We start from the raw sequence: 52,116 nt of genomic DNA, 5'->3' as shown, positions 1-52,116 counted from the left end.
GTGCCGAGCCAGGCGGTGCCGAGCCAGGCGGTGCCGAGCCAGGCGGTGCCGAGCCAGGCGGTGCCGAGCCAGGCGGTGCCGAGCCAGGCGGTGCCGAGCCAGGCGGTGCCGCTTCACCGCAGCGCCCGTCGCCGAGGCGGTGCCTCGGCCCGGCTCGACCGTCGCTGGTTGGGCGGCGGTCGAGCCGGCAAGTCAGGCTGGTTGCGGGATCCGGCTCCGACCACGCCGCCCTCGACCGGGCTGCGCCGGCTGCGGCTGCCCCTCGCCGGGCACCGGCCCCAACTCGATGTCCAGGTCACCGTCGGCGTTGTCGTCGTCCGCCTCGGGCGGAGGGGCCAACTCGTCGTCGAGCTCCGGCGGAACGTCGGCCTGCCCGCTGCTCGCGAGCGCTCTGCCGTCACCGAGGACCCCGCCGCTCGGGGAGCTGTCGTCGTCCGCCGGGACGTTGCCGAACGGGCTGGTCCGCAGCTCCGCGTAGTCGGGCAGCTCGAAGTCGTCGTCCAGCGGACTGTCGTCGGGCAGCACTGGCGCCTGCCCGGCCGGCACCGGCTCGGTGGGCTCGCCGTGCACCCGGCTTTCGGCCTCCGCGTCCTCCACGGTGCTGGTCGCCATGCTCGGCCGGTTGCGCAGGAAGCGGGCGCGCCCCCGGGACAGGTCATGGCCGACGGCGACCGCCTCCAACTCGTAGAGCGTGCGGTGGTTACCGCCGTCGTCGGTCCAGTCACGGGTGTAGAGCCGCCCGCAGACCACCACCGGATCGCCCACCATGACGGAGGCGGCCACCCCCTCGGCGAGCTTGCGCCAACAGTTGACGCGGACGCGGAGCGAATTGCCGTCAACCCACCGGCCGCTGTCCCGATCGAGTCGGCGGGCGGTGGAGGCGACCTTGAAGTTGGCCACCAGAGTGTTGCTCTGGGTCGTACGCCGCCACTCGGGCGTAGTCAGCACATTGCCGACGATTGTCACGTAAGTGTCGAACATCGTCCCTCCAGGGGGATCGGGGCCTGCCAGCGCGAGTCGACTCGACTCCGAGCATCGACACTGAGGACGCACTTCGTGAGCACCCATCCCCGACCTGTGGATGACGAACCGACCTGTGGACAAAGCCCTGATCAAGCCCGGATGTGGTACGCCCGACCCAGCCGACCCGCCGTCCACGGTTTCCCAGGCCGCCCGAACTGGGTAATGACTTGATCAACGCACCACCGACAGCTCCACGTCGACGAGAGGTCAGCGCCATGATGATCACTACCATCGGCTCCGCGAACGCTTCCGAGGCGCAGCGATGAGCGCCGTGGCGAACCCGGCCACAGTGGCTGAGTGCCTGCGGGTCGGAGCCGGGTTCTCGCAGGGCGACCGCAACTGGATCGCCGAGCAGTTCGGCACCCTCGACGCCCGGCTCGCCAGCTTCCACGCCGACGCCACCGAGCTGGAGGTGTCGGTGAAGGACCGGGAGGCGCGTGGTCAGAAGGTCACCCTGGAGTGCTGGATCGCCGGCCGGCAGAAGATCGTCACCACCTCCGCCGAGGAGGACCTGCACGCCGCGCTCAATGACGTCCGTGACGACCTGCGCCGGCGGCTCAACGACGCCAAGACCCGCCAGGAGCCCCGGCACAACAAGCACCTGCGCGACCTCCCCCAGCCACAGTTGGAGGCCGACGAGTCGGACAACCCGGCTCTCCGCGCCGACGCGGAAACGGCCTGACCCACGTCCCATCCCCGCGATCTTGCACTTTCGGCTCCCGAACAGCGACTATTGCCCCCTTTTGTCGGGACAGAAAGTGCAAGATCGCGGGGGTGAGTGGGGCGGCGGGACGAGCGCGGCGTGGGCTACCGCTGGGTAGGTTGGCGGCGTAGCGTCGCGTTTGTGGAACCGGACGTGTTGGGGCCGCCGTACGAGCGGCAGACGATCGACCTGGGTACCGACGACGAAGGCCCCGTTGTCGCGACACTGGTCCGGCGGCGGGCCGAGCGCCCCACCGGTCGGGCCGTGCTCTACGTGCACGGCTTCGTCGACTACTTCTTCCAGACCCATCTGGCCGACTTCTTCGCCGGGCGAGGCTGGGACTTCTACGCGCTCGACCTGCGCAAATACGGTCGCAGTCTGCTCCCGGGTCAGACCCCGAACTTCTGCCGCGACATCAGCGACTACTTCCCCGAGCTGGACGCCGCCGCCGAGATCATCCGCTCCGACGACGGGCACGACACACTGCTGGCGATGGGTCACTCCACCGGCGGCCTGATCATCTCGCTCTGGGCGGACGCCCGCCGCGACACCGGCACCGTCGACGGCCTGGTGCTCAACAGCCCCTTCTTCGACCTGAACGCCCCCTGGGCGGTCCGCCGACCCCTCGCGGCCGCCGCGTCCCGGCTGGGCCGCAGGGCGCCGCACCGCATCCTCCCGTTTGGGCTGGGCACCGTGTACGGCGAAAGCATCCACTCCGACCACCGCGGCGAGTGGACCTATGACCTGGCGTGGAAGCCGCTGGCCGGGTTTCCGGTCCGGGCCGGCTGGCTGAACGCGATCCGCACCGGGCAACGTCGGCTCCGCGCCGGGCTGGACATCCAGGTACCGGTGCTGCTGGCCTGCTCGACCCGCTCCTTCCGGGGCACCAAGTGGCACGACAACGCGACACTGGCCGACGCCGTACTGGACGTCGAGCACATGGTCCGCTACGCGCCCCGCCTCGGTCGCCACGTCACACTGGCCCGCTTCGACGGCGGGTTGCACGACCTCACGCTCTCCGGCCCCGCCGTACGGACAAAGGTCTTCGACGAGGTGGGCCGCTGGGCCGAGGCGTTCCTCGCCGCCGGCCCCACCGCCCCGGCCGACGCTGCGCCTACCCACGCCGATCGCGCTGACACACCGCCCGCCAACGCGCAGACGGCCGACGCGGCGGGGGCGGCGACGCCCGGCGGCTGACCGGGCCGGACGGCGCGCGGTTCAGACGTCGCCGGGCGTAGCCGGAAGGACGGCGCTGATCCGGTCGAAGGTCGCCACCGGGTGCGCGCCGACACCGGGTAGGACCAGGCCCAGGCAGTACGGGGAGACCTCACCGGTGGGTTCGGCCTGAACGACGAAGACCGGCGCGCCGACGTACCCCGGCGGCAGCTCGGTAGTGATCAGCACGGCGTCCCCGTCGCGGACCACCCGCTCGATCGCGACCTCCAGCGGCCGCGACCCGTCTTCGCGTACCCCATGGGCCAGCACGAAAGCGGAACTGGCGTCGGCGCCGAGGCGGGCGACCACCTCGGGCCCGGCGACGATCCCCGACGGCACCGGCTGGACGCGCCACCGCCAGCCGCCGTCGCCGGCATACCGGTGCAGGCCAGCGGTCGGCAACAGAGCGACCCCGTCGCCTGCGAAGCGGGCCCAACCGGGCACGATCTCGGTCTCCGAAATGACGGCCGGGGCCACCCCCGCCGGCTCGGTGACGCTCGCCCGCAGGCTCAACTCACCACCCGAACCGCCCACCAGGTCCGCCGCCGTCAACAGCGACTCCCCCACCGGGTCGTCGCCGCCCTGGAAAAAGAACGCGGTACCGAAGTCGCCCGAGGACCGGTACGGCAGGATGGCACGACCGACGACCTGGCACAGCTCGTAGGCGACGTCGCTCTCGGCGTCGGAATCCAGCAACACCAGCCAAAGGTACGGTCCGAGGCGAGGCCGGTCCGCGGTAACCCGGATGCCCGCTACGAGGCGGACGTGAGACTCTGCTCGGCAACGTGGACGCGGGCACCCTTTTTGCCGTCGGGCAGTGGGACGGCGGTACCCTCTGGGCGCGACATCCACGTCACACGCGCCCGTAGCTCAGCGGATAGAGCAGGGGACTTCTAATCCCAAGGCCGCAGGTTCGAATCCTGCCGGGCGCACCACACTTGATCTGCTCAGACACAGGTTCACTCCGAACTCCGACCAAGATCGAAGGTCCGGTGAGGGTCCGCGCGTTCGGTCCCGGCCAACCCAGGCGGTCGTCCTCGCGGCAGGTCAAGGCGTGCGTACGGCGGCAGATGGAGGCGCTGGCTCGAGACGGCTCCGTGGCCAAGATCAAGGGTGAGCGCGGGGGTGCGTCCGGCTCGACGGCGGACCGCTTCCAGTACATCCGGGAGCCCGGAGAGGCGGCCCGATGACCAAGTTTGGGTCAAGTGCGGCCTTACGGATCTTGGTGTGTCTGCCCTCGTCGGAGCCAAGTACGGCAGGGACGTTGGGCTCAAGTACGCGATCTCGTGGCCCACCGAGGTACGGCTAGGCCCCTCGCTAAGAGCGGCCGCCGATGTACGACGCGAGGAGGAGTTGTCGAGTTGATCGAACGGATCGAGGCGTCCGCTCGGGTGGCGACCGATGAGGATCGGGACGCAGCGGAGCGCGTCGAGGCAGCGGCGATCGCCTGGGCGCTGGAGCGGGCCGGATTCAAGGGTGGCATGGACATCGACGTCACCGTGGAGCCGGGCTGGACGCAAGGTCTCCGGGATCTGTTCTCCGGCAAGTTCGACCAGGGGGAGCCGGAAACGATCCGAGCGGATGTCACGACGGACCTCCCGTGGAGCGCTCACGGTGCCGCCCCGGCTCCGGCGGATCCGGACGCCTGGCGCAAGGCGGAGGCATGCGACCGACCAGCACCGTACGGAGAGCCGCGCTCGGGGCAAGGTCTTCGACCGCGGTGGCGCACGGATCGGGCGGGCACCGATGGACTAGAAGCCTCGTCCTGTAACGGTTGTTCAGCGGCGGAGCTTGGCATAGTTGTCCACAGTAGGACGTAATCTAGAGTCATCAGCTTTCGAACATTCGGTCCGATACCCACGTAACTGATCATCCAACTCGCATTGATCAGCTTTACATCGCTCCCTCTGCGTAAGAGAATGGCCTGTTCACCATCACCGGCATAGGGAGAGGTCAGTGGCCGAGGGGGACTTCCAGCAATTGCTCGATGTCATGCCCAAGATCGCGGAGGCGGTAAGGGATCTTCCGGATGGACTGAAGCAGCGGGCTTTCGAAGAATTGATCAGCACCTTCAAGGGAGTGCCGACGCCGCGAACGGCCCCCCCGGAGGTGCTGCCGGTCTCGCAGCAACCCACTGAAAACGGACGGGTTGCAGAAGCCGAGAAACAGCCTGATGTAGAGCCTTCCGCGACTGGGGGTCGGTCGCGGAGGGTCAAGAAGGCCACCACGCCACGGAAAGCCACCACCCGCAAGACTTGGGCGCCGGATCGCCACATCGACTTCTGGCCCGAGGGCAAGCAGTCGTTCAAGGACTTCGTGGAAGCCAAGCGGCCGGCAACGATCGACCAGAAAAACTTGCTTGCGGTGTTCTGGCTGGAGCACGTGGCCGAACTGCCAGCGGTTGGGGTCGGCCAGGTTCTGGCGGCCTACAAAGCTGTCGACTGGGACGAACCAGGCTCCCCCGACGTTGCGCTTCGCAAGACAGCTTCTACCCAGCACTGGATCGACACTCGGAAGAGCACGGATATCAAGACAACGCCCGGAGGCCGCAACACGGTGAAGGGCATGCCGCTACCGAAGGGCAAGAAGTGACGCTTGACGCGGCGACGGCCCTGGCGCACCTGCCGCCAAGGCTCCGCGCCGAGTTGGTAGAGGAGTTTCGCAAGATCACTCGCAACTACCGGGAGGGGCGGTGGGAAGCGGCCGAGCTAGACGGTGGACGTTTCGCGGAAGTCGGGTACACGATCCTTGCGGGCTATCTAGATGGGGGCAATTATGCCCAGACAGCCAGCAAGCCGTCCCGCTTCGACCATGCTTGCAAGCTACTGGAGAACGCGGACAGTAAGCTATATCCGAGGTCGGCGCGGGTGACGGCACCTCGTGTGCTCGTTGCGCTGTACGACATCCGCAACAATCGCGGCGTTGGGCATGTTGGCGGCGACGTAAGCGCTAATCACATGGATGCCACCTTCGTGCTGCACGCGGCTCAGTGGATCACTGCTGAGTTCGTCCGTTTGTTCCATGGCACCGACCTAGCAACGGCAACGAGCGTTGTCGAAGCCCTAGTGGAGCGCCAAGTCCCGTTGATCTGGCATGTCGGTGATACAGCGCGGGTGCTCGACCCGTCGCTGTCCCTCCCCAACAAGACTCTGCTGCTGCTTCATTCGCTCACTACGCAACTAACGGACAGGATCCTCGCCAAGCATCTCGAACAAGATCGTCTGTCCAACTACAAGAGAGTCCTCCGGCAACTCCATCGGGACCGACTTGTGGAGTACGACGAGACAACAGGCCACGTGACCCTCTCTCCCATCGGCGCAAAAGCGGTGGAGGATCGGATCCTTCCGCGGCAGGTCTTGTAGCCGGCGCAGCGGCTCCTCTCCGCACAGGAGAGGAGCCGCTGCCCAGGGGCAGTACCCGTACCGTGTAGCGCCGGCTCAAGTTCGGGGGTCCGTCGAGGGTCCGCAGCGATCTCCGGAGACGGCCGGAAGCGATCGGAAATGACTACCTGCTGGGTTGCATCTAGATGTGCGCTGACCTGCAATAACTGCACCCCGTGAGGCCCTACCAGCGTAGGGGGACGGCCATGCGAGGCGGTCCGGGGAAATGCTAGTAGCCCGTCTAATCCCAAGGCAGCAGACCCGCAGGTTCGAATCCTGCCGGGCGCTCAGGCACTTCCCTCTTCCGACCAGCTCGCGTGGGGCTGTTCGTGGTGCGAGCGGTCTACGGTGACCCCGTGGGCAGCCTCGAACGGACGCACTAAGCGCCAGCGGCGCGAGATCGAAACGCTGCCCAGCGAGTTACTGCGGGTGAAGGTCTATGCCGGGGTCGACCCGATCGGCGGAATGAAGCCTGGCGCGATCCGGACTGGGGGCGCTGGTCTGGCTCGCCATCACGACGGGCGCCCGGCGCGGCGAGCTGTGCGCACTACGTTGGCAGCATCTCGACCTGGCCGTCGGTGTGCTGAGTTGCGGCGCAGCGCCTACCTGGACAAACACGGCGAGCTGCGGGAGAAGGACACCAAGACGCACCAGCAGCGGCGGGATACTCTCGACCCGAAGACGATCGAAGTGCAGCGGGGGGTTGCACGGGCGTTATCTCGACCGCCTGGCGCAGCTCGATGCGGACGCCGACTCTGCCGATTATATCGTCTCCCCCGAACCGGACAACAGCCGTGGCTATCGACCGACATCATCACCCGGCGGTACGGTCGGCTCGCCACCCGGCTGGGCATGGACAGCCACATCAACGCGCTGCGCCATTACTGGGCTAACGAACTGATCAACGCGGGTGTCGATGCACGGACGGTCGCCGGGCGGTTTGGCCACGGCGGGACAACGGCGCTCCGGGTCTACGCCGCCTAGCTCTCGGGATCGGACCAACGGGCCGCCGGGACGCTGGCCGCTTGGATGCCACCGCGACCTGTCGCACCGACGCAACGCACGGCGGAGTGCAGCCCTTACCGGGTGATAGCGGCAGAGCTTCGCGAGCGGATCGCAACCGCCACTACGGCAGGGCGATCAGCTCCCTGTGATTGCCGAACTGGCGGCGGCGCATGGCGTCTTCGTCGGCACAACTCCCCCGCCTGTGGCCTCTTGGCAGCAGCAGAGCAGTTGATGAGCGTGACCCGAGATCGCCGAGCGGCCGTAGCGTCTGCGCGAGTTGCGGGCTTGGGCCGATATGCGCTGTTTTCCGGGCCGCCGCAAGGAGGGCTACACCCAGACGGACGGCTGGACCTGAGCGCTCAGAACGGGGTCGATCGGCTAGCGCTCGCCCATTAGCCTGGCTCAGTGACTGACCGCCAACCCTTTCAAAGTCTAAGCGACCGGCTTGCCGGCCGGTTGCCGGACAGAGCCCTACACGACGGCGTGCCCGACTGGCTAGAAATGCCACTTCGCCACTGGATAAGTGCGTCTCTTGAAGAGGAATACGATACAGCCCGTCGGGTATGCCTTCGCCTCCGCCTAACACCAAGAACCAAGCAAAACTACGAGACAAGGTTGGTTCGCGCCGACATTCCGGAGTTGCTCGATGTCGTTGACGCGATCCTTCAGTCTCACCCCGGATGGAGTCGATCTGAAAATGTATACAACGTTCACAGGATGGCAGGTACCTTTGAATACTGGATCGACCGCCTAGCTGAGCTGCAAGACGTTCTGTCGGACGGCGGCTCGTCGTATCGGATTGAGTTGGACGAGCGACGGTTGGTTCGCAGGGTAGGCGACACCGTTGAGCAGGCGCTCGATCAGGCCGTAGTTGCAGCTCCGAAAGATGCTGCGGCGCATATACGGGCAGCTTGGGTGGCGGCTTATGGCCGCAACCCAGACCCGGATAAAGCATTCAATGAGGCCATAAGAGCAGTTGAAGAGATTGCCTGCCCCCTCGTGGAGGAAAAGAGAGCCGATAGCAACAAGTCAACGCTCGGTACCGTCATCGGACAACTTAAGAGCGTGCCGCACAAGTGGAACGTTATTCTTCCTGACAGGTCTGGCGATCTGCGCAACGCGGAAGGCGTTGTGGTGATGATGGAGTTGCTCTGGCATGCCCAGCATTCACGCCATGGCGGAGGTGCTAGTTCTCGTCGGCAGAACCAGGAAGAGGCGGAGGCAGCGGTTAATTTGGCGGTTCTGCTCGTTCATTGGCTTGCTACAGGCGTACTTCGGGCTGCTTAACTGCTGCGAGCGGATCCCCGCGTCCGGCAGTCATCGACCAACGAGGGGATCCGCCCGGCGCGCCCCGGCCGATATTGCGCTGGCCGCCATCGGGCGGGGCCGGGCCGACGCCGGCTCACCTGCGGCCCGCCTCAAAGAGGCACGGGGTCGATTCGCGGCTGATCGATAAATTGACATGATGTGCCTATGCGCTTGCTAGTGCTCGGCGGAACCTGGTTCGTAGGCCACGCGACCGTCACAGCAGCCATCGACGCTGGCTGGGAGGTCACTACCTTCAACCGGGGCACCTCCGACCCCTTCCTAGAAGCTGTACGGCCCATCCGAGGCGATCGAACCCACCCCGAAGACATCGCCACCCTCGCTGCTGCCGGCCCTTGGGATGCCGTGATTGACACCTCGGGATACGTACCGAGGAACACTCTCGACGTGGCCCGTGCTCTCGCTCCCGTCGTCGGTCGCTACGTCTTCATGTCTACGGTCAGCGTCTACCGAGACTGGCCATTGAAGCCGCTCACCGAACGCTCCGACGTGCTTTACTGCCCGCCTGACGCCGGCCCGGACTACGGCACGGACACCGAGGACGGGCCGACCCAATACGGCTACCAAAAGTCCGGTTGCGAGGCAGCAGTGGTCGCCGCGTTCGGAGTAGATCGGACGACGATTCTGCGTCCCGGTGTCGTGCTCGGTCCGCGTGAGTACGTCGGCCGCCTGCCGTGGTGGCTGCGTCGCGTGGCTGCCGGTGGACAAGTCCTAGCCCCCGGCTCCCCCGACCGCACAATCCAGCCGATCGACGTACGCGACCTGGCCGCATTCGCACTCCACACCATCACCGAGGGCTCCTCGGGCGCGTTCAACGTCTGCGCCCCGGTGGACGGCGCCACCTTCGGCGGACTACTGGCGGACTGCGCCCACGCGACTCGGGCTGACGCCTCCTTCGACTGGGTGCCCGACGAGGTGCTGTTCAACCAAGGAGTGCGGCAGTGGTCCGAGCTGCCCCTATGGCGCACGTTCGACGGCGTGTGGCGGGTCGAGACCGCCAAAGCGCAGGCAGCCGGCCTGCGCTGCCGGCCGCTCGCCCTGACCGTCCGCGACACCTGGCGATGGTTGGTGGAGATTGGCGAGCACAGCAACCACGATCGGGCTGCGGAGATCGGCATGAGTCGGGAGAAGGAGGAGCAGGTGTTGGCCGCCTGGCACCGGTCAGGTGAGCGGACGGGCTGAGGTTTCCGACAACCACGCCGAGATACGCTCGGCGAGCTGCCGCGCGTCTGCGTCACGGTCCCACGGCGATTCACTCAGCAGGTGCTCTATCCGCGACAGCCGGCCTGTCAGTGAAACGTTTCGCTTCTGCGCCGGCAGGTCCAAGACGGTGCGCAGCGCTTCAGCCGCGCCATCCTTGTCCTGCATGTGAAGGTGAGCAGCGGCCACATCGATCTGCGTGCCATTGATCTGCGAGTACGGCCGTCTGGGCGAGGGCAACGCCTCGTACACCTGCAACGCCTCTCGGGCGTACCTCGCGGCTTGCTCGCCGTTCCGGAGGTCAAGCCATGCCGCCGCTGCACATGCCGCCGCCCGTGCTTCGCCGAATGCGAATTCCCCGCCAGTAGAGGTGGCGAGTTCGTCGGGTCGGTCCGCTGCCGATTCTCTGTCTCGTTGGGCTGCTCCTAAGACGGCAGCGACTGAATCGGAATCGGCGAGCAGCGCATGAGAGCGAGAAGCGATATACCGGAGCCTCAGTCTCGGCTCCCCCTCCGGCGCCGCTCGGATGGCACGGGCGAAGTAGCTCAGTGCGGAATCAGGCTCGTTGCGCCAGTTTGCAAGTGTCATTTGCAGGCCGTAGGTCCATGCCTTCAATGACGCATATCCGGCCAAGTCGGCGTACTGCGTCGATGCCCTGGCCAGTGCCGCCGACTCGTTCCAGTGCCCTAGATCGAAGGCGGTGGAAGCCATGAGGGAGGCGCTCTGGCCGATAATCACGTAGAGATCGGCCAACTCAACGGGCCGACGGGTGCGCTCAACTAAAGCTCTTGCCTCGTCGCGTAACCGCCGGGCGCCGCCGAACACATCGAAGGCTCCCATGCCGCCCGACCGGGCGAGCAGCGTTACGTCTTCCTGCAAGGACTCGATGGAGTCGTGCGGCAGAGCAAGACTCATCAGCAAGGGATCGTTGGCGACCGAGTCGGCAGCAGCACTCACACCATCCAGAACAATGCCGTCGCTACCAGCAATTCCCTCCGACTGCATACGGCTGAGCGTTTCGAAGAAACGTGATCGAACCGAATCCGATACACGGCCCAGGGCGGCCTCCAGCAACTCTTGGTTCGCGCTTCCAGGAACAGTGTCGGGCCGACTATGCCAGTAGGCGACTGTCCTTGTCGCGATCCCGAGCCACCCCGCGAATCCCTCGTTCGTCATCCTCGAGGCGACTTGAAGCGAGCAGGCGAGTTTTCCTGTCCACCGGTCTACCGTCGCCACCGTAGTCTCCCGAGCTTGCAAGTTGCATCGGATTTCCGCGCATTGCACTGGGTTTGCATCGGCACCCCAACCGCTTTCGACTTCACTGGGTTTCAGCAGGCCGAACGGAACGCCAACCACAGACTACTGAGGAGACGGCCGTGGCTGAACCCCTCGCTTTTCAAGAACGATCCTCCCCGGTTCCGGGGACCACTCGGAGATCGACCGGAAGAGGCGAAACCGCGGCGAACCACAGTGGGCGTGGACGGAAGAGGCGGATTCTCCGACCCTGGCGCGAGCCTGAGCGCATCTGTGGACATCAGACGTACATCGGTTGCGTCAAGAATGCCGCTAGGCCGCGATGGGCGAGCCTCAGGGTCCCTGGGGACCCGTCAGCACGAGAGCCGATTGTGACCAAGGTCCGGTGGTACCGACCGAACGGGGATCACGGTGCCGATCGATGAACCGATCTCCAGAGCGACAGAGCTGTTCATAGCCAAGCGAATCTTGGACACGCACTGGACTCGGGCACTCGACCAGCCTTGGCGTGCAGGAGGGTGCCTAGAGTGCCGAGATCGAAACGTCTGCCCACAGCTTGATTGGGCCATCGAGCTGGCCGCAGAAGTGGCAGCGGTCATGTTGCAGAAGGGTTGATCTGCGAGTCGTCAAAATCGTCCGACGGCTCTGGCAGCCGCACCTCTTGGACGCGTCCATGATCGAGCCACTGCCTCCGCTACCGCTGCGCGTTGAGCGGGGGCCGGCCCGAGCTGCGCTCCGCCCGGGACGGGAGCCGACTGCGTGCAGGATCCATGGGTACGAACTGCACGTCACCCGGGCTGCGGAGTACTTCGAGAGTGAAGAGCACCCGATCGCTCTGGAAGAGTGGCTCGCCTACGCGGAACGCAGTCCGACGCTCACCCAGGGCGGATGGATCTGGTGGGACGAGGACCGCCACCCCTTCTACGTGTTCCCCTGCGGCGATGGAAGCGTTGTCTCGTTGACCTGGTTCGAAGGTGCCATCGAGATCAAGGGCCACTTCGACGGCGATGCCTACCGGGAATTCGGGGGCCTTGCCGAGGACTTTCAGGCAAACCTTCAGGGCGACGACGGGGAGCGGTACACGCTGAACGGTGTCCTTCCTCCGATCCATTAGAGGTCCACGGACGACGAACGGCCCCTGCCCTGGTGGGAGGGACCGCGTGGTGCTTGACGTCGGTTTCGCGGGCCGCCGCCGCGTGTGGTGCTCAGCCCTGCTGGTGACGCTCATTGCGCCGAAGGGCCTCTTCGAGTTGGTCCTCAAGAATGATGATCCGGCAGGCCGAGGCCAGGTCGGTGCCCTGGTCGCACATCTCCCGAGCTCGCGCGGCGAGGCGCAGTTGGTAGCGGGAGTAGCGGCGGTGGCCGCCACTGGAGCGTTGCGGGTCGATCAGCTTCGCAGCGCCGAGTCGGCGTAGGAAGTCCTGCGAGCAGCCGAGGATCTCGGCGGCGCGGCCCATCGTGTAGGCGGGGTAGTCCTCATCGTCGAGCATGTCGTCGGGTTGAGCCATGGAACCTCCGTCACGAGGGCCCCGGTGCTCGGAAGCACCGGGGCCCAAGGGTTGTGGGTCAGGAACACCATCTACCGACGGAACGTCGGCTTGTCTTGTCCGCACCAGCCGTCAGGGACGGCTTCGGGTGCGAGGATCGCATATGCGTGACCGGAGACCACCTCTCGTTCGAGGGAAACTGCGGTGTCCGCGCCCAGCCCTCGAATGCGACTGGCAGCGGGCGATCCAACGGTGTAATGCCCTCCCTTGCCTCTGATTTCCTCTGTCGTACTCCGTGCTGTCCGTCGGTGTCCGAGCCCCACGCGACTTCATGGCCCTGACACGTACGACGAACTTTCGTTACGCCGGGTGCGGCCCTGAACAAGCGTCGGCCCCACCCGCTGTCACACGTCCTTCCGCGTACTGCCTAACTACGGCAAATGTCTGCCGCCGAGCTGGGCAGGCCCTGCAGGTTCCCTGGGCCCCACCCCTTCGCCCTCGTGCGGGGCGGCAACGTCAGCGTCTTTGTTTACTCTGCTCTCGACCACAGGAACGTTAGTTGGCAACGGCACGAATGTCTACCGCTTCGCTCATAGATTTTCTCCGAGGACGGAGATCGCCTGGACGGCCGACCCGGACGGCAACCCGATCCAGATCGTCCAACAGCTCTAGGGGTCGCGGCGGGGCACCTGCGCCAACAGCTGGGCCCTACGAGGCCTACCGCACACATAGTGCCCGGCGGGTGTCTACGGGTTGGCCGGCCTGCGGCGTTAATAGGGCGTGACGTTCGAGGAGTACGCGTTCGCTCGCACTTCGGCGCTGGTGCGGCTCGCCCGGCTGCTGACCGGTGACGAGCACCGAGCCGAGGATCTGGTTCAGGATGTCCTCGCTCGGGTGTACGCCAGATGGGGCCACATCTCGCGGACGGACCGTCCCGATGCCTACGTCCGGCGCATGCTCGTCAACACCCACAACTCTTGGTGGCGTCGGCGCAGCAGCCGGGAGGTCTCGGTTGCCGCGGTGCTCGATCGGGCGGACGACGTGGACGAGGCCGCCGGGGTCGCCGAGCGTGACGCGCTGTGGCGGTTGGTCTGTGCTCTGCCGGCGCGTCAGCGCACAGTGGTCGTTCTGCGCTACTACGAGGATCTGGACGACACGGCGATCGCCGAGATCCTGGCCTGTTCGACCGGGACGGTACGCACACACGCGAAGCGGGCCTTGGCGGCGCTGCGTCAGCGTCAGGTTGCGGCAACCCACGCATGGGCAGGAGAGATCTGATGTTCAGTGACCTCGACGAGCAGCTCGCCAGCACGCTCAGGCATCGGGCGGGCGGCGACATCGATCCGACGCCGATCGTGCAACGGGCCCGGCATCGTGGGCGGCGGTTGCGCCTGCGGCGACGGGGGCTGATCGCCGGCGGCGTGGCGGCGGCGTGTGCCGCTCTCACCTCGGTGGTTCTGGTGATCCCGGGCGTTCGGGGCGCCGATGACCCGATCATGCCGGCCACGGCGCTGATGCTGCCGGAGGCTCAGAGCGATGGGACCGTACGCCCCGAGGATGTCGGCGCCGATCCCACGACTGTGCACTTCTCTACCGACACGTTGGTGAGCGATGCCGACTTCGCGTCCTGGCGCACCGGGCGCGGCATCGAGAGCGTCGAGTTTCGGGGCCCGAGCGGTCAGGCCCGTTTCGTGCTGGCCCGCACCGAAGGGCTGCTGGACGGGCTCCAGCAGACGTTGTCCTCGCAGGGGCGACCGCAGGGACGCACCGAGGTGCGGGTCGGCGACCGCCCGGGGGTCGCCTGGTTCGATCCGTCCGGCGACCGGAAGCTGTGGTTCGTCCGCTGGCAACCCGCCGAGGGGCTCTGGGCCCAGGTGGACACGTACGCGACCGACCTGCAAGAGGCGGCCGGCACGGCGGGCCGGGTCCGGTTCGACGGTGCCCACCGCTGCGTCGTGCCGTTCCGCCTGGAGTCGCTGCCGCCCGACGGACGGCTGCTGGAGTGCTCGGTCACGTTCGGCCGGTCGGCGCGGGACATCTTCGTCGAGGGCTCTCTGGTGGTCGGTGACGCAACCGGCCGTTGGCTGACCGTTCGGGCGCAACCCGCCCCGGCCGGCGACGACGCCCGCCGAGGGGATCTGGTCGCCGGCCCCTACCGGGCCCGCCGGCAAGGCAGTGACGTGCTGGAGATGGTCGTCGAGCAGTGCGTCGTCGAGGCGTTTCGCAAGGGTTGGGGGGACGGCTACACCGAGGCGGAGGGCTTGGCGATCCTCGGCGGCTACCGGCCGGCCCGCGATCTCGACCGCCCGGACACCTGGTGACGCACTGCGTCAGCGCCGCCCGGCTCGGGCTCAGACGGGCCCCAGCAGGGTTACCAGCGCGTCGTCGCCCTGGCCGAGCTGCGCAGCGCCGGTCGCTGGCGCGACCAGGAACCGGCGGCAGCCGTCGAGTTCCACGTACCGGTCGGGGCCTGCGCCCTGGAGCGGGCGTAGCAGGGCGAAGCGGGTCGCCGGGGTGGCACAGTCGATCACCGCCCGGCGGTTGGAGAGCGCCCGGAACACGCCCGCCTGGCGCTCGGTCGGCAGCGGACCGCCGTACACGAAATCGCCTGCCGGTTTCTCGCCCTCCTGGAGCGACGCGGGCACCTGGTACACGCAGAGGCGCAGCGGCCCGGCGGCCGGCGGTAGCCCCGGCCCGGGCGGCCCGGGGCGACCGTTGCGGGTCTCCACAGACACCATGTCCGTCCACTGCTGCGCGCATCCGGCGGCCTCGGCCGCCGCGGATTCGGTCTGCTGGATGGTACGGGTGTCCACGGTGGTCCACTGCGGCCCGGCCAACGCGGCGATCACCTCGGCGCGAGGTTTGCCGCAGGAGTCCGTCGGGATGTGGGGCCGCAGCCAGCGCCCCCGGTCGTCCACGAGTGCCAACCACGGCGGGATGACCATCTCGAGGGTGCAGGCGACCTCCCCGCCGGTCTGCTCGCTGGGCAGGCGCAGCGCGGTGAGCAGCGGTCCGATCTGCTCGGCGCGTCGCTCGGTGGCGATCTGCTCCTGGCCGCCGTTAGGGCCCGGCCGCATCTCGCGTGCGCAGATCACGGCCGCGACCGGGTTGAATGCCGGGTCGATGCGACCGGGAGTCGGTTCTTTCACTGCCGGCGGCGACGTCTCAGTGGTCGGCGCCGCGATCATCTCGCCGGCCCGCGGTGCCTCCCTGGCACAGGAGGTCCACCGGTCGACGATCTGGGCCGGGCCGGGCTCCCTCGGATCACCCGGCCCGATCACCGTGCCACCGCAGCCACCCAGCGTCATGCCGAGCAGTGCCACCGTCAGTACCGTCCGGGACGAGCGCATCCGGCTCACCACCCTTCCACCCGGGGATGAGACGGACGACGGACGCGTCCGGTTCCGGCCGGCCGGTCGCAGCACCTCACCTGCGTGATCGACTCGGGTTCCTTGATGTCGGGGTGTCGGGCGGCCCCGGATGCCCCGACGTCCATGAACGCGAGTGGATCACGCGCCTAACGTCCGGCCGGGAGCGTGACGTGGGCGACCGCCGGGGGCCGCGCCGGCTGGGCCCGGGGCGTCCGCCGGCAGAATGGCCGAATGGCACATCTGGGACTTGTCGCGCTGCTGGTGCGGGAGTACGACGAGGCGATCGACTTCTACGTCGGCGACCTCGGTTTCGAGCTGGTGGAGGACACCGCCCGACCCGACGGTTCACGCTGGGTGGTGGTCCGCCCGGCGGGGGCCCGGGAGACGGCAGTGCTGCTGGCCCGGGCGAGCAGCGCCGAGCAGCAGGCTCGGATCGGTGACCAGACCGGCGGCCGGGTCGGGCTGTTCCTCCACACGGAGGATTTCGCCCGGGACCATTCCCGGATGGTGGCGGCCGGGGTGCGTTTTCTGGAGGAACCGCGGCACGAGGCGTACGGTTCGGTAGCGGTGTTCGTCGATATCTACGGCAACCGCTGGGATCTCCTTCAGCCCCGCAGCACAGAGTGACACATTAGCGACACTCCGCACACAAAGGATCACCCCGCCACGGTCCGCCATGCTATTGTCCGATGTCGATCTACGCCGTGTGGACCCGGACCGGGTCGTTGTCGGAAGGACACTTCCCGATGCCGGCCGTTGCCACTCCAACCGTGCCGCCGCCCACGCTGGACAATCCGGCCGGCGGGGCCCTGGGCCTCATCTTCACCACGTTGCCAGCGCTGCTGCGGCTGAGCTGCGGGCTGTTCGGCGCGGCGGTGGCCGTGTCGGTGCAGACCCCGCCGGTGCGGCAGGCGGTGCTGCTGCCCGCTGTGGCAGTGCTGACCGGCTGGTCCCTCTGGTACGCACACCGCGCGTTGCGCCACGGCATCGGCCCCGTCCTCGTCGGCGGCGACGTGGCGGTCACCGCGCTGACCTGCCTGCTCATCCCGGTGTTGGTGGCGCCCGAGGTGCTGCCCGGCGAGGGCAGTTGGATCGCCGTGCTGGCCAGCACCACGGTGATCAACACCCAGGCCACGACCTCGGCACGCTGGTCGATCCCGGCCGGGCTACTCGTGATAGCCACCTACGTGACCGGGGCGCAGGCCGCCGGCAACCCCACCGAGGCTCGGGCGCACGCGGCCACGCTACTGGCGCAGACCGCCTGCACGGCGATGATGGCGGCGGTCATGCGCCGACGCATCGGTCGGGCGGACCGCGCCTTCGTCGAACACCAGCGGCTGACCCGGGAGGCGTTGGTCGCGCGCGCCGCCCGCGAGGCCGAACGCCAGCAGAACCGCGACCTGCACGACACGGTGCTCGGGACGCTGACCATGGTGGGGCTGGGCGCGGTGGCTGGGCCTTCTGCCGTCTTCCGGGACCGTTGCGCGGCCGACCTGCGTACCCTCGTCACGCTCAGCGACGTCGGCCCGGTGGCCGGTGACGGCCCGGTGCCGCTCGACGGGCGGTTGCGGTTGGTGGTCGGCCGGCTACCCGAGCTTGAGGTACGACTGGACCTGGCCTCCTGTGCCGTCCCGGTTGGCGTGGCAGACGCGATCAGCGAGAGCGCCTACGCGGCGCTGTCCAACGTGGTCCGGCACGCGCCCGGCGCCGGGGTCACGCTGCGGCTGAACCGCGACGCCATCGGCGTCGTGGTCGAGGTCGCCGACGACGGTCCCGGCTTCGACCTGGCCACAGTCCCCCCGCACCGGTACGGGTTGCGCGAGTCGATCCGTGGCCGGATGGCCACTGTCGGTGGCCGGGCCGACGTGCACTCGGCCGTCGGTTCGGGCACCCGGATTCGGCTGGAGTGGCCCGGTGTCGGCTGACCTGAACGCCCCGGCGCACCCCACCGACGCGCCGGAGACACCGAGACGGACCAGCGTTCCGACGCCCCGGGAGCCGGACTCTCCCGCGGCGCTCGCCGCTCCGGCCGCCGTGGCGCACGCGTCCGACCGGGGTGCCCGGATCGCCGCCGTCGCCATCGCGTTGGCCTGGCACGTCGCGATCGCGCTGCCGGCGGTGCTGTCCGCCCGTGCGGAGTTCGCCGCGCCGGCGGTGGTGCTCGGCGCCTGGATACTGGTCGCCGTGACCGGCGCGGTGGCCGGCGTACGGCTGCTGCGAGGCTCGCCGCTGCCGCCATGGCCGCTGGCCGGGCTGCTGCTGGTCGTCGACGCGGCCGTCTTCGCCGCGGCAGGTGAGCGGCAGTTGTTCACCGCCGCCAACTGGGTGTGGGGCACGCTCGGCTGGTTCTTCGTGCTGGCGGTGTGGGGTCGGCGCGTCGTGGGGCTGATCGCGCTCCTCAGCACCCACGCGTTGATCGCCCTGGTCGCCGTGCTCGGGCACGGCCCCGACCCCGCCGACGTGGCCCGCTACGTGATGTACGTCTACGGCACGTTCTCCCTGCCGGTGGCGGTCTTCGTGGGCAGCACCGTCATCGTCGGCCTGGCTCGGGAACGGGCCGCCGTCTCGGCCGCCGGTCACGCGATGGCGGCGGAGCGGGATGCCGCCGAACGGGGCCTTCGGGAACGCCGGGACCGGCTCGCCCTGGTCAGCTCGGCGGCCGGGCGGGTCCTCGGGGACCTGGCCGCCGGCCAGGCCGACCCGGACGACCCGGAGGTGCAGCGCCTGTGCATGCTGGCCGCCGCCCGGCTGCGCCGGCTGATCGCCGAGTCCGACGATGTGCCCGACCCGCTGTTGCACGAGTTGCGAGCCGCCGCCGACGTGGCGGAACGCAACGGCCTTCCGATCGACCTGGTCACCATCGGCACCCCGCCGCCGCTGCCGGTGGGGGTCCGCCGCCGGCTGGCCGACCCGCTCACCAGCACCCTCGCCGACGCCCGGGGATGGGCGCGCCTGACAGTGGTCTCCGGCCCGGACGAGGTGGTGGTCAGCCTTGTCACACCGGACCGGGAGGGGCCGGAGTCGACCGGCCCGCCTCCCGGGGAGCACGACGACGGGCCGGTGCAGTACCTCTACGAACGGGACGGGAACATCAGATGGGCGCAGACCCGGTGGCGGCGGTGACCGGCGATCGACCGGTCGGGGTGGCGATCGTCGACGACCATCCGGTGGTGGTCGAGGGGGTCCGCGCCTGGCTCGCCACCGAGCCTCGCCTGACGGTGCTCGCCACCGGCGACGACCCGGACGCGGTGCTGCGGGCGGCGCCGGGCGCTGACGTCATCCTGCTCGATCTGCGACTGCACGGGCGGATGGCATTGGACAAGTTGGCCGAGCTGAGCGCCGCCGGGCGGCGGGTGGTGGTCTATTCGGAGCACACCGACCCGCAGACGATGCTCGCCGCGCTGGACGCCGGGGCGGTGGCGTTCCTCGCCAAGCACGAGGGCCGGGAACACTGCGTGGAAACGGTGCTGGCCGCCGCGAGCGACCGCCCGTACGTGCCGCCGGCGCTGGCCGGTGCGATGGTCGGCGACCCACGGCCGGACCGGCCGATGTTGTCCGACAAGGAGCGTGAGGCGCTGCTGCTCTGGTTCCAGTCGATGTCCAAGGCGTCGGTGGCCCGGCGGATGCAGATCAGCGAGCACACCGTGAAGCAGTACGTCGACCGGGCGCGGATCAAGTACACCCGGGCGGGGCGACCAGCCGCCACAAAGGCGGCACTACTCGCCCGTGCGATCGAGGACGGTCTCGTCCGCCCGGAGGAGATCGGCATCTACCGGTCACAGGCGACACACGACCGGCCGACCCCCTAACAGGCGTCATGACAGGGGCGCTGCGGTCCGGAAGGCTTCAGGACACAGCCAGCTGACCGGAAGGTCGTGACGATGCACGCCGACGCGTCCCCCTTCTTCATCGGTCCCCACCGGTTCGACGCCCCCGACGACGACGTGGGCCCGACCCTGGACCGCCGCTACAACCTGCGCCCGACGCCCGGCGAGCGGTTGCTCGGGCGACACCGGCTGCTGGTCGCGGGCTACCTGCTCGGGCCGAGCGAGGTGCGACGCCGTTGGCAGTTGCCCGAGCCGGTCGCGGTGACCGTCACCGACCAGCGGATCTGCTGGGTGGGCAGTGGCTCACAGCTGTCGCTGGTCGCCGACGGCACGCACCGGGCCCGGCCGCCGGCTCGACTGAACGGCCTGATGAGCGGTCAGATCCGCTGGCAGTGGCCGTCCCGGTTGGAGCTGCCGACGAGCGCGCCGGACGCCCCGGCGCAGTTGCTGATCGTCTGCGACGCGCTGCGCACCATTCAGCAGCCGGCGTTGGCCCTCAGCGGAACGACCGCCGAGGTCGTGGCGCTGGCTCGGCAGGTTCGCCGGGCGGTTGCCATGTTCCGGCTCAACCGTCCACAACTTGTCGACCTCTCGGCCCAGGAGCGCGACGTGCTGCTGCTGCGGGCCGGCCCCGGCCTGCTCGCCGGCGACACCCGGATCACGCTGCCCGGCTCGTTGCCGGTGGAGTTCCACTCCCGGGACGACTACTACCGATCAAGACCGGATCCGACCTCGTGGGGCGGGCTCGCAGGCGGCGCAGCATCCGGGCATCGGTGAAACCGACAGTCCGGGCGGCTGCTTCCACTGTGGTGCCATGCCCGATCAGGTGCTCGGCCCGCTCCACCCGGAGCAGCTGCTGGTAGCCGAGCGGGGTCAGGCCGGTGCTCGCCCGGAAGAGCCGGGTCAGGGTTCGTTCGGCCACACCGCCGGCGGCGGCCAGTTCGGCCAGCGGCAGGGGCTCGGCGTACCGGCTGTCGATCAGATCCTGCACCCGGTGCACCGAATCGGACAGGTGTGAGCGGTGCCGCATCAACGCGCTGGCCTGCGGCTCGTGCCCGTTGCGGCGGGCGTAGACGACAAGCGTGCGGGCGATCTTCGCGGCGGTCGCCGGGCCGTGCCGGGTCGCCACCAGGTGCAACGCCACGTCGATGCCGCTGGCGATGCCCGCCGAGGTGACCACCCGGTCGTCCACCACGTACAGCACATCGCGGACGACCTGGGCCGCCGGATGCCGGCGGGCCAGGTCGTCCTGCACCTCGTGGTGGGTGGTGCAGCGTCGGCCGTCGAGCAGCCCGGCCCGCCCTAGCGCGTACGCACCGGCGCAGACACTGGCCACGGTGCCACCGGCCGCGTGGTGCTCGGCGAGCCGTCGCAGGTCGCCGGACGACACCGGTCCCTGCGGCCCGTGCGCCGCCGGCCGCCAACCGGGCACGATCACCAGGTCGTCCGGGGCCAGCTCCGGCCACCGGGTGTCGGCCACCAGCGGTACGCCCTGCACTGTGGGCACCTGCTCGCGCTCCGCGACGTAGTGCAGCTGATAGTCGTACCCGAGGTCGGCGGCGCTGGAGAAGACCTGGGCCGGCCCGGCGAGGTCCAGCAGATGCAGCTGTGGGACCAGCAGGAAGCTGACCCGGGTCACGGCGTCAGCCCCGGCTGCCGGTGAGGGTCGCGCCGGTGACCTCGTCCACTGTTCGGATGGTCGCGAAGCGGCCAGCCAGCGCGTACTCGGTGCGGGTCACGATCTCCTCGTTCGTCAGGGTGCGCGGGTCGGCGAGGATCTCCTCGACGGTGGCGGTCTCCGGCAGGTCCCGGTGTGGGATGGGAAAGGTCAGCGTGGCGTCGGTGACGACTGTCATCCGATAGCCGAGGTCCGCGCCGACCCGGGCGGTGGTCTCCACGCACTGCTCGGTGCGGATGCCACAGACGGTGAGGTCGGTGATGCCCGCCTGGGTGAGCAGTTGCTGGAGGTTCGTCGTGGTGAAGGCGTTGTGCGCGGTCTTGACCAGCGTCGGCTCACCGTCGGCGGGGACCAGACCGTCGATCAGCCTGACGTACCCGAGGGCGGGGTCGAACAACCCGCCAGTGCCGGGCTCGGAGTGCAGGACCCAGACCACAAGGTCGCCGCGGTCCCGGGCGGCGGTCACCAGGCGGTCGACCTGGCTGATCATGTCGGGGTTGGAGCCGTACGCCCAGATCGGGCGCTGACGGAAGGATTCCTGCACGTCGATCACGACGAGTGCTGCTCTGCTCATGACGTCGATCCTGGTCGGACGGCGTTCGCGCCGGCAGACACCATCCTGACCGGATGCGGAACGATCCGGCCAACCAGGGCGTGTGCCGAAGCCCCTGGGCGGCCTGCGGCGGGCCGAGGACTTCGACACACGCCTTCACCGTCAGGCGCTGGGCGCGCGCTGTTCGGCGGCGGCGTCCAGAGCGGCGGCCTCCTCCGGTGTGGGCGCGCTGCCGCCCAGGTGCGCGGGCTGCCACCAGGTGTCGTCCGGGCCGGCGGGGGTGTCCGGATAATCCCGTTGCGCCCGCTCGACGAGGGCGCTGAGGCGGGTGGTCAGCTCGGCCGCCAGCACGTTCGGGTCCGGGAAGTCCGCCGGGTTGATCGGCTCGCCGATCAGGATGGTGATCGGCGTGTGCCGACGGGTCAGAGTGCGCGGGCGGCCCTTGGTCCAGAGGCGCTGGGTGCCCCACAACGCGACAGGCAGCACCGGCACCTTCGCCGAGCGTGCCATCCGCACCGTGCCGCTCTTGAGCTCCTTGACGGTGAACGACCGGCTGATCGTCGCCTCGGGGAAGACGCCGACGACCTCGCCCCGCTTTAGCGCGCCCACGGCAGCCCGGAACGAGGCCGCGCCGGCCTGCCGGTCCACCGGAATGTGCCGCATCCCGCGCATCAGCGGGCCGGAGATCTTGTGCGTGAAGACCGAATCCTTGGCCATGAAGCGGACCAGCCGGCCCGACGCGTTCGCGCCCAGACCGGCGAAGATGAAGTCGAGGTAGCTGACGTGGTTGCTGGCCAGCACCGCCCCGCCCGTGCGGGGTACGTGGTGGGCGCCCTCAATGGTGATCTTCAGGTCGAGGACCCGGAACAGCGTCTTGGCGGCGGCGATAACGGGCGGGTACACGAGCTCCGGCATTCGCAGAATCTACCCTGACCGGCTGGGGATCGGCTGGGTGGAGAACCGGCGGCGACGCGGGTGGCGCGCCACCGCCGGCTCGGCGGCCCAATCGGTCAGTCGCCGAGATTGTCCAGGTCCAGTCGACCCCGGGCGAACGCGTCCACCCGGCCCCAACGACCGGGGATGTCCAGCACCTCGATGCGACCCATCCCCACCGGCAGCCGTGGCTCGACCGCCAGGTGACCCTCGTGCGGCTCCAGACCGAGCATGGTGCGCAGCAGCAACAGCGGCGTACCGGTCGACCAAGCCTGCGGACTGCACGCCGTCGGATACTCAACCGGGAACTTGGTCAGCTCTCGCGGATAGCCGCCGAACGCCTCCGGCAACCGGCCGTCGAAGTACGTGGCCGCGTCCAGGATGCCGTTGGCGATGGTCGCGGCCTCCTCGGCGAAGCCGTAGCGGCGCAGGCCCCAGGCGATGAACGAGTTGTCGAACGGCCAGATCGTGCCGTTGTGATAGCCGATGGGGTTGTAGCGGGCCTCCCCCTCGGCGAGGGTGCGCACCCCCCAGCCGGAGAAGAGCCGCGGCCCGACCAGGTGCGCGGCGAGCTTCTCCGCCCGCTCAGGTTCGACGATGCCACTCCACAGCAGGTGGCCGATGTTGGAGCTGAGGATGTCGCACTGCCGGCCGTCCGGGTCCAGGGCCAGGGCGAAGTACTCGCCGTCGTCCACCCACCAGTCCCGGTTGAACCGCTCCTTCAGCTCTGCCGCCTCCCGCTCCAACTGGTCGGCGAACTCCGGGTCACCCCAGAACTCCCGCGCCAGTCGGGCCGCGCGGATCTTCGCGTCGTACGCGTACCCCTGCACCTCGCAGGTGGCCCGTGGGAACGGTGGCAGCGTGCCGTCGGAGTAGGAGATCGAGTCCCAGGAGTCCTTCCAGCACTGGTTCTCCAAGCCGGTGTCGGTGTTGCGTCGCTCGTACCAGATGTAGCCGGTGCCGACCAGGTCGGCGTAGTTGTCGATCCACCTCAGCGCCGCCCGGGACTCCTGCTCCAACTCCTTGACCAGCGCCACGTCCCCGCTCCACCGCTCATACTCGTCGAGCAGCACGATGAACAGCGGCGTCGCGTCGACCGAGCCGTAGTACGGCGAGTGTGGCTGCTCCTCGAAGGCCGCGGTCTCGCCGTAGCGCATCTCGTGCAGGATGCGCCCCGGATCCTCGTCCCGGAAGTCGTCGAACCGGCTGCCCTGCAGGGACGCCAGGATGCGCAGCGTCGTCTTCGACAACTGCGGGGTGAACGGCAGTGTCTGCAGGCAGGTGAGGATGCTGTCCCGGCCGAACATGGTCATGAACCAGGGCAGACCGGCGGCGGGCAGGGTGGCGCCGCCCAGCGACAGCGGCGAGAAGCGCAGCGCCGCCAGGTCGATCAGACTGCGCCGGTACGTGCTGGCCACCCGGCCGTGCTCGCTGTTGACCTTCGGTGCGTCGGCGATCCACTTCTCCAGGTCGTGCTGGAGGGCGAGCCGCTCGGTGCCGTGCATGCGCAGCCCGAACCGCAGATCCCGGCCGCCGGGCCCGACCGCGTGGGTCTGGACGTCGATCGAGGCGTCCCACTGCTCGTTGGGCTCCAGGTGCACCGTGTAAACGAAGCCCTTGCTGTCGTACCGGGCCGACATCGACGACGAGATGACCGTCTCCCGCCGGAAGTTCCCCCGCCGGTACCCCAGCCGCAGCCGGTCCGACTCCACCTCGGTGTAGATCTCGCCCTTCTTGTTCAGGATCTCGTCCTTGACCTGGAACAGGTCGGCGAAGTCCGACGCCGCGTCCATCCGCACTTCCAGGTCGACCGGCTTCTCGTCGTGGTTGAGGATGGTCAACTGCTCACAGAAGCTGCCGCCCACTGTGCGCTCCCGGATGATCGACAGCTTCGCGTCCACGTAGTGCGTGGCCATCCCCGGGACCAGGAAGAATCGCGACTCGAAGTACTGCAGGTCGTCGTAGGAGAGCGAGTTGAGTCGCTCGCCGTTGACGGTCAGCACCCAGGTCGACAGGAACCGGGTGTCGATGGAGAAGAGTCCGGTGGGTTCGCTCGGCGTCGCCTCGATGTCACCGGTGTCCTCACAGACGACGAACGTGTTGCCGTCCAGGATCCGGATCGTGTTGCTCTGCCCCATCAGTGCACCTCCCCGGCGAATCGTCGACGCGGCCCGCGGGCGTCCGGGGAACCCGGAAAGATCCGCTCCACCTGTACGACGAGACGAGCGTCACCGGCCACCGTCATGTCCCCCCGCAACAGCGCGGCCAGGCCGTGCTCGCGCCCCGAGGCGATGTCGTCGAAGAGGACCGGGCTCGCCCCGATCACCGTGTCGGCCTCCTGGTCCTCCTGACTGACGTTCAGTCGACCGTGGTCGATCCGCAGCAGCCAGTGCCGGGTCTGCGCCCCCTCGTGCAGGTCGATCCGCAGCGTCCCGGAGGTCTTGGCCAGCAGGGGTTCGTACCCCCGCCGGTCCAGGTCCTCGAAGAACCTCGTGGTCGCGTCCACCATCGGGTCCACTCCTCCCAGTTGCCGGACCGGGGATCCCACCCACCGCGCTCGCGTCGCACGGACGGCCGGCGTTGCACGTCCCCGCACGGGTCCCCGCCGCTCCCCCGCTCAACCTCGCCCAATTCGGGTGAACCCCCGGCCCCTCCCCCTACCCCCGCCTCGACGCCGGTGATCAAGAGGTTTGCGTCACCGTCTTCGGAGTGTCGTGACGCAAACTTCTTGATCAACCAGGGGGGTGGGGACGCCACAGCGCCGGCCCTCCCGGACGGGAGAGCCGGCGCGTGCCGCGGCGGACGGGTCAGTTGTTCGGGTCGTCGGCGCTGATGTCGGCCAGGACCGACTGCGGTTCGCGCTCGACCGCGAGGTCACCCATCGACACCAGGCCGATCAGGCGCCCGTCGTCGATCACCGGAAGTCGGCGTACGGCGTACGTCCGCATCAGGTCCGCGGCGGCCACGGCATCGTCGTACTGACTCACCGTGATCACGTCGCGAGTGGTGATCTGGCTCAACCGGGTCGAACCCGGGTCCATGTTCTCCGCGACACCGCGGACCGTGATGTCCCGGTCCGTGACGATGCCGACCACGCTGTCGCCGTCGGTCACCACCACATCGCCGATCGCGCTGTCACGCATCTCCTGCGCGGCTGCGATGAGCGTGTCGTTGCCGTCCATCGTCACCAACCGGGTCGTCATGAACTCTCCGACCGTTGTCATGGTGCTCCCCTCTCGGTGTCGGCACGGCCCGTCTACCCGCCGCCCGGGAGCGGGTAACGCCGACGGCCCCGGCCTATCCGCGTGGGTGTCGCAGGCGTCGCAGTTCGTAGAGACCGCTGCTGGTCAGGCTGTAGAACGCCGGCAGCAGCAGGAAGATCACCAACGCGAACAGCGGGCCGGTCAGGAATCCGACCAGGATCGCCAGCGCGTACCCCAGGAGACCGATCGCGGCCCGGGCCCGTTCGGCCGGGAAGAACCGCTGCGGCACCGTCTGGTCCAGCAGATCGTGGTGCCGAGCGAGGTAGTGGTACAGCCCCAGCCAGCTCACCGAGACCAGCACGCCGACCAGACCGTAGACGACCACGCCGGTGCGCTGGTCCGCCTTGTCGCCGTCCCGCATGGCCTGCGAGACGACCGAGGTGGCGAACGGCAGCAAAGCGGTGCTGAACAGCACTGCGAGGTTGTACCACTGGAGGGCCTTTCCGCTGTTCACCACCCGATTGAAGGCGGCTCGGTGGTTCAGCCAGCCCACCGCCACGTACACGTACGACGTGACATAGGCGAGATACGCCGGCCACTGCTCGACCAGCGCGTGCAGAAGCTGACCGCGGCCGACCCGAGGCGGCTGGAGGTCGAGCACCAGCAGCGTGATGATGATGGCGAAGACCCCGTCGCTGAACGACAGCAGCCGGGAGGTTTCCCGCCGCAGGGTCGGGCCAGCAGGGCCCGTCCCTTCGCTGCTCGTGCCGGCTCCCATCGCCCACCCCCTCCCCGACGTCCCGCAACGGCGAAGTGCCGCGGTATACCCGTCGACGGGCGGCACACCCGCCCACCGGCGGCGCGCGTCGACTCCGCTGCCTACCGTGGGCGGATGATGACGGGCGAGGAGGAACTGCGGGAACTGGTCGCCGGCAACAATTGGCTGACCCGGGCGCTGACTGTGGTGCGGGACTCCGGGCTGCCGGACGCCTGGATCGGCGCGGGCGCACTGCGCGACCTGGTCTGGGGCGAGCGGTACGGCGACGGGTTCGACCCGGCTCGGGTCCGCGACGTGGACGTGGTCTTCTTCGACCCGGCGAGGCTGAGCCGCGTCGACGACGACCGGGCCACCGCCCGGCTGGCGGGGCTGTGGCCACAGCCGCCGTGGCAGGCGCGCAACCAGGCGGCGGTGCACACCTGGTACGCGGCCACGTTCGGCGGCGACCCGATCGAGCCGTACCGGAGCGTGGCCGAAGCGGTCGCCACCTGGCCGGAGTACGCGACGGCGGTGGCCGTCCGGCTGGACCCCGCCGGTCGGCTCAAGGTCTGCGCCCCGTACGGCCTGACGGATCTGCTGGGTGGGGTGTGGCGGCACAACCCGGCCCGGGTGGACGTGGCCCAATCGCGGCAGCGGTTGGCCCGGCACCGGCCGGCGCAGCGTTGGCAGGGCGTGACAGTGATCGAGCCGGGCTGACCGGCTGCGAGCGGGTCAGCCCCGAGGCGGCATGCCGTAGAGCCGATCGACGTGCAGGCGTAGCACGATGCGTCCCTCGTCGACCATGGCCTGGCGGTACTCGTCCCAGTCGGGGTGTTCGCCGCTCAGCCCCCGGTAGAGCGCCACCAACTCCTCGACTGTCTCGTCGCCGAGTTCGGTGGCCGGCGGGGACAGTTCGGCGCGACCCTCGACCACCGCGTACGCCCACCCGTCCGCACTGCCGACGTGGAAGCTGGCACGCGGGTCGCGGCGCAGGTTGGCGGTCTTGGCGCGGCCGTCGGTGACCGAGACCCGGATCAGGCCCGCGTCCCGGTCGAAGGAGTAGAGCACCGTGGACAACTGCGGACGCCCGTCCCGCTTGATGGTGGCGAGCACGCCCATCGAGCGGCCGTCCACCAGATCGGTCAACGCCTGCTGGGTGCGGTCATCCGGCATGGTGTCCTCCAGGTTGGACGATCGTCTCCGACCCATCCAAGCACGACCTGCCGGCCGCCGCGGGCGACCACCCGGAACAGCAGGGCGACCACCCGGAACGCCACCGAGCCCGCACCGACGGACGGCGCGGGCTCGGTGGTTGGGTGACCGTGCCGGTCAGCGGCGCTCGGCGGCGACCAACTCGGCGAGTTGCACCGCGTTCAACGCGGCGCCCTTGCGCAGGTTGTCGTTGGAGCAGAACAGCGCCAGCCCGTACTCGACGGTCTCGTCGGCGCGGATCCGGCCCACATAGGTCGGGTCCTGGCCGGCGGCCTGCAACGGCGTCGGAACGTCGGTCAGTGCCACACCGGGCGCGTCAGCCAACAGCTCGTGGGCGCGCTGCGGAGTGAGCGGCCCGGCGAACCGGGCGTTGATCTGGAGCGAGTGCCCGGTGAAGACCGGCACCCGGACACAGGTGCCGGAGACCTTCAGGTCGGGGATCTCCAGGATCTTGCGGCTCTCGTTGCGGAGCTTCTGCTCCTCGTCGGTCTCGAACGAGCCGTCGTCGACTATCGAACCGGCCAGCGGGAGGACGTTGAAGGCGATCGGCTGGGTGAACGAGCGGGGCGCGGGGAACTCGACTGCCGACCCGTCGAAGGCCAGCCCGGCGGCGTGCTCGGCAACCTTGCGGACCTGCTCGTCCAGCTCGGCGACGCCGGCCAACCCGGCGCCGGAGACCGCCTGGTAGGTGGAGACGACCAGGCCGACCAGGCCAGCCTCGGCGTGCAACGGACGCAGTACCGGCATCGCGGCCATCGTGGTGCAGTTCGGGTTGGCGATGATGCCCTTGGGTCGGTCCAGTGCGGCGTGCGGGTTGACCTCGGCGACCACCAGCGGCACCTGCGGGTCCATCCGGAACGCCGACGAGTTGTCGATCACCACGGCGCCGGCAGCGGCGACCCTGGGCGCCAACTCGCGAGCGGTGCCCTTACCGGCCGAGAAGAGCACGATGTCCAGCTCGGAATAGTCAGCGGTCGCGGCGTCCTCGACGGTCACCTCGCCGTCGCGCCACGGCAGCGTGCGTCCGGCGGACCGCGCCGAGGCGAACAACCGCACCTGCTCCGCTGGGAACTCCCGCTCCGCCAGCACCTGCCGCATCACGCCACCGACCTGGCCGGTGGCCCCCACAATGCCGATCCTCATGCCCGCGAGGCTACCGACCCCACCGCCGAAACCGGGACCCCTTTCCCACCCTCCGGGTCCCACCTCACACCCCACCCCCGCACCCCCTCCTCCCGTTGATCATGAAGTTATTGCCACGACACGCCGTGCCGAGTGACAACAACTTCATGATCGACGGCGCGAGGGGGTGGGGGGGCGAGGGGGCGGGCTAGGGGAGGAGATCTCCTAGGGCGGTGGCCTCCAGGTCGGCGCGGATCACTGCGGCGTCACCCTCGATGACCAGTGTGAGAGCTTCCGGGTGCAGGTGGGTGGCTGCCGCCGCGGAGACCTGGTCCACGTCGGCGGAGAGCAGCGACTCGCGCAACCGCGCGTGGTAGTCGTCCGGCAGGTCGTGCACCACCAGGGTGGTCAGCGCGGAGGCGATCGCCCGAGGGCTCTGCAACTCGACCGAGAGCTGCCCGGCCCGCCAGGAGCGGGCCACCTCCAGCTCGTCCTCGGTCACCCCGGTGGCCTGGGTACGGGTGATCTCACCCACCGCCTCGACCAGAGCCGGCGCGGTGACCGCCGTCTGCACTCCGGAACTGACCGCGAACCGACCGAACCGCCGCGACGCGGCGAAGTCGCCCCGGATGCCGTAGGTGTAGCCGTGCACCTCCCGCAGCAGGTGGTTGAGTCGGGAGGTGAACGCCCCACCGAGCACCGTGCCGGCGAGCGTCATCGGCACGTGGTCGGGGTGCGCCCGGTGTGGTGACGGGTGGCCCAGCCGCAGCGTGGACTGCACCGAGCCGGGCCGGTCCACCAGGATGATCCGGCGACCGCTGTGCAGTGGCACCTCGATCGGGCCGCCCCGCTCGGCGGGGCCACCACCGGTGCCGGCGAACGCCGCGGCGGCCAGCGCGTCAAGGTCGATCCGGTCCAGGTCACCGGCGACGATGAGGGTGCCGGGGCGCAGGAACCACTCCGAGTGGAAGACCGTGACGTCCTCCACGTCCAACCCGGCTACCGACTCCGGGTCGCCGTGCATCGGGCGTCCCCAGCGGTTCTGCGCGCCGAACAGGTCGGCGCGCAGCGCGGCGTCGGCGCGCGGGCCGGGGTTGGCCCAATCCATCCGGAGCGCTGTCGCCTCGTCGTCGCGTACCCGGCGTACGTCGGCGCTGTCGAGCCTGGGCGTCCGGACCGCCTCGGCGAGCAGTTCCACTGCCGCGCTCAGCCGGTCCACCGGGATCACCACGCTGGCCTGGAACGAGTCCCAGTCCAGACCGGTCGACAGAGCGGTGCCGAGCCCTTCGACGGCGAGCGCGTACGCGGCGGCGTCCCGCTGCGCGGTCCCCTCCTCCAACGCCTTGGCCAGCACGCCGGACAGCCCTTCCTTGCCGACCGGCTCCTGGCCCGCGCCCACGTCGAGCAGCAGCAGGGCCACGGCGAGGTTCTGCCCCGGCAGGTGTGCGGCGACGACCTGACCACCGGCTGCGGTGCGGCGGACCACCGGCGGGAACCGGTACGGGCGGGCGGCACCCGGGCCGGGACGGTCGGCGATCAGCGTCATGAGGTCTCCTCGGGCAGGTAGGTCAGGGTCACCCGGTCGGTGGCGAGCACGTCGGCGGCGGCCTCGGCGATCTGCTCGGCGGTGACCGCGAGCAGGGCCGGCAACTGCTCGGCGATGCGGGCCGGGTCACCGAACTGCGTGGTGTACCGGCCGAGCAGGTCCGCGCGGCCGTCGACGGTGGACAGCTGACGCCACCACCCGGTGCTGAGCAACGCCTTGGCCCGGTCCAGCTCGGCGGCGGTGACCGGCACGGTGGCCAGCTCGTCGACGACCTCGGCCAGCCCTTCGGCCAGCCGCTCGGCGCTCACCCCGGGGCGGGCGGTGGCGGTGGCGATCAGCGGTGCCGGGGCGTGTGCGAGGTCCACCCCGTACGCCCCGACCAGGTCCGGTTGCGCGATCCGCTCGCCGTCGGCGAGGCGCTGGTAGAGCCGGCTGCCCCGGCCGCTGCCCAGGATGGTGGCGAGCACGGTGATCACGTTGTATCCCGGGCTGCCGAACGGGTAGCTGCGGTGGGCGATGTAGACCCGTGGCGCCGGCACGTCGGCGCTCACCGACTCGACGGCCGTCTGCCCGGTGGCGGGGACGTTGCGGCCGTCCGGTGCCGGCGGGATGTCGTCGCGGGCGGGCAGCGCGCCGAAGTACTTGTCCGCGAGCGCGAACACGTCGGAGGCGGTCGCGTCGCCGACCACTGTGAGCACCGCGTTGTTCGGCGCGTAGTAGGTCCGGTGGAACGCCTGGAAGGTGGCCAGGTCGGCGGCGTTCAGGTCGGCCATCGAGCCGATCGTCGCGTGGTGGTAGGGGTGCCCCGGCGGGTAGAGCAGCGGCAGCAACCGCAGCCACGCGTCGCCGTACGGCACGTTCTCGTAGCGCTGCCGGCGCTCGTTCTTCACCACGTCCCGCTGGTTGTCCAGCGTCTCCTGGGTGAGGGCGGGGACCAGGCCGCCCATCCGGTCGGCCTCCAACCAGAGCGCCAGCTCCAGGTGCTCGGCCGGGACCGTCTCGAAATAGTTTGTCCGGTCCGGGTTGGTGGTGGCGTTGAGCGAGCCGCCGGAGCCCTGAATCAGCTTCATGTGCTCGGTCTTCGCCACGTTCACCGAGCCCTCGAACATCAGGTGCTCGAAGAGGTGGGCGAAACCGGTCTGCCCGGCCGGCTCGTGCCGGGAGCCGACGTCGTACCAGAGGTTGACGGCCACGGCGGGCGCGGTGCGATCCTCACTCACCACCACGCGCAGGCCGTTGTCCAGTCGGGACGTCTGAATGGGCCAGGGGTAACCGCTGTCGGGCATGCCCCGACGCTATCCGATCTCGGGGGCGGAAAGGTGACGTGCCGTCGGTCGGCGAGCCGACCCGGGCGGCATCGGAGCCGCCGCGCGGGGTACCGGAGAGCAATGACCGTCACTCCGCCTCCGTCCCGGTCCGCCGGCCGGGTCGCCACCGCCGTCGAAAGCGCCAGCACCGCACTCGGCCGGCTGCGCCGTGGCCGACTGCTGCATCCGGCCGGTCGCTCGTTCGTCGGCGAGACGGTGATCTGGGGTACGCCCGGACCGCCCAGCGGGGTCGCTCTGCTGGACCAGCCCGGCCGGTACCGGACCACCGTCCGGCTCTCCAAGGGAACGCCCACACCGGGCAGTTGGCCCGACGTCCTGGGCCTCGCGCTGCGCCTGCACCACGACGACGGCCGGCCGTTCGACCTGCTGGTCAGCTCCAGCGGCGCCGCCCCGGGGCTGCGGAACCTGCCGCTGCCCAGACGCCGCTTCACCGGCACGTACAGCACGATCAGGTGCTACCGCGCGGGTCGGCGCCGCCTCTGGCTGGCCGCGCTAGCCGACCCCGACTCGGTCGACCTCGGTCGCAGCCTGGCCACGGCGGTCGCCGCGACCCGGACGGACACTCCGCGCCTGGTGCTCGCTGTCGCGTCGGCGGTGGGGCCGTGGCGACTGGTCGGGCAGGTCAGCCTCGGTGCCCAGCTCAGCGCCGAGGAGGACGCGGCGCTCGCGTTCGACCCGGTGCGCAACCTGCCACCCGAACTGCGGGTGGCAGGTCCGCTGGCCTGGCTGCGCGACCAGACCTACCGGGGGTCACGCCGAGCACGCGGGGCGACCGCTCAGTCAGGCGGTTCGACAGCCACCACTGTCTGATCCGAGGTACGACGCTCCAGCACCGTGTCCGGTGCGGCGTTCTGGTCCGCAGCACGGATGTCCGACTCGGCGAGGATGGCCTCCGCCTGCGCCTCCGGGTCGTCGCTGCCCACCGCCTCCTCCTCGGGCAGGAGGTGGTGCGCGCGGGACTCCACCCGGTCCTGATCGCTCTGCTCGTGTGTCATGGCACCCCTGTTACCCCGACCGCGCCCCCGGCACGCGATCTTCGCCCCGCATCTTGGGACGACGGGACGGGTGACCGCGCCCGGTCGGGTACGCTGGCCCGGTGACGCGTTCCTATCGATGGTTTAGGCAGCCGGCTCGCACGCCGGTGACTTCACCATGAACTGACGTCACCACGGACCGAGCCGGCTGGGCAGGAGCTGTCGTTCCTGCCCTTTTGCGTACGAGCAGCCGGCTCGTCCCGGGCACCGGCCCCGGGCACTGTCGGCGGAAGGATGCCCACCGTGACGACCCCGGAGACCGATCGGGTCAGCGATCAGCGGATCGACCGTGTCGTGCCGCTGACCACGCCCGCCCTGCTGCACCACGAGTTGCCCCTGGACGCCCCGCTCGCGTCGGCCGTGTTGACCGGCCGCCGCGCTGTCGGTCGCGTGCTGGACCGCGAGGACGACCGCCTGCTGGTGGTGGTCGGTCCCTGCTCGGTGCATGACCCGGCCGCCGCCCTGGACTACGCGCAGCGTCTTCGGACGGCAGCCGACCGGCTCGCCGACGACCTGCTGATCGTCATGCGGGTCTACTTCGAGAAGCCACGTTCCACTGTCGGTTGGAAGGGTCTGATCAACGATCCCGGCCTGGACGGCAGCGGCGACGTCAACACCGGTCTGCGGCTGGCCCGGGCGCTGCTGCTCGACGTGCTCCGCCTCGGCCTGCCGGTGGGTTGCGAATTCCTGGACCCGATCACCCCGCAGTACATCGCGGACACGGTGGCCTGGGGCGCGATCGGTGCCCGCACGGTGGAGAGTCAGGTGCACCGCCAGCTCGCCTCCGGGCTGTCCATGCCGATCGGCATGAAGAACCGCCCGGACGGCAGCATCGGCACGGCGGTGGACGCGATCCGCGCCGCCGGGGTGCCGCACGTCTTCCCCGGCATCGACTTCTCCGGCACCCCGGCGATCATGCACACCCGGGGTAACACCGACGGGCACCTCGTGTTGCGCGGTGGGGGTGGCCGACCCAACTACGACGCCGAGTCGGTCGCCGGGGCACTCGACCTGCTCCGCGCCGCCGACCTGCCGGAGCGGCTGGTGATCGACGCCAGTCACGCCAACAGCGGCAAGGATCACCGCAACCAGCCGCTGGTCGCCGCGGACGTGGCCACCCAACTGGCCGCCGGCCAGCGTGGGATCACCGGCGTGATGCTGGAGTCGTTCCTGCTGCCCGGTCGGCAGGAGCTCGACCCGACCCGGGAGCTGGAGTACGGCCGGTCGGTCACCGACGCCTGCCTGGGCTGGGACGACACCGCCGAGGTGCTCGACCACCTCGCGTCGGCCGTGCGGGCCCGTCGGGCCACCCTCCCGACGACTGTGTGACAGCCGACACCACCACCCGCGGAACACGAGCGGGGGTCGGCTCGTTGACTGGGATGTCGGTGTGTCCAGTGTCCCCGGGCCTCACCTAAATAGCCTTCGCGGAATACCGTCCGGCTGGAGCCGCGTAGTGCCACTCGCCGAGAGGCGACCTGCACACCGACACCAGCGCCGCCCCCGACTCACGAGGTCGGGGGCGGCGCTGTCCGTAGGCGGGCTACCAGCGGGACCGGGGGTGCGACAGGACCCCCGCTAACCGTTCTGCCCGGTCATACGATCGATGTGTGGGTGATATGTCAAACGAGCTGGGCGCTTTTCTGAGTGCTCGCCGGGCACTGGTGACACCGGAGCAGGCCGGCATTCCGCATGGGGGTGTACGACGCGTGCCGGGCTTGCGGCGCGAGGAGGTCGCCATGCTCGCGGGCCTGAGCGCGGACTACTACCTGCGCTTGGAACGGGGCCGTGACCGCAATCCGTCCGTGCAGGTGCTCGAGTCCATCGCACGCGTTCTGCAGCTCGACGAGGAGCACCTTGCCTATCTGCTGACGCTGGTCTCGGATTCCGCTCGAAAGCGCAGACGTCGATCCCGCAGGGAAACGGTTCCGCCGGGTGCGCTCAAACTCCTGGGCTCCCTCGTTCAGCCCGCTTTCATCGAGGGCCGGTATTTCGACATCCTGGCCTCGAACAGTCTCGCCCAGGCGCTCTCGCCAGGCCTTGTCACGGGGGGCAACCAGCTCAGGGACCTGTTCCTGAACCCCGCCGAGCAGGCGCTGCATCCGGAATGGGAAAACATCACTGAGTGCTTCGTGGCGAACCTGCGACAGGCGGTGGGCACCGACATCGACGACCCCCGGTTCATCGAGCTCACCGGAGAGCTCTCATTGGCGAGCGACAGGTTTCGCCAGCTCTGGGCACGCCACGAGGTACGCGGACAGCGCGGTACGCCGATCCGGTTCAATCACCCGCAGGTCGGGGAGCTGACCCTCAATCGTGAACGGCTGAGCATCGGCGGAGCGGATGGCCTGATGCTCGTCGTCTACCACGCCGACGCCGGGTCCGGTGACGCCGAGAAGTTGAGTCTCCTTGCCTCCGCCGGTCTACCCGCCGGCCGCGAGCCACGACCGGCCCAGCCCTCCCGGACCTGAAATGTGCCGGTGGCAAGTTGCGGGCGATCAGAGGGGGTCCTGTCAGACCCCGGTCTGAAGAGGGCTCCGGGTACGCCGACCTGCCGTGGTTAGCGTTCGGAACATGACCGTCACACTGATCACCGGGGCCAACAAGGGCATTGGCTTCGAGACCGCCAGACAGCTTCTGGCGTTGGGGCACGAGGTCTACATCGGCGCGCGGGATGTCGAGCGGGGTGAGAAAGCCGCGGCCGCGCTCGGGTCGCGGTTCGTCCAGCTCGATGTGACAAACGATGCCTCTGTGCGCAGCGCGTTGGCGACGATCGACTCGGCCGAGGGCCGACTCGACGTCCTCGTGCACAACGCCGGCATCCTGGAGACCGACCTCGACGGGCCGGCGGCCCTGCGCTCGTTCGACACGAACGCGGTAGGGATCGTGCGCGTCACGGAGGCAGCGCTGCCCCTGCTCCGCAGGTCGTCCAATCCCACAGTCGTCACCGTTTCGAGCAGCGCCGGATCGTTCTGGGCGGTGACCAATCCCGAGCGGCCCGAGTTCGGTCTGCCGCTCGCGCTGTATTCGGCGTCCAAGTCCGCGGCCACCATGCTGACCGTGCAGTACGCGAAATCCCAGCCGGGCATCAAGTTCAACGCTCTCGAACCAGGCCCCACCGCCACCGACATGACCGCCGCCTTCGGTATCGGGCGGCCGGTGGAGGAGAGCGCCCGCCAGGTGGTGCGCCTGGCGACACTGGGCCCGAGCGGACCGACGGGGACCTTCCAGGACGAGGCAGGGGAACTGCCCTGGTGAGCAGGCGGCACCGTGGGTACGTGGGCCGACAGGCGTGACGTTTGACCGATTCCGCGCCGGGTAGCTGATCGACGTGACCGACGACGCATCCATGACCGGCGAGCCGGACACCCGGGCCCTCGACGATCTGCTCGACGGCATCTTCAGGGCGCAGGAGCGGGTCGAGCAGGCAGAGATCTACCGCCAGGCGGTGGCTGCCGAACTCCCGCCGGAGCTGCTCGCCCGCATCAACGCGCTCCCTGAGGGTGAGTACGCGGTCGACGAGGTAAGCGACCTGCTGGGCGGTTCGGTCGGCTGAGCGACCGCAGAAGGGACACCGACATGACGCACCACGAGAACCACGACGAGAAGGTGCCGGCGCTGGGTCAGCCCCCGAAGGGCAGGGACACCACACCCGAGCCGGACTTCGCCAACGAGCACGACCGCACGGCGGTGGATCGGGACATCATCACCGGGGCGGACGAGGACGAACGGGAGCCGGAGTCGCCGCACGGTTGGTCCGGCATGCAACGTTGAGGCGTACACGAAAGGGGGGCCGGTGTCTGCCGGCCCCCCTTTCGCGTCCTGCTCGTCAGTCGTCCTGGTGCCCGCCCTCGGCGGCCTGCTGCGCCGTCGCGTAGGCCATCTGGAGGAAGTCGGATGCGGCGACCGCCGTCAGCGCGGTCGCGACCAGGCGGGTGAGCCGGGGCGCGAGCACCAGGCCACCGGTCAGCCCGGTAGCCACCCAGACCGCCAGGCAGAACGGGCAGCTCAGCAGCTCGCCGATGGCGTGCCGGGTGGGGCTGCCCGAGTCGCGGACCTGCTCCATCACCTCACCGCTGCCGATCGGACGGTCGTAGCGGGTGAACGGCGCCCGCAACGGGCTGGTCACCGCGTCCTTGGACAGCAACCGGCTCAGCTTGTGCGTGGCGATGGAGAGCAGCACCACGTCGGACGCCGCGGGACGCTCCGGCACCGGTCGGCCGGTCGCCTTGACCAGGCCGGCGAGAGCCCCGGTCACCCCGGCGTAGGCGCCCATCGCCACCAGGTAGCCGCCGAGCGGCCGGTGCTCGTGCGGCGCGTACGCCCGGCGCAGCCGGGCCGCCTTGTGTCGCAGGCCAGTGTCGCTCACCCGATCTCCTCACGTGTGTCGTGGTGGTGGTGTGGGAACGGTGTCCCGCGCGGCCGGCTCAGCCGGCCTGGAGGTTGTCGGCGACCTCGCGTGCCAGGTTGGTGAGCGCCTCGTCGGCCAGCTGGTCCGGGCCGGGCCCGCCGGACCCGTCGGCCAGGTCCAGCTGGATCCGGGCGCCACCGGAATCGGCCGGCTCCACCCGGATCTCGGCGGACCAGTCGTCGGCGTCGACGTCGCCCCAGCGGGCACGCAGTTCCTCGCCGCTGATCTCCGCGGCGGGGCTGCCGTCGCCGCGCAGCGGCTCCGGCAGCCAGGCCGAGGCACGGTCGGGGTCGGTGGCCGTGCTGAAGACCACCTCGGGTGGCGCGGACATACCGCGCACGGCGCGCGCCGGCATCAGGCGTCCCGCAGGCGGCTGGGGTCGACCTCGCGACCGGGGTGTCGGGCCAGGTACTCGGTCTCCAGCTCCGCCGTGCGCCGGAGGTGGTTCGCGAGTGCGGAGTCCGCCGCGTGCCGCAGGGTGTCCAGGCGGGTTCGGTGCAGGCTGTGCATCTCGCGGATCAGGTCCTCGTCGGTCAGCTCCGTCGGGTCGATGCCGAGCAGGTCGCCGTCGAGGCCGGGAGCGCCGGCCGGGTCGTCGAGCTGATCGCCGCCCCACTCGGGCACCCGCTGCTCCGGGCTCATATCCGCACTGCCGCTGGACGCAAAGCCGTCCTCACGTACCGATCCGGTCATGATCGCCCCCCTTGATCTCGTTTGGGCTGGCGTCTAGACGATTGCCCAGGCGCGGTGTTGCCAAACCAAGCCGGCGGGGCGACGACTACGACACGGTGTCGGAGACCGGTAACGTCCCCGGTACCCTCAATGTCATGAGGCGGCTCTGGACCCCGGCGTGGATAGCGCGCCACGTGGCCATGGTCGTGCTGGTCGTGGGCTTTTTGGGGCTGGGCTGGTGGCAGATCAGCCGGGCCGCCGCCGGCAACAGCCTGAGCTGGGGGTACGCGGTCGAGTGGCCGATCTTCGCCGGCTTCGTGGTCTACGTCTGGTGGCGTGAGGTGAAGCTGGCCCGCCGCAAGGCGGTGGAGGCCGATGCTCCGCCTGCGGATCCGGCCGTCGAGCCGGCGCCGACGGTCACCACCGGGTCCCGACCGGCGGTACGCCGCCCGGTGCGGGTGTCCCGCGTGCCGGCCGGCGGCGATGTCGTCGAGGACACCGACCTGGCCGCCTACAACCACTACCTGTCATGGTTGAACGCCAATCCGGGCGCCCGGCCCGGTGACTATCCCGGCTGAGCCGGGCTCGGAAGGACGGACGAAGGTGGGCGCTGCCCTTACCCGGTACCGCGTGATCGCCTGGATCGTGGGCGTGGTGCTGATCCTGCTGGTCGTGATCGGCATGCCGCTGAAGTACGCGTTCGACAACCCGGTCGTCGTGGAGACGATCGGGCCGGCGCACGGCTTCCTCTACATGATCTACCTGGTGGCCGCGTTCGACCTGAGCCGCCGAGCTGACTGGCCGCTGAAGCGGATGCTGCTGGTGATGCTGGCCGGCACGGTGCCGTTCGTCTCGTTCTACGCCGAGCGCCGGGTCAGCGCCTGGGTGGCCGCGCCGCAGGAGGAACGGGCTCCGGAGCCGGTGGCCGGCTGAGCTTGCTGAACGGCCGGTGGGCCGGCACGGCTCCGGCCCACCGCCAGCGGGTCATCGGTTGGGCCGCCACGGGTCCGCTTCGGCGAGCGGGTCCACCCAACTGCCGTAGCGGTTGACCTCCCGGGCCCGCAGCAGCGACCGGGTGACCTGGCCGAACTGCCGTTCGTCATCGGCGCTGAACAGCAGCACCTCCGAGCCTTGGTACCACCCCCACAGTTCGTGCGGCGGCGGGCGCCAGCGATCGCCGACCACTGCGAGAGCGGCCGGGAGCAGGAACACGGCGCCGAGGATCAGGTACGCCCCTGCGGTGAGGCGGTGCAGACCGCCGGTGAAGCCGAGGAGCACCCCCACGCCGCCGAGCATGCTGGCGGTGATGACCACGGCCCGGACGGCGATCCGGTCGTGCGGGCCCCGGGTGGTACGCAGATGGGTCAGGTCGGCGACCCGGTAACTGTTCCGACCGACGGTGAACCGGTCGACGGTCACGATGATGCCGGGCCGCGCGTACAGCAGTGTCGACCGGGCGCCCGGCACCGTTCGCGGCGGTCGCGTCTTTGCGCCTTCACGATTCACGGTTCCTCCCGAAGGGGACGGTTGGCCGAGTGGCCCCGCTGGCGACAGTCATCGCTGCCTGTCGCCGGGATTCCCGGCTCCGGACTTCATTGTGTTGCGGCGTCGCCAGTCGACCTGGGCATTTACCGGGTAATGACGGCCGGCCACGACCGGGTGACATCGTCGAGAAACAGCATCCATTTCGGCTTTTATCGGTTATGGCGACCAGGGATACCACGGCATACGCCCGGAACGACGAAAGTCGTATATCCGTCAGTACGCCGCGAAAAGGGCGATGTTCCCTCGTTCCCAGGTGTCATCAGCCACGATGGCGACACCCAGCCCAGGGGCCCGACGGGCAACTCTCCCAACTTTCGCCACTGCTTCAACTGCGAGCGACATCCGTCCCGGGTTAGGTTGGGCGAGCCGGTCCGGCCCAGTGCCGTCCGCCCGGATGGCCCCGGCCGGTGTCGTCGAGGGCGTCAGCAGCCCCGGCGACCGTGGGAGAGGGGCCTTCCGCTCTTGTCATCCCTGAGAAATCTGCTGCGCACAGTGGCGCTGGTCGGCATGTCGGCCGCGCTGATCGCTCCGACGGCGGTGGCCCAGGCCGAGCCGTCCCCCGCCGACCTGACCCGCCGGATCGAGACGTCCTCGGCCGAGTTGGAGCGGGTCGTCGAGTCGTACAACAAGTTGCGTGAGGAGATCAAGACAAACGAGGCCGCAGTGGCCCGATTACAGACCCGCATCGGCCCGCTCGAACAGCAGGTCGAGCAGAGCCGGGCAGACGTGGCGGAGCTCGCCTCCACCGCGTACAAGACCGGCGCCCTGCGCACCGCGGACGCCCTGCTGCGCCCCGGCGGCTCGGCCGCGCTGCTGGATCGGCTCGGCACGATCGAGCAGTTGACCCGCCAGCGGCAGGAGCGCATCTCCGGCTTCACTGCCGACCAGCAGCGGCTGCTCGACGAGAAGGCCCGCCTGGGCGCGACCTTGACCCGGCAGGCCGCACAGGCTCGTCAGCTCGCCGCGGGTAAAAAGCAGATCGAGCAGGACCTGGCCAAGCTGTACGAGCTGCGCCGGCAGGCGTACGGGGCCGCCACCGAGCGACCCGAGCCCAAGGCGGCGACGACCGAGGCCAAGAACGTGCCCGCCGTGTCCGGTGCCGCCGGCACTGCTGTGCGTTACGCGTTCGGCGCGATCGGCAAGCCGTACGTCTGGGCGGCCGACGGGCCGAACGGCTACGACTGTTCCGGCCTGACCTCGGCCGCCTGGCGGGCGGCCGGGAAGTCCCTGCCGCACAACACCCGGATGCAGTGGAGCGCTGTCGCCCACATCGGGCGGGGCGAGCTACGCCCCGGCGACCTGGTCTTCTACAGCGGGCTCGGGCACGTCGCCCTCTACGTGGGCGACGGTCAGGTGATCGACGCGCCCAGCGCCGGTCGCAACGTGCTCAAGCGTGGCATGAACATGATGTCCATCCAGGGTTACGGCCGGGTGCGCTGACCACTGTCGAAAACGGCGAACGGCCGGCGTCCCCCTATCGGACGCCGGCCGTTCGCCGTCATTACTACCAGGTCAGGCCGCTTGCAGCCCCTCCGCCCGAGCCAGCTCGCGGAGCCGGCCGAGGGCCTGGATCTCCAGCTGCCGGATCCGCTCGCGGGACAGCGAGAAGCGGGACGCGACCTCGGTGAGCGAGTGCTCCCGGCCGTCCTCCAGCCCGTAGCGGGCCCGCATGATTCCGGCGGACCGGTCGTCGAGGTGGTTGAGCAGCCCTTCGATGCGCTGCCGCTCCAGGCCGCTGAGGACGATGTCCTCCGGCGACGGCGCGTCACTGTCGGCAACCAGGTCGCCAAGGCTGGTGTCGCCATCGTCACCAACCGGGGTGTCCAGCGAGACGGTGTCCTGCGACCAGCGGCGCAGCTCGTTCACCCGCTCGACGGTGACGCCGAGGGCGGTGGCGATCTGCTCCGGCTCCGGGTCGCTGCCCAACTCACGGGTCAGCTGCCGAGCCACGTTGCGCATCCGGTTGACGTCCTCCACCAGGTGCACCGGCAGACGGACGGTGCGCTCCTGCTGGGCGATCGCCCTGCTGATCGCCTGCCGAATCCACCAGGTGGCGTAGGTGGAGAACTTGTAGCCGCGCTCGTAGTCGAACTTCTCGACCGCCCGGACGAGGCCGGTGTTGCCCTCCTGGATCAGGTCCAGCATGGGCATCCCCGAGCGCACGTAACGCCGGGCGATCGACACGACCAGTCGGAGGTTCGCGCGGATGAAGAGGTCCTTCGCGCGCTCCCCCTCGACGACCAGCCACTCCAGGTCGGCCCGGTCGACACCGGCGGGAACGGCTTCCTCGCCGAGCAGGTGCTCGGCGTAGAGGCCAGCCTCGATCGCCTTGGAGAGCTCTACCTCCCGGGCGGCGTCCAGCAGTGGCGTCCGGGAGATCTCGTGCAGGTAGACGCCCACCAGGTCGCGTTCCTCGGCGACCTGATCGGTTCGCATGCCGATGTTCTTGTCCACGTTGCCCACGGTCCCCTCGCTCGCGCCGGTTGCCCGGTTCCTTGCCATTCCCCACACCTGTCAGCCCCTGGTAACTTCTGCTGTGCCCATCGGTGCTGACACCTACACAACAGATGAGACGTGTCGGGGATTCCTCGTCGTGAGTCGAAAGTGTCACGAATGCCTGAGTAGTAGCTGAGAGCACGGTCCATGTTTGCTGTCAGCACCCCATCGGGTGGCTCGCCACTGGGCACCACATACCGGTTACCGCACCATGGCAACACCGCCCGCCGCGGAGGCACAGCGACCCGGGTCACCACCGCGATGCGATCCTGGTCACTGCCAGATACGCACCGGCGAACCGGTCGGTTCATTCACGGGGGTGTTATTACCCCTCGGCCAGATGAACAATCCGAGGGCCCGTTCGCTTCCCGGTGTGGGTGGCGCTAGGAGGCGAGCAGGGCGAGGGCGCCGCGCACCTGGTCGGCCGAGCGGGCCAGCGCGGCCCGGGCAGCGTCGATCTCAGCGCCCGAGACGAGGGCGACGAGCGCCGTCTTCAGGTCCCCGTCGGCCTCGGTGAGGGCCTGCCGGGAAAGTTCTTCCGAGCAGCCGGTGGCCTCGACCAGAATCGAGATCATTCGTCCGCGGAGTTTCGCGTTGGTGGCCACCATATCGATCATGAGGTTCGAGTAGACCCGACCCAGGCGCACCATGACGGCTGTTGAAAACGTGTTGAGCACCAATTTCTGCGCTGTGCCCGCCTTCATCCGGGTCGACCCGGTGACCACCTCAGGTCCGGTGTCCACCCCGATGAACACGTCGACCGACCGGGCGGCCTCCGCCTCCGGATTGGCGCAGAGCAGCACCGTCGAGGCGCCCTTGGCGCGGGCCGCGGCAAGCGCCCCGAGGACGTACGGGGTGCGTCCGCTGGCCGCCAGACCGACCACCAGGTCCCCGGCCCGTACACAACTGGCCGCTTCGACCGCGCCGCCCCGGTCGTCGTCCTCGGCGTCCTCGACGGCCCGCCACATGGCGTCCGGGCCGCCCGCGAGGTGCGCGCAGAACCAGTGTCGGGGCGAGTTGAAGGTGGGGGCCAGTTCGGCGGCGTCGAGCACGCCCAGTCGGCCGGAGGTGCCGGCTCCGAAGTAGTGCACCCGGTGACCGCCGCGTAGCGCCGCGACCGCCAGGTCGACGGTGGTGGCGATCTCGTCGAGCACCGCGGCGACAGCAGCGGGCACCCGTCGGTCCGCCTCGTTGATCACGGTGAGCACGTCCCGGGTCGACATCAGGTCGAGGTCGACGCTGAGCGGATTACGTCGTTCGGTGGGGGCACCCACCCGGACCGTGGGGCGAGCGGGCCGTGCGGGCATCTCCGCACCGGCCGTCATGCCCGCCTCCGGTTGGCACCCACCCGGTGCGACTGGACCGCCTCGGCGGTCGCCTCCAGGGCCTTGCGGGCCCGTGCCCGGTTGCGGGCGGCCACCCCGACGAAGAGGCAGTCGACCACTGTGAGCTGAGCCAGCCGGCTGGCCGTCGCGCCGGAGCGGTAGGTGGTCTCCCGGGCCGCCGTGGTCAACACGAAGTCCGCCACGTCGGTGATCGGCGAGCGCGGGAAGTTGGTCAGCGCCACTGTCGCGGCACCGCGGGTACGGGCCTGCTCCAGCACCTCGATCACGTCGGAGGTGGTGCCGGTGTGCGAGATGCCGATCGCGACGTCTCCCCGACCCAGCAGGGCAGCCGACGTCAGCGCGGTGTGCACGTCCGGGAAGTAGAAGGCGATCCGGCCGACGCGGTGCAGCTTCTGCTGGAAGTCCGAGGCGACGAACCCGCTGGCGCCGGCGCCGTAGATGTCGATCCGAGCGGCACCGCTGATCGCCTCGACCACCTGCTCGCAGACGGCGGGGTCGAGTTGCTCGGCGGTCTCCTCGACGGCGCGGGCGTCGTTGAACGCGATGGTGGCGATGATCTGGGCGAGGTCGGCACCGGGCGGGATGTCACCGCCGACCACTCGGGCGTCAGGTGGCTCGATCCGGCGGGCGGCCTCGGCGGCGAGGCGGATGCGCAGTTGGGGGTAACCGTCCATGCCCACCGAACGGCAGAACCGGATGACTGTCGCCTCGGATGTCTCGGCTGCGGTGGCGAGATCGGTGATTGTCCGCCGGGCGGCGGCCGCCGGGTCGGACACGACCAGCCGGGCGACCCGCTGCTCGGCGGGCGACAGCGATGGCAACAGCCCGCTGATGTGGACGATCAGCCCACCGGGCTCGTGACTCGCAGAAATCTTCGGACTCTTCGCCACGGATGAAACTTACTTTCAGCAGGCGTGAGCGTCAACTATGACTGTCCGAGGTGGGGGAAACTTCGATCGCCGGGATCACCGGTCCCGTACAGCCTGCCACTTCCCCAGGATCGCCGCCTCCTCCGCCGGGTCGAGTCCACCCTGCCGGACGGCCGCCGGGTACGCGGCCATCCACGACGCGGTCGCCCGAACGGTATCGGCCAGCGGACGGACCGTCAGACCGGCCTCCAGTGCCGGTCGGACATCCCGGTCCATCAGGCCGGCGGTCTCCGGCAACCGCACCCAGAGCGGCAGCGCCCGCTCCCCCGACCACTCGCGTACGTCGTGGGACAGCAGGAACTCCTGGTCGACCCAGGTGAGGGCCGGATCGGCGACGCCCAGCCCGGCGGCCACCCCGGCCAACAACTCGGCCCGGGACATCGCCGGACCGGAGCCGTCGTACGTGCCGCCGAGGCCGGTGCCGGCGGCGTGCAACAGCCAACGCGCCAGATCGGCGACGTCCACGAACTGCACCCGATCGGTCGGGTGCCCGGGGGCCAGCACCTCGCCACCGGCCGACAGCCGCCGCACCCAGTACGGGAAACGGTCGCTCGGATCCTCCGCGCCGACGATCAGCCCCGCCCGGCAGATGAACGAACGGTCCACGCCCACCCGCTCCCGGACCAGCTCCTCGATGCTCACCTTGCACTCGCCGTACCAGTTGTGGTCCGGGCCGACCGGACCGTCCACGTCCGCCGGGGCCGGCGGCAGGATCGGCGCGTCCACGGCGGTCTGGCCCGGGGTGGCGTGGTCCGCGTACACCGAGATCGTCGACACGAACGACCAGTGGCCGACGTGGTCGGCGAGCGCGGCGAGCGCGTGCCGGGCGTGGCTGATCTGGCGGGTCACGTCGACCACCGCGTCGAAGCCCTCGGCGGCGAACGGGATGAGTGACTCGGGATCGTCGCGGTCGGCCGCCACGAACCGTGCCCCGGGCGGCACCGCGCCGGACACGCCACGGGCCGCGCAGGTCACCTCGTGACCCTGTTCGACGGCGAGCCGTGCCGTCGCCCGGCCGAGGAACTGGGTGCCACCGAGAATGAGGATCCGCATCCGCCGATCCTGCGCCTCCAAGCTCCTGACAATCCATCCAATCTGCCCAGGGCAGACCGTGATCTCGAAGGGGGTGGGCACTAGCGTGGGGCCCATGGGAGAGCGCAGCGTGTTGGTGACCGGGGGTTCCGGCGGGCTCGGCGGGGCGGTCGTCGCCGCGTTCGTCGAGGCGGGCTGGCGGGTGGTCGTACCGGAGCGGAAAGCCCGGCCCGGGTCGGAGCCGGCGGCGGCCGGACTGGTCCGGGTGGTCGCGGACCTTGGCGAGCCGGCGGGCGCGGCGCAGGCGGTCGAGGCCGCGGCCGGCGAACCGGCGGCGCCGCTGCGCGCTGTGGTCAACCTCGTCGGGGGGTACGCCAGCGGCGGGTTGGTGCACGAGACCCCGGTCGAGGAGTTCGAGCGGATGCTCACCGTCAACCTGCGGCCGACCTACCTGGTCACGCAGGCCGCGCTCCCACACCTGGTGGCGTCCGGCGGCGGCGCGGTGGTGTGCGTCTCGGCCCGCGCGGCGGTCACCCCGTTCCGCGGCGCGGCGGGCTACTCGACGGCCAAGGCTGCGGTGCTGGCCTTCGCCAACGCTGTCGCCGTGGAGTACCGGTCGCAGCACGTGCGCTGCAACACGGTGCTGCCCAGCGTCATCGACACCCCGGCGAACCGGGCCGCGCAGCCCGACGCCGACCATTCCCGCTGGGTCACCCCGGCCGAGATCGCGCCGGTGATCCGGTTCCTCGCGTCGGCCGACTCCGCCCCGACCAGTGGCGCCACGGTGCCGGTCTACGGGCGGGCCTGAGCCACCACCGGGCCGAGGTCCTCGTCGCCCGAGGCGGATGGCGGTAGCCAGGTTTCCAGGTGCGCCTGAATCTGCTCGGTCACCTCCTCGGCCGGGCGGCCCGCGTCCACAAGCACGAAGCTGGGGTACTCGGGCAGTGCCCGGTAGGCGGTGTCGGCGGCGGTCAGCCACCCCATCGTCTCGTGGTCGGTGCCGCGTTCCTCGATGCGCCGGTACGCCTCCGCCGGGTCGACGGCGAGCAGGAAGGTCACCTGCGGTGTCGGGAACAGCCGGTAGCCGGCCCGGGCGAGCCGCTCCCAGCGCTGCCCGCCGTGCGCCCTGATGCTCGCGTACTGGCAGGCCGAGTAGCGGTCCATCACCGCCGTCCGACCGGTGAGCAGACAACTGATCAGGGCGATGGCGATGGCCAGCCAGCGCAGCACCGACTCCACGGCCAGCACGCCGTCGCGACCGACGAGCCGTTGCGCGTCCGGCCGACCGAGGCGTTGGGCGAGCCGGCCGAGCCAGCGGCGGCCACTGGCGTTGCGGCGGTAGGTGGCGGGGCGTCCGGCGGCGGTCAGCGCGTCGGCCAGCCGGTGTGCCTGCGTGGTCTTGCCCGAACCGTCGATCCCGATCAGGGCGACGGTGCGCAATCGGGCCTTGCGTCGTCGCATCCCCGATGATCTGGCCACTCTCCACAGGTTATCCGACCTGTGCACGTGGTCCGCGAGGTTTGTGGTGCTTCATCCCTGTTGACGCCCTACCGAGACCCCAGCAGGTGTGGACGAACGGAATGCCGGGTACCGGAGTTTGAAATCCAACCGCCGGTCCACCAACACGACGACGGAGGAACCAGATGGCTGAGCGCGGAGACGAGAGTCTGGTGCACACCCTCAAGAAGGTCGCCGCCGTGCTCAAGCAGTCCGAGATTCCGTTCGCCCTGGGCGGCAGCTTCGCGGTCTACGCCCACGGGGGCCACTCCAGCGATCACGACGTCGACTTCCTGATCCGGGAGGCCGACGTGGAAGCGGCACTGGAGGCCCTGGTGGCCGCCGGCTTCGTCGCCGAGCGTCCACCGGAGGACTGGCTGGTGAAGGTCTTCGACGACGGCCGGATGGTGGATTTGATCCACCGGCCGATCGAGACGCCGGTGACCGAGGAGACGTTCGCCGACACTGTCATCCGACCGGTGGACGCGATTCACATGCCGGTGCTGTCCGCGACCCAGCTGATGGTGCACAAACTGCTCAGCTTCTCCCAGCACTACTGCGACTTCGCCCGCGGTCTGCCGCTGGCCCGCTCGCTGCGGGAGCAGATCGACTGGGAACGGGTACGCAAGGAGACGCAGCACTCGCCGTACGCCGAGGCGTTCCTGGTGCTGCTGGACCGGCTGGAGGTGGTGCCGGACGCCGGCACCCAGCCAGGAGAGGGGACATCGTGACCCACCATCGCGACATCGACGCCGGGCCACCTGACGAGTACGTCGAGGCGGAGATCCAACGGTTGCTGGTCGAGGACCCCGCCGTCGCCGAACAGGGGATCACAGTGGTTCGACGGGAACGCGCCCTCGTTCTCCACGGCGAGGTGGAGAGTCCGCACCGGCGGGAGGAGATCCTGCGTCGGGTGTCCGAGCGCTTCCCGGACGTGCCGATCACCAGCGACATCGGGGTGATCCGCACCCAAGCGCCCACGGAGATCGAGCAACTGCCCTGAGGGAGGTTCCATGGTGATCCGGATTGCCGCTGTGGGCGACGTGCATCTGGACGAGGACGTGGTCGGCCGATTCCGGCCGGCACTGGAGGAGCTGCCGGAGTGCGCCGATGTGCTGCTACTGGCCGGCGACCTGACCCGGCACGGCACCGAGGCCGAGGCGCGCTGCGTGGCAGAAGAGTTCGGTGGGTTGGCCGTACCTGTGGTGACGGTGCTGGGCAACCACGACCACCAGTGCGACCAGGTGCCACAGGTGGTCAAGGTGCTGGAGGACGCGGGCATCACGGTGCTGGAGGGCAACGGCGTCGTGCTGGACTGCGCTGGTGGCCGGCTCGGCATCGCCGGCGTCAAGGGCTTCGGCGGCGGGTTCGCCGGGCGGTGCGCCAGTGACTTCGGCGAGCCGGAGATGAAGGCCTTCGTGCGGACCACCACCGACAGTGCGGACCGTCTCGGTGCGGCGCTGCGCTCACTGGACTGCGACATGCTCGTCGCGCTCACCCACTACTCGCCCGTGCCGGACACACTGGTCGGCGAGCCGTTGGAGATCTACCCCTTCCTGGGGTCGTACCAGTTGGGGCAGGCGATCGACTCGGCGCCCACGGCGCTGGCAGTGCACGGGCACGCGCACGCCGGCACCGAGCGCGGCACGACCCCCGGCGGGGTACGCGTCCGCAACGTCGCGCACCCGGTGATCAAGCAGGCGTACAGCGTCTTTCACGTTGGCGATCAACTCGACACCGATCAGGTTTCCACGCTCGGCCAGTCGGGTATTCAGAGGTCATGGAGCTGATTCTCTGGATTCTCGCAGTCGTACTCGTGGTCGCCGGCATCCTCGCGCTGTTCCGCCGGCAGATCCTGTGGGGCATCGTCCTCATCGTCGTCGGGCTGTTGGTCGGCCCGGGTGGTGTCAGCATCTTCAATTAGCGCTCACACGCTCAACACCGGGACCCGCCGGGGTCGCCGCGACCGAAGCTTCGTCCTCCCGACAGAAGCATCGGTCATGGCGATCCCGGCGCTTTTTCGTGGGTGGCCGGTCTGGTGAACCGCCCTCCCGCTCGGCGGTTTGAGCCGACCCCAGCGGGGAAATATCTCGACGATGGAGATATCTCAGGACGCGCCGGCGACCTCCGGCCGGCGAGCGTGGTGGGCCCTCGCCGGTTTCGCGGCGGCGGTCTTCGTCGCGGCCGCGATCGGCGGGCTGGGAGTGCAGGGCACCACCGAGGAGTACGCGAACCTGCGGCAGCCCGGCTGGGCCCCGCCCTCGTGGCTCTTCGGCCCGGTCTGGTCGCTGCTCTACGCGCTGATCGCGGTGGCCGGCTGGCTGGTGTGGCGCCGGGTCGGCTTCTCCCCCGCCCTCTGGGCGTGGACCGCCCAACTGGTGCTCAACGCGATCTGGACCCCGCTGTTCTTCGGCGCGGGGCTGTACGGGCTGGCGTTCGCGGAGATCGTGCTGATGTGGCTGGCGATCGGCCTGACCGTGCTGCTGTTCGCCCGGGTGTCCCGGGTGGCGACGGCGCTGCTGCTGCCGTACTGGGCCTGGGTCACCTTCGCCGCCGCGTTGAACCTGTCGATCTGGCGGCTGAACGCCTGACCCGTCGGTTCCCCGACGGCGGCGACCGCCGGGGACCGTGGCCGTTGCCGGATCAGCAGCGGGGGACGTTCGGGATGTAGCCGTCGTGGCCGGTGTAGACGTACGCGTCGGCGATGAAGCGGCCGGAGCCGATCCGGTCCCAGATCGAGCTGGTTCCGTACGTGCCGGTGACAGTGGTGCCGCTGGTCTGGCAGGCGATGGTCACCCGGGTGCCGTCGGCGACGGTGCCCACCGAGGCGTACCCGGTGCCGGGGCCGGAGCGGACGGTCAGCGGCGTGCCGCTGGTGTCGACGGTGCCGTTGCCGCTGCCCGAGGAGCATCCGTTGCCGCTGGTGTAGCTCTTGGTGCCCCAGTACAGCGCGAGGCTGCCGTTGAAGCGGACCTGGATGTCGGCGCCGTTGAGGCGCTGTTCGTAGTGCAGGTGTGGGCCGGTCGATCCCCCGGTGCTGCCGACCCAGCCGATCACCTTGCCGTACCCGACCGTCTGCCCGACCGAGACGTTGAAGCCGCTGAGGTGCGCGTAGTAGGTGCTGTAACCGCCCCCGTGGTTGATTCGGACGTACTTGCCGTAACTGGTACCGCCGAGGTCGGTGACGCGGTCGACGGTGCCGGGGGCGCTGGCGACCACCGGGTCGCCGGCGTCGTCGGTACGGTTGAAGTCGATCGCGTACGCCGGGCTGTGGTCCGACCGGGTCTGCCCGGACCAGGACTGCCCGCACGGGAACGGCACCCTGAAGGTCGGCGCGGCCAGCGCGGGAGTCGCCGGCGTCAGTGCTCCCCCGACCAAGAGACCCGTCACCAGCAGGCTGATCCACCGCTTTCGCATACAGCTCCTCCTATGTCGAAAACCTTCGATCCGTGAGGGCTAGCCTGACAGATATCGTCAATCTTCGAAAGAGTCCGCAGCGTGCCCCGCCACCGCGCCCACCAGGCAGCCCGCAGGTTTCCGGATTGTTACTCGCTCGTGTCTGACAGGGGGTGGACCCGGCCGGATGCAAGCGCTTACATGTGTGCACGCCCAATCGGACCGGCGACGGGTCACCAGCACGACCGCGCCGGCTAGGAAGGAGGACGGCATGGCGGTCTTTACCAGACCACGCCAGGCCTTCGTGATCGCCGGTGTAATCGGGCTGGCGCTCAGCGCCACCGCCTGCGGTACCGGCGACGACAAGAAGAGCAGCAAAGCGGGCTCCGCGGAGTGCGCCGCATACGACAAGTACGAGGGCCACGACGGCAAGAAGGTCTCCATCTACGCGTCCATCCGTGACGCCGAGGCCGACCTGCTGGAGCGGTCGTGGTCGCAGTTCACCGAGTGCACCGGCATCGAGATCGACTACGAGGGCAGCGGCGAGTTCGAGGCGCAGCTCCCCGTCCGGGTCGACGGTGGCAACGCCCCCGACATCGCCTTCGTGCCGCAGCCGGGTCTGGTGAAGCGTTTCGCGGACGCCGGCAAGCTGAAGTCCCTCAGCGCCGACACCAAGGCCCTCGCCGAGCAGAACATGCCGGCCGACTGGCTGAAGTACGGCACCGTTAACGGGACGCTCTACGGCGTGCCGCTCGGCGCCAACGTGAAGTCCTTCGTCTGGTACTCGCCGAAGACGTTCAAGGAGAAGGGCTGGGAGGTTCCGACCACCTGGGACCAGCTCATCGCCCTGAGCGACAAGATCGCCGCCAGCGGCGTCAAGCCGTGGTGCGCGGGCGTCGAGTCCGGTGACGCCACCGGCTGGCCGGCCACCGACTGGATCGAGGACGTGGTCCTGCGTACGCAGGGTCCCGAGGTCTACGACCAGTGGACCACCCACGCCATCCCGTTCAACGACCCGAAGATCGTCGACGCGGTTGACCGCGCCGGCAGCATCCTCAAGAACGAGAAGTACGTCAACGGCGGCTTCGGCGGCGTCAAGAGCATCACCACCACCGCCTTCCAGGAGGCGGGCCTGCCGGTGACCACCGGCAAGTGCGCGATGCACCGACAGGCGTCGTTCTACGCCAACCAGTTCCCCGAGGGCACCAAGGTGGCCGAGGACGGCGACGCGTTCGCCTTCTACTTCCCGGCCATCGACCCGGCCAAGGGCAAGCCGGTGCTGGGCGCGGGCGAGTTCGTCGTCGGCTACGCCGACCGTCCCGAGGTCCAGGCCGTGCAGACCTACCTCGTCTCGGCGGAGTACGTGAACAGCCGCGCGAAGCTCGGCAACTGGGTCACGGCGAACAACAAGCTGGACATCGCCAACGTCGCCAGCCCGATCGACAAGCTCTCCGTCCAGATCCTCCAGGACAAGACGGGCACCTTCCGCTTCGACGGATCCGACCTGATGCCGGCCGGCGTCGGCGCGGGAACGTTCTGTCTGGGCAAGCTCACCTACGTGCGGGTCTACTCCGGCACGCTCGATTCCGGTTCCCAGGTGGTCAACTCCACGAAGGACCGCAAGGAGCGGATCGG

Annotated in this window: 58 protein-coding genes, 1 tRNA gene and 1 pseudogene; 33 read left to right on the top strand and 27 right to left on the bottom strand. The window is 69.6% G+C overall.

Translation table 11 applies throughout. From position 1 onward, the window contains the following. Nucleotides 1–192 precede the first annotated feature (192 nt). Nucleotides 193–981: a single-stranded DNA-binding protein gene (locus AB0B98_RS27810; RefSeq protein WP_357366462.1), complete on the bottom strand. Its 789-nt coding sequence runs from the start codon at nucleotides 979–981 to the stop codon at nucleotides 193–195. A gap of 304 nt (nucleotides 982–1,285) precedes the next feature. On the opposite strand from AB0B98_RS27810, the gene AB0B98_RS27805 reads away from it, so the two are divergent. Next, nucleotides 1,286–1,705 (top strand): HPF/RaiA family ribosome-associated protein, encoded by a 420-nt coding sequence (locus AB0B98_RS27805; protein WP_357366461.1) that lies wholly within the window; start codon nucleotides 1,286–1,288, stop codon nucleotides 1,703–1,705. Nucleotides 1,706–1,867: 162 nt separating this feature from the next. Further along, complete coding sequence (locus tag AB0B98_RS27800; protein WP_357366459.1) at nucleotides 1,868–2,923, top strand: alpha/beta hydrolase; 1,056 nt, start codon at nucleotides 1,868–1,870, stop codon at nucleotides 2,921–2,923. Between the two features lie 21 nt (nucleotides 2,924–2,944). Here AB0B98_RS27800 and AB0B98_RS27795 read toward each other — a convergent pair whose 3' ends face one another. Beyond that, nucleotides 2,945–3,640: a hypothetical protein gene (locus tag AB0B98_RS27795; RefSeq protein WP_357366457.1), complete on the bottom strand. Its 696-nt coding sequence runs from the start codon at nucleotides 3,638–3,640 to the stop codon at nucleotides 2,945–2,947. A 160-nt stretch (nucleotides 3,641–3,800) separates the two neighbouring features. On the opposite strand from AB0B98_RS27795, the gene AB0B98_RS27790 reads away from it, so the two are divergent. The 6 genes from AB0B98_RS27790 (at nucleotide 3,801) to AB0B98_RS27765 (ending at nucleotide 9,834) form a co-directional block, all read left to right on the top strand. Next, nucleotides 3,801–3,876: transfer RNA gene (locus AB0B98_RS27790), tRNA-Arg, on the top strand. A gap of 1,021 nt (nucleotides 3,877–4,897) precedes the next feature. After that, nucleotides 4,898–5,533: a hypothetical protein gene (locus AB0B98_RS27785; RefSeq protein WP_357366455.1), complete on the top strand. Its 636-nt coding sequence runs from the start codon at nucleotides 4,898–4,900 to the stop codon at nucleotides 5,531–5,533. Then, nucleotides 5,530–6,303, top strand: coding sequence for a hypothetical protein (locus tag AB0B98_RS27780; protein ID WP_357366453.1), 774 nt, complete (start codon nucleotides 5,530–5,532; stop codon nucleotides 6,301–6,303). The genes AB0B98_RS27785 and AB0B98_RS27780 overlap by 4 nt, the downstream gene beginning before the upstream one ends. A gap of 870 nt (nucleotides 6,304–7,173) precedes the next feature. Continuing rightward, nucleotides 7,174–7,305 carry a tyrosine-type recombinase/integrase gene (locus AB0B98_RS27775; RefSeq protein ID WP_357366451.1) on the top strand — a complete coding sequence of 44 codons (132 nt, stop codon included), beginning with the start codon at nucleotides 7,174–7,176 and terminating at the stop codon, nucleotides 7,303–7,305. A 426-nt stretch (nucleotides 7,306–7,731) separates the two neighbouring features. Next, on the top strand, nucleotides 7,732–8,613 hold the full coding sequence (locus tag AB0B98_RS27770; protein WP_357366449.1) for a hypothetical protein: 882 nt from the start codon (nucleotides 7,732–7,734) through the stop codon (nucleotides 8,611–8,613). Between the two features lie 186 nt (nucleotides 8,614–8,799). Next, nucleotides 8,800–9,834: an NAD-dependent epimerase/dehydratase family protein gene (locus AB0B98_RS27765; protein ID WP_357366447.1), complete on the top strand. Its 1,035-nt coding sequence runs from the start codon at nucleotides 8,800–8,802 to the stop codon at nucleotides 9,832–9,834. Here the strand turns inward: AB0B98_RS27765 and AB0B98_RS27760 are convergent. Continuing rightward, nucleotides 9,814–11,028, bottom strand: coding sequence for a hypothetical protein (locus tag AB0B98_RS27760; RefSeq protein ID WP_357366445.1), 1,215 nt, complete (start codon nucleotides 11,026–11,028; stop codon nucleotides 9,814–9,816). The genes AB0B98_RS27765 and AB0B98_RS27760 overlap by 21 nt on opposite strands. A gap of 751 nt (nucleotides 11,029–11,779) precedes the next feature. Here AB0B98_RS27760 and AB0B98_RS27755 point away from each other — a divergent pair. Beyond that, entirely contained in the window at nucleotides 11,780–12,220 is a 441-nt protein-coding gene (locus AB0B98_RS27755; RefSeq protein WP_357366443.1) for a hypothetical protein, read from the top strand. A gap of 91 nt (nucleotides 12,221–12,311) precedes the next feature. Here the strand turns inward: AB0B98_RS27755 and AB0B98_RS27750 are convergent, their stop codons facing one another. Further along, a complete protein-coding gene (locus AB0B98_RS27750; protein ID WP_112584110.1) occupies nucleotides 12,312–12,614 on the bottom strand; it encodes a MerR family transcriptional regulator in 303 nt (100 codons plus the stop codon). Between the two features lie 759 nt (nucleotides 12,615–13,373). Between AB0B98_RS27750 and AB0B98_RS27745 the strand changes: the two genes are divergently transcribed. Together AB0B98_RS27745 and AB0B98_RS27740 are read left to right on the top strand one after the other, a co-directional pair. Then, complete coding sequence (locus AB0B98_RS27745) at nucleotides 13,374–13,871, top strand: SigE family RNA polymerase sigma factor (RefSeq protein ID WP_357366441.1); 498 nt, start codon at nucleotides 13,374–13,376, stop codon at nucleotides 13,869–13,871. Further along, nucleotides 13,871–14,914 carry a hypothetical protein gene (locus AB0B98_RS27740; protein ID WP_357366439.1) on the top strand — a complete coding sequence of 348 codons (1,044 nt, stop codon included), beginning with the start codon at nucleotides 13,871–13,873 and terminating at the stop codon, nucleotides 14,912–14,914. The genes AB0B98_RS27745 and AB0B98_RS27740 overlap by 1 nt, the downstream gene beginning before the upstream one ends. Nucleotides 14,915–14,944: 30 nt before the next feature. Here the strand turns inward: AB0B98_RS27740 and AB0B98_RS27735 are convergent, their stop codons facing one another. Then, complete coding sequence (locus tag AB0B98_RS27735; RefSeq protein ID WP_357366437.1) at nucleotides 14,945–15,943, bottom strand: hypothetical protein; 999 nt, start codon at nucleotides 15,941–15,943, stop codon at nucleotides 14,945–14,947. 252 nt (nucleotides 15,944–16,195) lie between these two features. Between AB0B98_RS27735 and AB0B98_RS27730 the strand changes: the two genes are divergently transcribed. From AB0B98_RS27730 to AB0B98_RS27710, 5 genes are all read left to right on the top strand, one after another. Continuing rightward, entirely contained in the window at nucleotides 16,196–16,591 is a 396-nt protein-coding gene (locus AB0B98_RS27730) for a VOC family protein (RefSeq protein ID WP_357366435.1), read from the top strand. Between the two features lie 119 nt (nucleotides 16,592–16,710). Beyond that, a complete protein-coding gene (locus AB0B98_RS27725) occupies nucleotides 16,711–17,889 on the top strand; it encodes an ATP-binding protein (RefSeq protein ID WP_357366536.1) in 1,179 nt (392 codons plus the stop codon). Next, entirely contained in the window at nucleotides 17,879–19,087 is a 1,209-nt protein-coding gene (locus AB0B98_RS27720) for a hypothetical protein (protein ID WP_357366433.1), read from the top strand. Before AB0B98_RS27725 ends, AB0B98_RS27720 begins: the two co-directional genes overlap by 11 nt. Then, nucleotides 19,060–19,773 (top strand): response regulator transcription factor, encoded by a 714-nt coding sequence (locus tag AB0B98_RS27715; protein ID WP_357281976.1) that lies wholly within the window; start codon nucleotides 19,060–19,062, stop codon nucleotides 19,771–19,773. Before AB0B98_RS27720 ends, AB0B98_RS27715 begins: the two co-directional genes overlap by 28 nt. Before the next feature lie 72 nt (nucleotides 19,774–19,845). Continuing rightward, on the top strand, nucleotides 19,846–20,568 hold the full coding sequence (locus AB0B98_RS27710; RefSeq protein WP_357281974.1) for a hypothetical protein: 723 nt from the start codon (nucleotides 19,846–19,848) through the stop codon (nucleotides 20,566–20,568). Here AB0B98_RS27710 and AB0B98_RS27705 read toward each other — a convergent pair. From AB0B98_RS27705 to AB0B98_RS27675, 7 genes are all read right to left on the bottom strand, one after another. Beyond that, the gene (locus AB0B98_RS27705; protein WP_357366431.1) at nucleotides 20,450–21,430 is read right to left on the bottom strand and encodes a DJ-1/PfpI family protein; all 981 of its coding nucleotides are present in this window, start codon (nucleotides 21,428–21,430) and stop codon (nucleotides 20,450–20,452) included. The genes AB0B98_RS27710 and AB0B98_RS27705 overlap by 119 nt on opposite strands. A 4-nt stretch (nucleotides 21,431–21,434) precedes the next feature. Next, entirely contained in the window at nucleotides 21,435–22,043 is a 609-nt protein-coding gene (locus AB0B98_RS27700) for an isochorismatase family protein (protein ID WP_357366430.1), read from the bottom strand. Nucleotides 22,044–22,184: 141 nt separating this feature from the next. Continuing rightward, nucleotides 22,185–22,937 (bottom strand): lysophospholipid acyltransferase family protein, encoded by a 753-nt coding sequence (locus AB0B98_RS27695; protein ID WP_238670436.1) that lies wholly within the window; start codon nucleotides 22,935–22,937, stop codon nucleotides 22,185–22,187. A 95-nt stretch (nucleotides 22,938–23,032) separates the two neighbouring features. Next, complete coding sequence (locus tag AB0B98_RS27690) at nucleotides 23,033–25,093, bottom strand: glycogen debranching N-terminal domain-containing protein (RefSeq protein ID WP_357366427.1); 2,061 nt, start codon at nucleotides 25,091–25,093, stop codon at nucleotides 23,033–23,035. Further along, on the bottom strand, nucleotides 25,093–25,464 hold the full coding sequence (locus AB0B98_RS27685; RefSeq protein ID WP_238670438.1) for an SCP2 sterol-binding domain-containing protein: 372 nt from the start codon (nucleotides 25,462–25,464) through the stop codon (nucleotides 25,093–25,095). The genes AB0B98_RS27690 and AB0B98_RS27685 overlap by 1 nt, the downstream gene beginning before the upstream one ends. 298 nt (nucleotides 25,465–25,762) lie before the next feature. Further along, nucleotides 25,763–26,179 (bottom strand): CBS domain-containing protein, encoded by a 417-nt coding sequence (locus AB0B98_RS27680; RefSeq protein ID WP_091405600.1) that lies wholly within the window; start codon nucleotides 26,177–26,179, stop codon nucleotides 25,763–25,765. Between the two features lie 73 nt (nucleotides 26,180–26,252). Continuing rightward, nucleotides 26,253–26,936 carry a TMEM175 family protein gene (locus AB0B98_RS27675; protein WP_357366425.1) on the bottom strand — a complete coding sequence of 228 codons (684 nt, stop codon included), beginning with the start codon at nucleotides 26,934–26,936 and terminating at the stop codon, nucleotides 26,253–26,255. A 114-nt stretch (nucleotides 26,937–27,050) separates the two neighbouring features. Between AB0B98_RS27675 and AB0B98_RS27670 the strand changes: the two genes are divergently transcribed. Beyond that, nucleotides 27,051–27,632, top strand: a complete 582-nt coding sequence (locus AB0B98_RS27670; RefSeq protein ID WP_357366424.1) for a nucleotidyltransferase family protein — start codon at nucleotides 27,051–27,053, stop codon at nucleotides 27,630–27,632. Nucleotides 27,633–27,647: 15 nt separating this feature from the next. On the opposite strand, the gene AB0B98_RS27665 is transcribed toward AB0B98_RS27670, so the two are convergent. The 4 genes from AB0B98_RS27665 to AB0B98_RS27650 form a co-directional block, all read right to left on the bottom strand. Further along, complete coding sequence (locus AB0B98_RS27665; protein WP_357366534.1) at nucleotides 27,648–28,088, bottom strand: PPOX class F420-dependent oxidoreductase; 441 nt, start codon at nucleotides 28,086–28,088, stop codon at nucleotides 27,648–27,650. Between the two features lie 156 nt (nucleotides 28,089–28,244). Beyond that, complete coding sequence (locus AB0B98_RS27660) at nucleotides 28,245–29,270, bottom strand: aspartate-semialdehyde dehydrogenase (RefSeq protein WP_238670442.1); 1,026 nt, start codon at nucleotides 29,268–29,270, stop codon at nucleotides 28,245–28,247. Between the two features lie 187 nt (nucleotides 29,271–29,457). After that, the gene (locus AB0B98_RS27655; RefSeq protein WP_238670443.1) at nucleotides 29,458–30,795 is read right to left on the bottom strand and encodes a pitrilysin family protein; all 1,338 of its coding nucleotides are present in this window, start codon (nucleotides 30,793–30,795) and stop codon (nucleotides 29,458–29,460) included. After that, on the bottom strand, nucleotides 30,792–32,081 hold the full coding sequence (locus AB0B98_RS27650; RefSeq protein ID WP_357281954.1) for a pitrilysin family protein: 1,290 nt from the start codon (nucleotides 32,079–32,081) through the stop codon (nucleotides 30,792–30,794). Before AB0B98_RS27650 ends, AB0B98_RS27655 begins: the two co-directional genes overlap by 4 nt. Nucleotides 32,082–32,183: 102 nt before the next feature. Here AB0B98_RS27650 and AB0B98_RS27645 point away from each other — a divergent pair, with 102 nt between their 5' ends. After that, nucleotides 32,184–32,933 (top strand): phosphodiesterase, encoded by a 750-nt coding sequence (locus tag AB0B98_RS27645; protein WP_357366422.1) that lies wholly within the window; start codon nucleotides 32,184–32,186, stop codon nucleotides 32,931–32,933. Here AB0B98_RS27645 and AB0B98_RS27640 read toward each other — a convergent pair. Continuing rightward, entirely contained in the window at nucleotides 32,900–33,118 is a 219-nt protein-coding gene (locus tag AB0B98_RS27640; protein ID WP_238670446.1) for a hypothetical protein, read from the bottom strand. The genes AB0B98_RS27645 and AB0B98_RS27640 overlap by 34 nt on opposite strands. A 273-nt stretch (nucleotides 33,119–33,391) precedes the next feature. Here AB0B98_RS27640 and AB0B98_RS27635 point away from each other — a divergent pair, with 273 nt between their 5' ends. The 5 genes from AB0B98_RS27635 to AB0B98_RS27615 all read left to right on the top strand — a co-directional run bounded on the left by AB0B98_RS27635 (nucleotide 33,392) and on the right by AB0B98_RS27615 (nucleotide 36,931). After that, nucleotides 33,392–34,486: a 3-deoxy-7-phosphoheptulonate synthase gene (locus AB0B98_RS27635; RefSeq protein WP_357366420.1), complete on the top strand. Its 1,095-nt coding sequence runs from the start codon at nucleotides 33,392–33,394 to the stop codon at nucleotides 34,484–34,486. A gap of 290 nt (nucleotides 34,487–34,776) precedes the next feature. Next, the gene (locus AB0B98_RS27630) at nucleotides 34,777–35,628 is read left to right on the top strand and encodes a helix-turn-helix transcriptional regulator (RefSeq protein WP_357366532.1); all 852 of its coding nucleotides are present in this window, start codon (nucleotides 34,777–34,779) and stop codon (nucleotides 35,626–35,628) included. Between the two features lie 103 nt (nucleotides 35,629–35,731). Further along, nucleotides 35,732–36,415 (top strand): SDR family NAD(P)-dependent oxidoreductase, encoded by a 684-nt coding sequence (locus AB0B98_RS27625; RefSeq protein WP_238670448.1) that lies wholly within the window; start codon nucleotides 35,732–35,734, stop codon nucleotides 36,413–36,415. A 91-nt stretch (nucleotides 36,416–36,506) separates the two neighbouring features. Further along, complete coding sequence (locus tag AB0B98_RS27620; RefSeq protein ID WP_238670581.1) at nucleotides 36,507–36,713, top strand: hypothetical protein; 207 nt, start codon at nucleotides 36,507–36,509, stop codon at nucleotides 36,711–36,713. 23 nt (nucleotides 36,714–36,736) lie between these two features. Then, on the top strand, nucleotides 36,737–36,931 hold the full coding sequence (locus AB0B98_RS27615) for a hypothetical protein (RefSeq protein ID WP_196919419.1): 195 nt from the start codon (nucleotides 36,737–36,739) through the stop codon (nucleotides 36,929–36,931). Between the two features lie 55 nt (nucleotides 36,932–36,986). On the opposite strand, the gene AB0B98_RS27610 is transcribed toward AB0B98_RS27615, so the two are convergent. From AB0B98_RS27610 to AB0B98_RS27600, 3 genes are read right to left on the bottom strand one after another with little or no spacing between them, the layout of a single operon-like run. Next, nucleotides 36,987–37,526 carry a DUF1360 domain-containing protein gene (locus tag AB0B98_RS27610; RefSeq protein ID WP_238670450.1) on the bottom strand — a complete coding sequence of 180 codons (540 nt, stop codon included), beginning with the start codon at nucleotides 37,524–37,526 and terminating at the stop codon, nucleotides 36,987–36,989. 58 nt (nucleotides 37,527–37,584) lie between these two features. After that, nucleotides 37,585–37,923, bottom strand: coding sequence for a hypothetical protein (locus AB0B98_RS27605; RefSeq protein ID WP_357281941.1), 339 nt, complete (start codon nucleotides 37,921–37,923; stop codon nucleotides 37,585–37,587). Then, nucleotides 37,923–38,261 (bottom strand): DUF6158 family protein, encoded by a 339-nt coding sequence (locus AB0B98_RS27600; RefSeq protein ID WP_357281939.1) that lies wholly within the window; start codon nucleotides 38,259–38,261, stop codon nucleotides 37,923–37,925. The genes AB0B98_RS27605 and AB0B98_RS27600 overlap by 1 nt, the downstream gene beginning before the upstream one ends. 134 nt (nucleotides 38,262–38,395) lie before the next feature. On the opposite strand from AB0B98_RS27600, the gene AB0B98_RS27595 reads away from it, so the two are divergent. Together AB0B98_RS27595 and AB0B98_RS27590 are read left to right on the top strand one after the other, a co-directional pair. After that, the gene (locus AB0B98_RS27595) at nucleotides 38,396–38,818 is read left to right on the top strand and encodes a hypothetical protein (RefSeq protein ID WP_357366417.1); all 423 of its coding nucleotides are present in this window, start codon (nucleotides 38,396–38,398) and stop codon (nucleotides 38,816–38,818) included. Between the two features lie 25 nt (nucleotides 38,819–38,843). Beyond that, a complete protein-coding gene (locus AB0B98_RS27590) occupies nucleotides 38,844–39,173 on the top strand; it encodes a DUF3817 domain-containing protein (protein ID WP_238670454.1) in 330 nt (109 codons plus the stop codon). Nucleotides 39,174–39,224: 51 nt separating this feature from the next. Here the strand turns inward: AB0B98_RS27590 and AB0B98_RS27585 are convergent, their stop codons facing one another. Continuing rightward, a complete protein-coding gene (locus AB0B98_RS27585) occupies nucleotides 39,225–39,746 on the bottom strand; it encodes a DUF6232 family protein (RefSeq protein WP_238670455.1) in 522 nt (173 codons plus the stop codon). Nucleotides 39,747–40,247: 501 nt separating this feature from the next. Between AB0B98_RS27585 and AB0B98_RS27580 the strand changes: the two genes are divergently transcribed. Beyond that, nucleotides 40,248–41,225: an NlpC/P60 family protein gene (locus AB0B98_RS27580; RefSeq protein WP_357366415.1), complete on the top strand. Its 978-nt coding sequence runs from the start codon at nucleotides 40,248–40,250 to the stop codon at nucleotides 41,223–41,225. 72 nt (nucleotides 41,226–41,297) lie between these two features. Here AB0B98_RS27580 and AB0B98_RS27575 read toward each other — a convergent pair whose 3' ends face one another. From AB0B98_RS27575 to AB0B98_RS27560, 4 genes are all read right to left on the bottom strand, one after another. Further along, the gene (locus AB0B98_RS27575; RefSeq protein ID WP_238670457.1) at nucleotides 41,298–42,287 is read right to left on the bottom strand and encodes a sigma-70 family RNA polymerase sigma factor; all 990 of its coding nucleotides are present in this window, start codon (nucleotides 42,285–42,287) and stop codon (nucleotides 41,298–41,300) included. 377 nt (nucleotides 42,288–42,664) lie between these two features. Further along, complete coding sequence (gene murQ / locus AB0B98_RS27570) at nucleotides 42,665–43,606, bottom strand: N-acetylmuramic acid 6-phosphate etherase (RefSeq protein ID WP_210784546.1); 942 nt, start codon at nucleotides 43,604–43,606, stop codon at nucleotides 42,665–42,667. Next, nucleotides 43,603–44,517 (bottom strand): MurR/RpiR family transcriptional regulator, encoded by a 915-nt coding sequence (locus tag AB0B98_RS27565; protein WP_357366413.1) that lies wholly within the window; start codon nucleotides 44,515–44,517, stop codon nucleotides 43,603–43,605. Before AB0B98_RS27565 ends, murQ begins: the two co-directional genes overlap by 4 nt. 75 nt (nucleotides 44,518–44,592) lie before the next feature. Then, nucleotides 44,593–45,609 carry an NAD-dependent epimerase/dehydratase family protein gene (locus AB0B98_RS27560; RefSeq protein ID WP_357366411.1) on the bottom strand — a complete coding sequence of 339 codons (1,017 nt, stop codon included), beginning with the start codon at nucleotides 45,607–45,609 and terminating at the stop codon, nucleotides 44,593–44,595. A gap of 94 nt (nucleotides 45,610–45,703) precedes the next feature. On the opposite strand from AB0B98_RS27560, the gene AB0B98_RS27555 reads away from it, so the two are divergent. Next, nucleotides 45,704–46,396, top strand: coding sequence for an SDR family NAD(P)-dependent oxidoreductase (locus tag AB0B98_RS27555; protein ID WP_357366410.1), 693 nt, complete (start codon nucleotides 45,704–45,706; stop codon nucleotides 46,394–46,396). Here the strand turns inward: AB0B98_RS27555 and AB0B98_RS27550 are convergent. Then, nucleotides 46,381–47,067, bottom strand: coding sequence for a thymidylate kinase (locus AB0B98_RS27550; protein WP_238670461.1), 687 nt, complete (start codon nucleotides 47,065–47,067; stop codon nucleotides 46,381–46,383). The genes AB0B98_RS27555 and AB0B98_RS27550 overlap by 16 nt on opposite strands. Nucleotides 47,068–47,228: 161 nt before the next feature. Between AB0B98_RS27550 and AB0B98_RS27545 the strand changes: the two are divergent. From AB0B98_RS27545 to AB0B98_RS27525, 5 genes and pseudogenes are all read left to right on the top strand, one after another. Further along, nucleotides 47,229–47,816 (top strand): annotated as a pseudogene (locus AB0B98_RS27545) (nucleotidyltransferase); the annotation flags it as partial. Continuing rightward, nucleotides 47,813–48,088, top strand: coding sequence for a hypothetical protein (locus AB0B98_RS27540; protein ID WP_238670463.1), 276 nt, complete (start codon nucleotides 47,813–47,815; stop codon nucleotides 48,086–48,088). The pseudogene AB0B98_RS27545 and the gene AB0B98_RS27540, both read left to right, overlap by 4 nt. A gap of 10 nt (nucleotides 48,089–48,098) precedes the next feature. Continuing rightward, on the top strand, nucleotides 48,099–48,875 hold the full coding sequence (locus AB0B98_RS27535; protein WP_357366407.1) for a metallophosphoesterase: 777 nt from the start codon (nucleotides 48,099–48,101) through the stop codon (nucleotides 48,873–48,875). Further along, entirely contained in the window at nucleotides 48,866–49,009 is a 144-nt protein-coding gene (locus AB0B98_RS27530) for a GPGG-motif small membrane protein (protein WP_007464364.1), read from the top strand. The genes AB0B98_RS27535 and AB0B98_RS27530 overlap by 10 nt, the downstream gene beginning before the upstream one ends. Before the next feature lie 172 nt (nucleotides 49,010–49,181). Next, the gene (locus AB0B98_RS27525; protein ID WP_357366406.1) at nucleotides 49,182–49,676 is read left to right on the top strand and encodes a TspO/MBR family protein; all 495 of its coding nucleotides are present in this window, start codon (nucleotides 49,182–49,184) and stop codon (nucleotides 49,674–49,676) included. A gap of 52 nt (nucleotides 49,677–49,728) precedes the next feature. Here the strand turns inward: AB0B98_RS27525 and AB0B98_RS27520 are convergent, their stop codons facing one another. Further along, nucleotides 49,729–50,502 (bottom strand): peptidoglycan DD-metalloendopeptidase family protein, encoded by a 774-nt coding sequence (locus tag AB0B98_RS27520; protein ID WP_357366404.1) that lies wholly within the window; start codon nucleotides 50,500–50,502, stop codon nucleotides 49,729–49,731. Between the two features lie 250 nt (nucleotides 50,503–50,752). Here AB0B98_RS27520 and AB0B98_RS27515 point away from each other — a divergent pair. Beyond that, on the top strand, nucleotides 50,753–52,116 hold a 1,364-nt coding region (locus AB0B98_RS27515), incomplete at its 3' end, for an extracellular solute-binding protein (protein ID WP_357366402.1).

This window comes from Micromonospora sp. NPDC048947, from assembly GCF_040649495.1.
Classification (GTDB): Bacteria; Actinomycetota; Actinomycetes; order Mycobacteriales; family Micromonosporaceae; genus Micromonospora; species Micromonospora alfalfae.
This window is presented reverse-complemented; position numbering and strand designations above follow the sequence as displayed.

What these genes read in the sequence shown, in the direction of transcription:
- AB0B98_RS27810 (WP_357366462.1), bottom strand. Translation starts at nt 981, where the DNA reads ATGTTCGACACTTACGTGACAATCGTCGGCAATGTGCTGACTACGCCC.
- AB0B98_RS27805 (WP_357366461.1), top strand. Translation starts at nt 1,286, where the DNA reads ATGAGCGCCGTGGCGAACCCGGCCACAGTGGCTGAGTGCCTGCGGGTC.
- AB0B98_RS27775 (WP_357366451.1), top strand. Translation starts at nt 7,174, where the DNA reads ATGGACAGCCACATCAACGCGCTGCGCCATTACTGGGCTAACGAACTG.
- AB0B98_RS27765 (WP_357366447.1), top strand. Translation starts at nt 8,800, where the DNA reads ATGCGCTTGCTAGTGCTCGGCGGAACCTGGTTCGTAGGCCACGCGACC.
- AB0B98_RS27760 (WP_357366445.1), bottom strand. Translation starts at nt 11,028, where the DNA reads ATGACGAACGAGGGATTCGCGGGGTGGCTCGGGATCGCGACAAGGACA.
- AB0B98_RS27755 (WP_357366443.1), top strand. Translation starts at nt 11,780, where the DNA reads ATGATCGAGCCACTGCCTCCGCTACCGCTGCGCGTTGAGCGGGGGCCG.
- AB0B98_RS27750 (WP_112584110.1), bottom strand. Translation starts at nt 12,614, where the DNA reads ATGGCTCAACCCGACGACATGCTCGACGATGAGGACTACCCCGCCTAC.
- AB0B98_RS27740 (WP_357366439.1), top strand. Translation starts at nt 13,871, where the DNA reads ATGTTCAGTGACCTCGACGAGCAGCTCGCCAGCACGCTCAGGCATCGG.
- AB0B98_RS27735 (WP_357366437.1), bottom strand. Translation starts at nt 15,943, where the DNA reads ATGCGCTCGTCCCGGACGGTACTGACGGTGGCACTGCTCGGCATGACG.
- AB0B98_RS27730 (WP_357366435.1), top strand. Translation starts at nt 16,196, where the DNA reads ATGGCACATCTGGGACTTGTCGCGCTGCTGGTGCGGGAGTACGACGAG.
- AB0B98_RS27725 (WP_357366536.1), top strand. Translation starts at nt 16,711, where the DNA reads ATGCCGGCCGTTGCCACTCCAACCGTGCCGCCGCCCACGCTGGACAAT.
- AB0B98_RS27715 (WP_357281976.1), top strand. Translation starts at nt 19,060, where the DNA reads ATGGGCGCAGACCCGGTGGCGGCGGTGACCGGCGATCGACCGGTCGGG.
- AB0B98_RS27710 (WP_357281974.1), top strand. Translation starts at nt 19,846, where the DNA reads ATGCACGCCGACGCGTCCCCCTTCTTCATCGGTCCCCACCGGTTCGAC.
- AB0B98_RS27700 (WP_357366430.1), bottom strand. Translation starts at nt 22,043, where the DNA reads ATGAGCAGAGCAGCACTCGTCGTGATCGACGTGCAGGAATCCTTCCGT.
- AB0B98_RS27695 (WP_238670436.1), bottom strand. Translation starts at nt 22,937, where the DNA reads ATGCCGGAGCTCGTGTACCCGCCCGTTATCGCCGCCGCCAAGACGCTG.
- AB0B98_RS27690 (WP_357366427.1), bottom strand. Translation starts at nt 25,093, where the DNA reads ATGGGGCAGAGCAACACGATCCGGATCCTGGACGGCAACACGTTCGTC.
- AB0B98_RS27685 (WP_238670438.1), bottom strand. Translation starts at nt 25,464, where the DNA reads ATGGTGGACGCGACCACGAGGTTCTTCGAGGACCTGGACCGGCGGGGG.
- AB0B98_RS27680 (WP_091405600.1), bottom strand. Translation starts at nt 26,179, where the DNA reads ATGACAACGGTCGGAGAGTTCATGACGACCCGGTTGGTGACGATGGAC.
- AB0B98_RS27675 (WP_357366425.1), bottom strand. Translation starts at nt 26,936, where the DNA reads ATGGGAGCCGGCACGAGCAGCGAAGGGACGGGCCCTGCTGGCCCGACC.
- AB0B98_RS27670 (WP_357366424.1), top strand. Translation starts at nt 27,051, where the DNA reads ATGATGACGGGCGAGGAGGAACTGCGGGAACTGGTCGCCGGCAACAAT.
- AB0B98_RS27665 (WP_357366534.1), bottom strand. Translation starts at nt 28,088, where the DNA reads ATGCCGGATGACCGCACCCAGCAGGCGTTGACCGATCTGGTGGACGGC.
- AB0B98_RS27660 (WP_238670442.1), bottom strand. Translation starts at nt 29,270, where the DNA reads ATGAGGATCGGCATTGTGGGGGCCACCGGCCAGGTCGGTGGCGTGATG.
- AB0B98_RS27655 (WP_238670443.1), bottom strand. Translation starts at nt 30,795, where the DNA reads ATGACGCTGATCGCCGACCGTCCCGGCCCGGGTGCCGCCCGCCCGTAC.
- AB0B98_RS27650 (WP_357281954.1), bottom strand. Translation starts at nt 32,081, where the DNA reads ATGCCCGACAGCGGTTACCCCTGGCCCATTCAGACGTCCCGACTGGAC.
- AB0B98_RS27645 (WP_357366422.1), top strand. Translation starts at nt 32,184, where the DNA reads ATGACCGTCACTCCGCCTCCGTCCCGGTCCGCCGGCCGGGTCGCCACC.
- AB0B98_RS27640 (WP_238670446.1), bottom strand. Translation starts at nt 33,118, where the DNA reads ATGACACACGAGCAGAGCGATCAGGACCGGGTGGAGTCCCGCGCGCAC.
- AB0B98_RS27635 (WP_357366420.1), top strand. Translation starts at nt 33,392, where the DNA reads ATGCCCACCGTGACGACCCCGGAGACCGATCGGGTCAGCGATCAGCGG.
- AB0B98_RS27630 (WP_357366532.1), top strand. Translation starts at nt 34,777, where the DNA reads ATGTCAAACGAGCTGGGCGCTTTTCTGAGTGCTCGCCGGGCACTGGTG.
- AB0B98_RS27625 (WP_238670448.1), top strand. Translation starts at nt 35,732, where the DNA reads ATGACCGTCACACTGATCACCGGGGCCAACAAGGGCATTGGCTTCGAG.
- AB0B98_RS27620 (WP_238670581.1), top strand. Translation starts at nt 36,507, where the DNA reads ATGACCGGCGAGCCGGACACCCGGGCCCTCGACGATCTGCTCGACGGC.
- AB0B98_RS27615 (WP_196919419.1), top strand. Translation starts at nt 36,737, where the DNA reads ATGACGCACCACGAGAACCACGACGAGAAGGTGCCGGCGCTGGGTCAG.
- AB0B98_RS27605 (WP_357281941.1), bottom strand. Translation starts at nt 37,923, where the DNA reads ATGCCGGCGCGCGCCGTGCGCGGTATGTCCGCGCCACCCGAGGTGGTC.
- AB0B98_RS27600 (WP_357281939.1), bottom strand. Translation starts at nt 38,261, where the DNA reads ATGACCGGATCGGTACGTGAGGACGGCTTTGCGTCCAGCGGCAGTGCG.
- AB0B98_RS27595 (WP_357366417.1), top strand. Translation starts at nt 38,396, where the DNA reads ATGAGGCGGCTCTGGACCCCGGCGTGGATAGCGCGCCACGTGGCCATG.
- AB0B98_RS27575 (WP_238670457.1), bottom strand. Translation starts at nt 42,287, where the DNA reads ATGGCAAGGAACCGGGCAACCGGCGCGAGCGAGGGGACCGTGGGCAAC.
- murQ (WP_210784546.1), bottom strand. Translation starts at nt 43,606, where the DNA reads ATGACGGCCGGTGCGGAGATGCCCGCACGGCCCGCTCGCCCCACGGTC.
- AB0B98_RS27560 (WP_357366411.1), bottom strand. Translation starts at nt 45,609, where the DNA reads ATGCGGATCCTCATTCTCGGTGGCACCCAGTTCCTCGGCCGGGCGACG.
- AB0B98_RS27555 (WP_357366410.1), top strand. Translation starts at nt 45,704, where the DNA reads ATGGGAGAGCGCAGCGTGTTGGTGACCGGGGGTTCCGGCGGGCTCGGC.
- AB0B98_RS27535 (WP_357366407.1), top strand. Translation starts at nt 48,099, where the DNA reads ATGGTGATCCGGATTGCCGCTGTGGGCGACGTGCATCTGGACGAGGAC.
- AB0B98_RS27530 (WP_007464364.1), top strand. Translation starts at nt 48,866, where the DNA reads ATGGAGCTGATTCTCTGGATTCTCGCAGTCGTACTCGTGGTCGCCGGC.
- AB0B98_RS27525 (WP_357366406.1), top strand. Translation starts at nt 49,182, where the DNA reads ATGGAGATATCTCAGGACGCGCCGGCGACCTCCGGCCGGCGAGCGTGG.
- AB0B98_RS27520 (WP_357366404.1), bottom strand. Translation starts at nt 50,502, where the DNA reads ATGCGAAAGCGGTGGATCAGCCTGCTGGTGACGGGTCTCTTGGTCGGG.